The organism is Curtobacterium sp. PhB136, assembly GCF_004346855.1.
Lineage (GTDB): Bacteria > Actinomycetota > Actinomycetes > Actinomycetales > Microbacteriaceae > Curtobacterium.
In genome coordinates this window covers 57,448-99,147 of record NZ_SMGH01000012.1, presented here as the reverse complement: position 1 = coordinate 99,147, position 41,700 = coordinate 57,448, and the positions used below count along the sequence as shown (strand labels likewise).

Here is a 41,700-nt window from a genome sequence, read left to right as displayed (position 1 = left end):
CCCGAACTCCCGACACCCGAAGCAGGGCGAGGCAGGACGACGCGCGCAGCGGCACCGCAGGACGGGCCGGCGGGCTCGTACGCACACGGGTCGACCCACCCCGGGCACATGGGTACTGCAGGGCGCGGGGACGACCGCGCCGCGCATAGAGGAAGAAGCAGGACCCACCGCGCGAGCGGGCGTGGTGCCCAATCCCCTGTGCTGTCACTCCTCGCCGCTAGGGTGGTAAAATGAGCCCCAGCAAGGACCGGACTTACCACGCTGATCTCGAGCAGTCCGTCATCGACCTGGTCCGGGTCGGTGCTGGCGGCCACGCTGCGGGTGTGCGGCAGCTTGCCGGCCGGCTCATTCGCACGGTTCCGGATGGCGTCCCGGACGCGAACGCGTTCCGCGCGGCCGTGCATAAAGCGTTATCGGCGTCGCAGCCTGCGACTGGTCTCCGGTTTGACAGCGGAGCGATCCCTGCGGACGCGGAAGGATCGCACCGACTTGCCCACGTGGATTCGTCCCCGGACGGCGATGAGCTGATCGTCAGCGCACGGGTCACTGCGGAGTTGCGTGAGCTTGTCGCCGAGCGTAAGCGTGCCGACGAGCTCGCCCGGATGGGGATCTCCCTGAGCCGCACCGTGTTGCTCTCTGGTGCGCCGGGAGTGGGGAAGACGCTCGCGAGTCGCTGGCTGGCACAGCGCCTGGATCTGCCGCTGGTCACCTTGGATCTCGCCTCCGTGGTTTCCAGCTACCTCGGCAGCTCGGGCCGGAACATCCGATCCGTCCTCGACTACGCAAAGTCGGGCCCGTGCGTGCTGCTGCTCGACGAATTCGATGCCGTCGCGAAGCGCCGCGACGATGACAGCGACATCGGCGAGTTGAAGCGCATTGTCAACGTCATCCTCGTTGAACTGGATCGGTGGCCGGAGACGAGCCTGCTGGTCGCTGCGACGAACCACCCGCAGCTTCTGGACGCGGCGATCGATCGGCGGTTCGACAGGGTCATCGAGTTTCCGCTGCCGGATGAGAATGAGCGACGAGCGCTGCTCCGGCAAGCAAACACGTGCGGTGTGAGCGAGGCAACACTCAACCTGACTGCAGCACTGTGGGAGGGTGCCAGCCATGCGGTGATCATGCGGTTCTGGGAGGGCTGCCGCCGACGCGCCGTGCTCAACGACATCAGCTTCGACGAAGCGATTACCGCGGAATGTGTGGCACAGTTTCCAACGGCGTCACTGCGCGGCGAGGTGTGGCGGCACGCACATGTACAGATTGGCATGTCGAATCGTCGGATCGCTGGGCTCGCTGGGGTGAGCCATCCGACGGTCGCGGCAGGGATACGGCACGCGGGGGCGTTCGATGACTGACACATCCGGGACTACCAACACGGTACGGAGACTCCTGCTAAACGGTGAGGGACTTCGCATCGACGTGGAGGCTGCGCCCTCGGGTGGCGGTCCGAAGTACGAACCATTCACCGCCGAGCAGGCACGCGAATGGCTGCTGCCGCAGATTCGGTCGATGCGTTCCACGCTGACGGCCCTGCCGGGGACGCTGCGAGCTGGGACGCACGTCTACATCGAAGCGAAGCTGCTCCCGAATTACATCGCCCCGACGTACTCACCCGAAGCGCTGCTGGCGTTCATCGGCGCCGTGCCGGTGGGCTCGCGCGCTGACGCTGGTGAGCTCAGGACGGCGACGAAGGTTCAGCGAAGCGGAACCCGCCGACTGATCCTCGCCGTCGACGAGATCGGCCTGGCTCGGCTCGAGGACCTCGTCGACACCGGCGGCAGCGGCCGAAGCGCCGCGCAGGCGTTCGCGCAGATCCGACGCTTGGAAGACGTCAGCTCCCCCAACGCCGCGACCGTGCTGCGGGGCACACCGCCCACAGCGGACATCGAAGCGGGCGCTGATGACGAGATGCTGTGGGAATCCGTCCTGCATCCGCGCACCGTTCACTCGGGTGAGCCCGTCCCGATCGATCAGGACAGCTTGGAACGGTGGATCGCGCTCGTCGAGGCATCCCACGGGACAGTGCACCGAGACTTCCTTCGGCAAGTCGGCGGCCTCACGTTCCTGCCCGTCCGTGCTCCACGCGCCGCGGCGCAAGCCCTGGCACGATTCAACCCGCTCCGGGTCCTCAGGCCGATGCCCGCAATCCGCCCTCGCCCACGATTCGGGTTGCGCAGCGGGGCGCGCCTGTCCCCTCCGCCCGCAGCCGGCACCGTCGGCCAGGTCACCACCATCGCCGTGTTCGACGGCGGCATTGACGACCCGGCGCACGCTGGCCTGTTCCCCATCGTCCGGACCGACCTGACGCCCGAACCTCCGGACCCGGACGACCTCGTGCATGGCACCGGCGTCACCGGCGCTGTCCTCTACGGACGAGTGGGTCAGGGCCAGCAGGCTCCGCAGCCGCCACTTCCCGTGGAGAGCTACCGAGTGATGCCCGCACCGTATGTGCCGGGCGACCTCGACGGCTACTGGATTCTCGACCGGATCAAGGAAGCCCTCGCCAACGACCGCCACAAACTCGTCAACCTCAGCCTGGGTCCCACCCTGGCTGTCGAAGACGACGTGGAACCGAATCGGTGGACCGCGGAACTCGACCAGCTCGCATGGGAACGCGACATCGTGTTCGTCGTCGCCGCCGGCAACGACGGCGGTGAGGACCAGCAAACCGGACTGCATCGAGTGCAGGTCCCCGCCGACATGGCCAACGCGGTTTCCGTCGGTGCATGCGACGCACCAGCTCCGCTTCGCCCATGGGGTCGGGCACCGTATTCGTCGATGGGGCCAGGCCGCCCGGGAAACCGTGTGCAACCACTTGGGGTGCAGTTCGGTGGCGTCGATTCAAGCATGTTCGACGTGCTGCGCGCCGACGGCTCATTCCTCGAAGCCAGCGGCACCAGCTTCTCGGCACCCCTGGTCACCCACGCATTGGCCGACCTCGCCACGCGGCTCCCCCGCGTCAACAGCAGCGTCATGCGCGCCTTCGCCGTCCACTTCGCCGAACGGCACCGCGCATACCGTGCCAAGCAGAACGAGTTCGGGTTCGGACGCCTCCCGCTGTCCTTCGCTGATGCGTTGGACTGCACCCCGGACGACGTGCACGTCCTCTACGTCGACCAGATCGTCCGCGGCGACATTCTCGGCTACCAGGTCCCAATGCCCCGCGGCTTCACGGGCGCGGCGAAGATAATAGTGACCCTCGCCTACGCCTCACCGGTCGAACCGACTCAACCGACCGAATACACGTCAGCGTCGCTGGAATTGACCCTGCGGCCAAACCGCAACATCTTCCGCTTCTCGCCGCCGCCGGGCTCGACAACCCCCTCACAACACGTCGACCTCCGATCGGCAGACGCCCGAACCCTGCTCACCGGCGGCTGGACCGCCAGCCAGGAGCCGGTCACCAAGACCCTCACCGGCTCGACCAGCCGCGACGAAGCGGACCTGCGCGACGCCGGGAAATGGGAGACGCTGCGACACCATCGAGTGTCGTTCGCCGCTGACGAAGCCGACGACCCACGCCTGGAAGTCCGCTACGTCGCCCGCCGGGCCGGTGCGCTCGCTGCGGCTCCGACCGACGTGCCGTTCGCCATCCTGATTTCCGTCACCGACACAGAGCACACCGGCGCGCTCTATGACGCCGTGACCGCGCAGTTCGCTGCACTGCGTCCGGTGCAGCGCGTCAGCGGGCGGGTCCGGCTCAGGGGCGCTCGGCCGACGACTTGGTACTGACCGGAACCGGACGCATGGACACGACAACGGTCCGCGACGAAGCGGCCGCGCTGGGACACCTCGGTGCAGCAGCCTTCAAGATGATGACCGCCGTCTTCACCGCCCAGGTGCCCCGCTTCCCGGGGCTGGTACCGCCCGACGAAGTCGGTGACCTCGTCAACGGGTTTTTCGAGGACAAAAACGTCGGCTACGTCGACGCCGTCACTGCGGCTCCCAATGATGCGGCCGCGACCCGTCTGACGCGGAAATGGGCGGAACGATGGCTTGTTGACCGTGTCCGGCAGCAGCCGTGGGGAGCGCTGCGCAACCGACTGGAGAAACGCCTCGAGCGCTCGTTGTTGTTCGCTCGGTCCTCGGTGGCGCACTACTGGCATGAAGCGGGCGAAGAGGACACTGATCGGCCACACACTCACGACCAGCTGCGTGCGATCGCCCTCGCTGCACCCGTCGATGTCACCATCCCCGCAGGCGGCGGGCCGGTTACGCTCGGCCGCGCCGGGCAGTTGGAAGAGCTCATCCGCCGGCTGCTGCACGTTGCTGGGCGGCTGAGCATCAGCGACATCACTCGGATCTGCGCGGATCGATTCCCATCCGTGATGCTCAGTGGTGATGCGCACCTCGCGGCCGTACGGCCGGATACTGCTGACCTCGACGAGATCCCCGCAGACCCGGACGCTGTACATGTCGCAGCTGACCGGATCAACGAAGCCGCCCGCGGCGAAACGCTCTTGCAATCGCTGACCGATCGGGAACGGATCGTTATCCGCCACAGCGACGACATTGCCGCCCTCGCACATGCCCTCGGAGTCGGGCGCAGCAGCGCGTATTCCGCGAAGAATCAGCTGCAGGCGCGGCTGATTGAGCTTGCGGGCGATGACGAACGTGGGATGGCGGCGGTGAAAGGCATGATTGGCCTGATGCTGGACGAAGATGCAGCTGTCCCGTCTTCACCGTATGACGACTTGGAGGACTCCCGTGCCATCTGAGGCAGCAGACCGCTGGTTCGCGCTCGCGAAACAGTTCCCAGTGAGCTCAAAGTCACGGGGACCGATGTTGCGCAGCAGCGCCCAGACGGACAGTGTGCAAGCCGGCCAGCTGCGGCAAGCGGACTGGCACGACGCCAGCGCCATGCTCATCATCGACCAAGTCGACGACGCCAACGCGCTGGTCCGGGCGTATCCCGCCACCCTCGAACCCAATGTCGCCGACAGCCGGGCCGTTATTGTCGATGCCGACGCCAGTCCCCTCACCGGTGCGATCAGTGTCTGGCCGACCGAAGCGGCGTGGATCCCGTTCGCTGCACTCGACGCGACCATCACCACGGTGCAACCGGCGCTGCTGCGCGTCCTCCGCACCGCTCAGCACCCGGAGGCGGTCCTCGATAGCGCCAGCGGCGTGCGCCGTGGACCCGCTGATCCTCCGCTCGGGTCCGGTTCCGCGCTCGGAATCGACGAGCTCTTGGACGCAACAGAGATCCTTCAACACGCGCCCCGGCTGACCGTCCAGGAAGACTCGCGCCCACCCGCCGACATCGCAGCGATCGCCCTGCCGACGATCATGCAGGCGCTGCAGGTGTCGCAGCCTAGGGCCATGGCAATCCGTCTCGGCAAAGAACAACTCACCGCCGATGAAACCCGAGCGCTGGCGGCCGCGGTGGGCGTTACGGAGACCGCCATCGAAGCGTCGCAACTGCCGTTGCCGGCGGACCTCAACCGAGAACTGCACGAGCCGCGCTGGCGGCTGATGGTTCGCGAGCGCTCCGTAAATGGTGACGAGGCTGCAGCACGAACACGTCTGGGCTATGAGGCGTTCCAGCTTGCTGCCCGTCAGACGGGGTCCGGCCGGGAGCTGTGGCGGCAACGGTTGGAAACCGTTCGCAACCTGCGGAGCCGATGACGTGCCACGCACCTTCGACGCGGTCTCCGCACAGGTGGACGCGATGCTCACGGTGTGGCGCGACCGCGGCGGCGAGGTCGAAGCGCTCACTCTCGACGCGATGCGGGAGCTGCGGCAGCGAACAGATCTGACAGTGACTGTCGTGCCGGAGCTCGTGCCACGTGACTACACGCAAGGCTGCTCCGTAGCCGGTGGGTACCGGTGGGAGCCGCCGACGTTGCTCGTGACCGAGTCGATGTCGAGACGCCGGCAGCAGTTCACCGCCCTCCACGAGCTCGGTCATCACCTGCAGAAAACTGATGTGCGCCTCGGTACGACCGTGGTTGAGCACGCTCACCCTGAGGAGTTCGAGGACGCCTGCTGCGACGCGTTCGCGGCGCGGATCCTTCTTCCCGCGGACCTGGTGGCGCTGCACACGCCGCTCCGCGGCCCCACCGCAGTTGGCGCGGTCGAGCTGTTCGACTCGTCGAACGCGTCCCGGGCGGCGATCTGCGTTCGGCTGGCCGGGGCGCTGCAGTCGCCAGGCGTCGTCGCCGTTCTCGATGGCGCGGGCACCGTGAGCTTCGCCTCAGCACGTGGCGGTCTGTTCCCGCCTGCACGTGGCAGCGACCAGCGGCAGAACCCGTTGGTGCGCGCCGCGTTGGACGCCCGCGACCCCTCTCGAGCGATCACCCGCGACGATGCGCAGATCTGGTACCGAACCGGCCACTCATCGAACCGCCTCTACGGCCAGGCAGCCTGGTCGGGGGATCACCTCTTCCTGGTCCAGGTGGAGTACGGCGCATCCTGGTTGTCGTACTCACCGCCCCGCGACGGCACATCAGAGCGCACCATCGACCGGCGGGAAGAGTGCGAACACTGCGGCGTTCGCTTCACGACCACCTTCACCTGTCGTCGGTGCCGTCACCCGCGCTGCCCCGCAGGGCACTGCGGGTGCACCGCTGCGGCGCTGCGCACCTGCAACGAGTGCTTCCTCGAGAAGGCGTCTGCGCAGTTCCCGGCCGGGTCCATGACCTGCGCCGACTGCCTGAGCTGACATCCACGCTGGACGATCTCGGGACTGTCCCGTCTCTGACCAGTGAGCAGGCAACCGCCTCCTCACAGCGGACAGAAACGAGGAGCCCACCGTGGCCTCATCCCAGCACACGACCAACGTCGTCATCGACGGCGAGCAGATCCAGATCCACCAGCGCCACCTCACCGGACAGGAGCTGCGGAACCTGATCTCCCCGCCGGCCGAGCACATCTGGCTCGACGTCCCCGACGCGCAGGACCACCCCGTCGTCAACGCGGAGACCCTCGCCCTGACCGACGGCATGCGGTTCTTCACGGATCGTCCCCGCACGATCTTCATCGACAAGGTCCCCTACGAGGTGCACTCAGCGTCCCTGATGGAGCAGCAGCTGCGTGACCTTCCCACACCGTCCGTCCCCGAAGATCACGGCATCTGGCGAGACGTCCCTGACGCCCTCGATGACCCGATCGGTGCCGGCGAGATCATTCCGGTCGCTGCGGGAGACCGGTTCTTCACCAGCCCGCTCCCGATGCACGACATCCCCGTCATCGTGAACCGTGCCACGGTCGCGGTGCGAGGAGCACGACAGACCGGGGCGTCGATCAAGGCGGCCGCAATCGCGCAGGGTGTTCCGATCCAGCCGGACTTCCTCCTGTCCATCAAGGACGGCAAGAAGTACCGCACCGTTAGCGATGACCAGCGCCTTCACGTCCACGCCGGCGACGAGTTCCGGGCCCTCGACGGGGACGACAACTCGTGAACGCTGTCACCATCAGCAGCGCGATCCTCGACGCGATCGACGAGCTGGAACAGACCTTCCCGGACGCGACGGTCACCGTCGAAAGCGACGGCCAGGGCGGCGCGTGGGTGCGTATCGATTCCGTACCGCTTGGCCCGTCCTACCAGGAAGAGCGCTCCTGGATCGCATTCCAAATCACCTACCCCTACCCCGAGGCGGACGTGTACCCGCTGTTCATCCGACCGGATCTGCACCGAGGAGACGGCGCTGCCCACGGGATCGCGTTCCAGAACGTCACGTGGGGTCCGCATGGTGAGCCGGGCACGCAGCTGTCTCGTCGCAGCAACCGGCTGAACCCGGCCGTTGACACCGCCGCGACCAAGGTCCTGAAGGTACTGCGTTGGCTGGAGACCGAGTGAACAACGCATGGTCGGTCGTGATGACCGAGAAGCACTGGCAAGAGCTTCACACGCATCTGTTCCCCGGCGATGGCGACGAGCACGGCGCCGTGCTGCGGTGCGGCATCGCGACGAGCAGCCGCGGGATCCGGCTGCTCGTCCGTGCCGTCGTCCCGGCGGTCGACGGCACGGACTACATCCCGGGAGACCGCGGCTACCGCAAACTCACCGCCGCGTTCGCAGCAGAGAACATCGACGCGTGCGCCGAGGAAGGGCTGGCCTACCTTGCCGTCCACAACCACGGTGGCACCAATCGCGTCGGTTTCTCCGGCACGGACATGGCATCACACGAGCGTGGGTACCCGGCGCTGCTCGGCATCAACAACGGCCCGCCCGTGGGGGCGCTCGTGTTCGCCACGGACGCTGTCGCCGGTGACATCTGGACCGCCGACGGGCGCCGACACGAGCTCACCCATCTTCGTGTTGTCGGACGCCCGCAACAGGATCTCACCGCGGAGCCGACACCGATCGCAGTCGCCGACCCGGCCTACGACCGGCAAGCGCGGATTTTCGGTGACCGCGGCCAAGCGATCCTCGCTGCGTCCCGGGTTGCCGTCGTCGGTGTCGGTGGAGCGGGATCGCTCGTGAGCGAATACCTCGCCAGGCTCGGTGTCGGCGAGATCATCCTGATCGATCCGGACCGCTTGGACACCTCGAACGTGCCCCGTGTCGTCGGCGCGCGCAGGCGGGACCTCCCGGCAACGCTCCTCCCTGCATGGGCGCCGCGCTGGGCCGTCGCCGTGGCGGCCCGATGGTCGACGCTGAAAGTACGCATCGCCGCACGCGTGGCCCGGGAGGCGTCCCCGGCGTCCCGGATCACGACGATCCCACGCTCCGTTCTCGAAGCCGACGTCGCCGCGGCCTTGACCGACTGTGACCACATCTTCCTCGCCGCCGATTCCGCGCTCGCACGCCGCCTCGTGAACTCGGTCACCCACCAATACCTGATCCCCAACACCCAGATCGGTTCGAAGGTGTCCACCAGCAACGGACGGGTTAGCGACATCTTCTCCGTCTCACGGATGAGCAGCCCAGGCAGCGGATGCCTGCGATGCAACGGGCTCATTCCCGCATCGCGGCTCACCGAGGAAGCCACCAGCGAGATCCAGCGGCGCCGCCAGCGATACGTCGACGACGCCGACGTGCACGCTCCAAGCGTGATCACACTGAACGCCGTCGCCGCATCTCGCGCGGTCGATGACTGGCTCATGAGCATCGGCGGCCTCACCGAACCGGATGTGACCCCTGACCACTGGGTGTCGTACAACCCCCGAACTGACGAGACCGTGGACTTCGAACCCGTCACGGACCCGGACTGCCCACATTGCGGCCCAAGCCGGTTCGCTCTCGGGGATGCCGTCCCGCTCCTCGCGCAACACGCAACAGCACCCCGAAACACTCGACCAGCCCATCGCTGAACAGAAAGACCCATGTCAACCGCAACCGACACCTGGTGGCGTCAGCGCCCCCAATCCCGGCGCACATCTGGGGGCCGCGGGAAACACACCCTGAACCACAAGACCAGGGGCGCCCGCATCCTGCTGCACCGGGAGCCAGCTCCGCTCAGGTTGCCTCGAGTGGACCGCACGCTCGACCCTCAGCGCGGTGTCTTCGGCATCCAGGAAGGCGAGACCTACGACTGGGGCGTCATCTTGGGCATCGTCGTGCCCGTCGCCTTCGTAATCTGGCAGGGCCGACGGGTAAGCCGCTGCTACCGCTCGGCCTCTTCAAGGACCCCCTGCCCCCGGAAAGTTCACCCACGGCTACAGCGGTACCGGTCCGGGCAACCTCCGGAGGGTGCTCGTAGGCTTCCTCGAACAGATCACGGCTGCAACGGTGTCGAAGGCCACCGACGAGCTCATCGCGGCCGCCATCCATGCCGCGGACCAATCGGGCACTCTGGTACTCCCCAGAAATCTGACGACCAGGTCATGACGCTGAAACGACGGGAGGCCCTCCCCTACCGGATGGACGCCCTTTCGCCGTCAGTCGTCTGAGATCCATGCACCTGCAGCAGGGTCCCACCGGCCGGCCATGAGCTGGCCGCTTAGGACGGGTGTGATCAGGCGGTTGGTGAGCGCCTCAGATTCCTGCCAGGTCAACGTCAGCCCTCGGGCCTTCCGCGCGGCCGTTGCATAGCCGCGTTGGATCGCTGGGGACGCATCCACTTCGGTGAACGGGTCCAGCTGGCGTTCCTGGATCTGGGTGAAGAGCGCGTCCCGAAGCAGCGCGGAATCGACGGTCAGGTGCTGGGCGATGAGAGCGAGGTCAACGAGGTCCTTCGCTCGCGAAGAACGCCCGTCGCCGTTGCCATCCCCGTGGCGACGTTCCATCATCGCCGCGACCTTATCGGCGATCTGTTGCTCCACGGCGATCATGACGTACTCAGGTGATGGGACGTCGCGGCCGAGAGGTACGCGGAACTTGGGGATCGCGCGGACGGTAGCTGCGCCCGCCCGGTCGTGGATAGCTAGGTCGATCTTCACTCGTTGCGGGATGCCGACTGCTTGGAAACTCAGCGTGACCATCGACACGTGCGGCTGATCGTTGCTGGCCTGCGTCCTGACCTGTTTCTGCAAGGTGAACCGAAGGCGGTCACCGATGTCGACGCTCACGAGCTCGACGAGTCGATCAATCGCGACGTTGACGTCGACGTATGCCGCTTCGAGGTCGATGTCCACCGTCGCTCGGGCTTGAGGGATGAACGCGAGCATGCGAGTACCGCCCTTGAGCACGAACGGAGCGTCGGGCGCGGCAAAAACGCGTGCGAGGAGCCGATCGAACAACAGCAGTTGTACGAGGTCGGCGGCGAGCACGCCGGACTTGCCTGCGTCGCTCCGAGCGGCTGCTCGGATCGCTGCCCAGGTCGCCGCGGGCGTCGCGTACGAGTCGGGCCTACTCACTGGTCGTCCTGCTCGCCCGTCGACGGGCGCTCGGAGGCTTCATCGTCATGAGGGGTGGGCATGGCACGACGCGTTGCATCGGCGATGATCTGCTTCGCCGACGGCGCCAGGTAGGCGTTCGGCACCGTCACCTTCGGGATGACCACCGAAGTCAGCTTCGGCATCGTCACCTTCGGCACCTTTACCGGCGCCGTCACTAGCTCGGAGATTCGCTTCTGAATGTCCGGTGTGAGCGGCGCGATCTTGATGTTCGCCAGCGCCGCTTGCGTGGCAGGCGATAGGCCCACCTTGGGCAGCACGTGCGCCGGCAGTTGGATACGCGGTGCGACGAGTGATCCCCAGGCGGTCCCCGCCCCCTTGAGCGGGATGATCGCGTTCTTGACTTGCTCGTTGAGGTCCGCCATCAGCGGTCCCCGGATGGCAGCGAGCACGGCCTTGATCTGGTCATTCGCGGTGTTGCCGAGGAGCGACTGCAGCACAGTCTCCGTTCGGTCGTTCGCCAGCGCCCCGACCAGGTCCGGCAGATTCGTGTGTACGAGCAGGTTCCGAAGACGCTCCTCGTCAACTCGTGTCATCGAGCGCAGGTGCTCGTACAGTTCGACCCCGGATGCATGGCCGAGGCGCTTCGCGTGCGGGCGAAGGAGAGCGACGAGATGATCTGTATCAAGATCCGCGTCTGCTCGCTCTGCGTCTCGGAGTGCGTCTGCGACGAGCGACAGGTCGGCCCCAGGCTCGCTGAGCAGATCCGCGATCGTGCGCTCTCGCGTCGTCACCGGCAGCCCGTCGACCACTGCGACATCTTCGCTTGGGAGCTGGCGGGTGCTGTAGCGGACGTCCTCGTGCTTGGACTGCCGGCGAACACGCGTGTAGAGCAGCACCGTCGACGGGTAGAGGTCACCAATTTGGTGCGCCCAGGCAGCCGCGGCGCCACCCACGACGACGTCAGGGTCGTCGAGGCGCTCCCATGCAGGCACCGCCGGGGCGCTTGCCAGCCAAGCCGCACGAAGGTCATCGAGTTGGCCGGCCGGGACCCCGGGCAGTCGGTACACGCCCGCGCGAACGCGCTCGAGGCTGCCGGCCCGCTCTCGACGGAGCAGCGTGCTGCGTGCGATGCCACGAGCAGTCGCTTGCGCAGCGGTGATCATCCCCCACTGGCTACTTGCCAGGCTGGCGATCGCTCCGTCGATAGGTTTGGACATGCTTCCATTGTACGCCGCAACGCAACAAAAGTAGCAAGTAAGGTACGGTTGAGGTGACTTGGGGTGGAAGGAGCTCGGCATGCCGACGAAGTACCAGAAGGCTCGCCTGTGGACGACGGACGCGAGCGGCGCAAGAGTGAGCGAGGACGTCGAGCCGAAGGACATCACCGACCGGCCTGACCGGGCCGATCTGACGTGCGTGGGGTGCCCAGTGCCGCTGTCCTGGGTCACGCCGGGTGTCACACGCGCGGGTGATGACCGAGGGGCGTTCCTCCGCCTGTACCCGAAGAGTGAGCATGCTCCGGACTGCCGTCTGAACTTCAAGACGATGATGCAGGGCGAGCGGGCAAAGAAGGATCTCGACATCGACTCGCGCGAAAAGAAGTTCTTCATCAAGCTCCCGGGCGAATCAAGGAAGTCCGTCCCCCAGCGAACCTCAAGCTCCACGCAGAAGCGGTCGAATGCTCCGTCCTGGGCGACGACCTTCGGAGGCGTGAAGCGGATCCGGCGATTCCTCGAGCAGTTCGCAGACGCCGATGAATTCATGAACCAGATGCGCGTCGAGTACCGCAACGCCGACGACGACGTCGACGTGGTGTTCTGGCGAGACTTCTGTTTCGACATCTCCGACGAAGCTGCTCTCGCCAAGTACTACGGACGCGTGCGGTACCTGGGTCGGTCAGTCGCTGAGAAGATCGCCCCCGCCGCGATCACCATGTCCATCACGGAGGGCACCACCCCCACGTCATCTTGGGATCTCCAGCGAGTCCGCGCCCAGGCCGACTTCACTGTGAAGAACAACGCCGGCTCCGACGTCGCCCTGGTGATCGCGGTCTACTCAGCCGACAAGGTGAATGGTCTCGTGCCCGGCGACAGGATCATGGTGCTCGGTCACGCGACAACCTGGGAGTGGTCCAACGGCAAGACGGCCGAGATTCGCTTCGATGTCGAACACTCCTGGCAGATCGAGAAGTACTGACCTCGCCACTGGCAGCGCACTAGCGTGGCTCCATGGCGGAACGGAACTCATCACAGGTTCGCGGTGCGATCGGAGAGGCAAGGGTCCTCGCGCAACTCCTCGAGACTGGGGCAGCGGTCAACAGCCTCACAATGGATGACTCCGGCTGGGACCTCCATCTGCACCTTCCCAAAGAACCCATGTGGAACGCCTCCGAACGGCCATCTAAAGACACCTGGGAACTAGGCGGACACTCCGCTCACGTGCAAGTGAAAGCCCGGGCAAAGATTGATCGCATTGAGAAAGTGAGAGTCTCGGGAAGCACTGTCCGCGGCTGGGTAACAGGTGCGCAAGTGGGAACGCCCACTTTCGTGATCCTCGTGCCCTCAACCCCTGACTCCAATTTCCGGCCGCAGTACTTCGACCCTCTCGATATCCGCCGCGCTGCGGATGACACCGCGAAACACATCGAGCTGCAGTTCGACGGTCGACGCCCCTTTTACGCGGAGTCATTCGGCGCGGAGGCGGATCTCTGGGCGCACCACGGCCCTGCCCTGTTCCATCTCGACGATCAAGCTCGACGGTTCATCCGGAGCGAGCCCAACGATTACGTAGACAATCTCGCTGATCTTGTCACCGAGCTCGGCGCCGCAGCATTGACCGTTCGGCTTGAGGACCCCCGCGACGACTACGGCCGGGGGCAAGCACTGGCGGAAGTCGTGGAGCTCTTGCGCTCCAGTCTCGACCACGTTCGCTACATCGACGATGAGGTAGCCGTGGACCTTGGGAATCAGATCGATCACGCCGCGGCGACCCACCACAATGAGTGGTCCGACCCGACCATGCCACTGGGACTTATCTCTCTTCGTAAGACATGGCCAGAGTTCAGCAGCGACCTGGAAACGTTCGCGAAACGACTGGCGGGGACGGCAAAGTCCTTCAATACGGCCCGCGACAACACACGTGCGGCTGGCCGACTGGCGGCCAATTAGCCGCGAACATCGACGACGAGTAGGTCAGGGCCTGGCGTTCTCTACGATGCGGCGCGCTTCCACGACGGTATTTTGTACGACGCGCGTCTCGAACTTGCCGATGCGGTTGATGCGGTTCTTCTTGCCGTTGCGGAGTTCGCTGGCAAAGGTGCGCGCAGCTCCATTGCTTGGGCCGTTGTAGACGACCGTCCACTTGTGACCGTCGTTGATGACGAGGATCTCGATGACCTGCGCTTCGGTGGTGGGCCGTGCGGTGGTGATGATCGGGAGCCCGAGTTCGGCGCTGGTGGCGGTGGAGCTCGAGGTGAGGTCCTCGAGGAGCCAGGTGGCGGTCTTGGCGTTGACTTTCTGCAGTTTCGGCAGCTGACGGGCTGCTTGCTCACCGCTGATGGCGATGTAGGTGGCGTTGCGGTCGCGGTCGTAGAAGTCGTCCTCGACGGCGGTGCTGTGCTGCCAGGTGCCCGTGTTGGGCAGGTACACGAAGATGCGGTGTTCGCTGGCCGTCTCGTGGGCGGCGATCCACACCAGGTTCTGGTCGCTGTCGCGGACCTCGTAGAACTGGGTCATCGGTTCGTCTCCTCGGTCTCATTGTGCGCCACGGAGTAGGGGTTCGGGTAGGTCTTCTCGCTCAGGGGATGGCCCCCGATGCTGGTGAGCTCGTTGAGGCCGGCGGGCGTTGGGATCTCGCTCGAGCGGGCGGTCATTCGCTCGTGTGCGGCCTTCCGCTCGGCGTGCGGGGTCTTCCGGTCGCGCTCGATCTCGTAGTCCACGTGGTTCTGGTCCTTCACGGCCTGGCTGAGCTCGGAGTGGAACTGGATCTCGACGGGCCGCTCGTCCCCGTGCTGCACGAGGATGTGGATGCCCTTGTACGCGTTGCCGCCGACGTAGGAGTGCTCGGCAGACACCACGGTGTACCCGCGCGCCTCGAGGGCAGCGATCGTCGTGGTCGCGGTGCCCGGGAGATCGTCGTGCCGTGGGGTGACCGCGGTGTAGCGGAGCAGATCGGTGAGCTTGTCCGAGACGCCCTGCAGGCCGCCGGCGTTCTGGGCGGCGGCGGTCGTGGTCGCACGGCTGCGGATCTTCCGGGCGAGCGAGGCGGGACTCTTCATCCGAAACTCAAGGCCATGCGGCCGGGCGCCGGCGGGGATGGCATCGACGACGTCAGCAGTGGTGTGCTGCTCGGCCGCACGGGTCTCGGCGAGGACGGCGATGGTCTCGGTGGCGATCGCCGGTGCATAGTCCCTCCAGACCGCCTCGGCGCCGTCCTCAGCCGCGTTGCCGGCCCAGTCGACCTCGGGGAGCTGCTCTGCCTGTTCGGGCGCGAGATCGACCGTGGTGAGCTGCTGGAGGCGTCGTCGGTCGCGGCATCGTCGGCCTCCCTCCGCGCAGGACTGGCACATGGGGCTACTCCCCCTCGAGCAGCTGCAGGGAGCGCTCGTACTTCGCCATGAGCCGTCGACGGGTGCTCTCGTCGAGCTGCGCAAGGCGTGCGGGGTCGGTGTTGTCCTCGATGTCGGCGGCCTTGACCGCCCGGGCGCCGGCGCGAGCACGCACACGGGCGAAGTACTCCTCAGCCGGCTCCCCTGAGCGCTTGGTGACCGCGTCGACGTCGTCGACGACGTCGAGGGGGATGCCGCGATCGAGGAGATCCGACCGGGTGAGCTCGGTGTCCTCGAGGACGTCGTGCAGGAGCGCTGCTGCGACCACTTCCACCGAAGCATCCGGGTCGCGCCGGCGGACGCGCTTGGCGACGCGGACGGGATGCTCGATGTAGGCGTGGCCGCTCTTGTCGACCTGGCCTGCATGCGCGTCGCGGGCGATCGTCAACGCCGTCGCGATCAGCTCTTCCTGTCCCATGCGTCCAAAGTAGCACGTTCCTAACACAACTTACAGACTCTGTTTCTTCCAGACTCTGTTTCTTCCAGACTTCGTAACTCTGTTGCTTCCAGAGTCCGGGTGTAGTACATTCGTCAATGTCAGATCGAAACCCGGAAGGAAGCACCATGCCAACTCCACGGAAAGCTGCCGCCGCGGCACCGCCAGTGGCGCCCTGGATCGTCGCGATTGCGATGCAGAAGGGCGGCGTCGGGAAGACCACGACCACGATGGGTCTCGCAGCGGTGCTGTCCGAGACGTGCCGGGTCCTCGTCGTCGACATCGACCCGCAGGGCTCTGTCACGTTCTGGGCGGAACGAGCCGGGGACAACCTCCCGTTCGACTTCGCCGCGGACCTGGACCCGAACAACCTCGCCCGGCTGCGCGAGCTGCCGTACGACGTGATCATCGTTGACACCCCTGGGTCGCTCGAGTCGACCCACATCCTCACGCCCGTTCTCGATGAGGCTGACTTCGTCATCGCGCCGACCGAGGCCGAGGCGCTCTCGATCGATCCGCTGCGCAAGACCGTCGAGACGCTCATCGTCCCGCGGGGCTTGGACTACCGGGTGCTGATCAACAAGTACGACCCGCGCACCCCGCAGGATCTCGAAGACATCCAGGAGCTCGTCGACCAGATCGGCCTGAACCGGTTCCAGAACGCGGTCCGCCGGTACAAGTCGCACTCCAAGGCGCCGATCGATGGCCTTGTGGTGACGCAGTACCGGGCGTCCCGAAACGACCTCAAGGCCAGTGAGGACTTCCGTCGCATCGCGATGGAGCTCCTCTCGATCCGTGCCATGTCACCCCGGACCGTGCAGGAGGACCACTGATGGCCCGGAAGAAGCTCACCTCACTGCTGGACAGCGCAGCCGTCGACGAGACGACCGAGGCGCAGCTGACCGAGACCGCTGCGCCCGAGGCTCCCGCCCCAGCAGCGTCGGCACCCGAAGCTCCCGCGCCGGCTGCTGAGAAGCCCGCCGCGGCGACTGCGCTGTTCGAGGACCTCGTGCGCAAGGAGTGCCGGTTCCGCGACGACCAGCTCGAGGATCTGTCTCGGTCCGCCCGCCGGCTGCAGCGCACGCGCCTGGCGCCGGGACCGCGCATCACCGACAACACGCTGATCCGGGTCGCCGTCGACCTGCTGATGAGCCGCGCCGACGAGCTGCAGGGCTCCACTGAGGCCGAGCTCCGCGCCTCCCTCGGCCTCACCGAATAACTCTGTAAGTCTGTAACTACGGGTCTCTGTAGTTCCGGAACTCCGGAAGGAACGCGCGATGGACAACAGCTACCGTCCCCGCGGCTGGACCCCGAAAGAGGTCCCCACGATCTGGCTCGACCACACCACCGGTCAGGGCGTCACCCGCGAAGGCACCTCCGTTCGGCCCAAGGTCGGGACCGGGCGGAAGAACCCGAACCTCACCGACCTGCTCGACACCGCCGGCAGCTACGGCGCTGAGCGGATCATGCTCACCGGCAAGCGGCCGGAGCCGGCGCCCGGTATCCGGCACTGGCTGTTCGTGCAGACCCCGAACTGGATTCCCGGGTCGCACTGGGTTGCCGGTGGTCCGCCCACGGGCCGGTTCGAGCACGCCGTGACGGGCCAGAAGATCGAGGTCCGCACCGTGGAGGAGTGGTTCGGCGATGTTCCGCTCACGCCGGCGCAGGCCCGCATGGCGTGGAACACCCTCGAGGAGATCGTCGCCGGCGTCGACGAGCGTGCACGGCTGATGCTCTCGCCGGCCGCGACGGGGACGAACCTCTGGGCGTGGTCGTTGCCGAAGAACGTCAACCCGATTCCCGTGTCACCGGACATGGCGGACGAGATCCGCGGCAGCGCTGGCCAGCACCACTACGACCACATGGTCGCCGGGCCGAGCATGAGCGAGCACGAGGACTGCGTGCCGCTGATCGATCCGAAGCAGACCAAGAAGATCCAGACCTTCGCGCACGTCGACGGTCGGTTCATGTACGCGTCCCTCGGCCGGGAGCTCGGCATCGGCCCGGGCCTGCGCCTGAACCGTGCCGGCGCCTACGCGCTGCTGGAGAACGACCGCTACGCCCGTGCGCGGTTCTTCGTCCGGTTCACGGTGCCGAACGACTGGAACCACGTGGGGCTGCTCGGCATGCAGCACCGGAAGGTGGAGGACGGCTGGTACTACCCGAACCGTCCCGGGGCGACGGGGGAGACCTGGGCCGATGCCGCCGAGGTGTTCGTCGCGCTGAACGCGGGATGGCTCGTCGAGCCCCTCGAGGCGATCCAGTTCACCCGTGCCCGTCCTCTGGACACGTTCTACGAGCGGGTGAAGCGCGCACGCGACCGTGTGCAGGGCAATCCGGATCTCCCGCCGCTGCTGCGTCGCGCGCTTGCCGGTGCGCTGCGCGCGATCCTGCTGCAGACGGTCGGTAACTTCAACTCCGCCGGCCGTGCGCAGACGCGGGTCGCGGAGAGCGCGTTCGATGTGCCGGCGGAGTACCAGTCGACGATGGTCCGGCAGGGGAAGCTGTTCCTGTACCAGATCCCCAGCACGGTCTCGGAGCGGGCGCGGATGTTCTTCCACCCCGAGTTCTCCGCGCAGATCTGGGGCCGAGGCCGCGCCGCGGTGCTCTCGAGTGCTTCCGGGCTCGGCCTCAAGACTGCGGGAGCTCTCGCGGTTCCCGGGCACACGCTCATCGGGATCAACGGTGACGCGATCTACACGACCGAGGTGCCCGCGTGGAGTCTCCCGACTGAGCACGGTGGCGGCGACGACGGCAAGACGGGGCGCCTGCGTCTGCAGGGGATGCTCTCGGGCTCGTTCCTGACGCCGGAGACCCGCAACTCCCGTGACTCGCTGGCGAAGCGTGCCGACGCTGCTGGCCCCGCGGCGGCGTGGGAGAGCGGCGCCGGTGTCACCGCTGATGAGGTGGCGTCGTGAGCGACGCGACGTCTCGGCAGAACAGCACCCCGCAGGAGCTCGTGCAAGAGCTCCGTGGCCGAGGGCTCAGCGTGGCGGAGATCGCCGGCGAGCTGCAGCGATCGCCGCGCATGATCCGCAAGGTACTCAACGGTGAGACCAGCGGCTCCGTGTACCGGGCGTCGCTGCTCGAGCTCGCTCGCACCGGGCAGACCAACACGATCCCGCCCCGTCGCCGTGGCCGCTCCGGGCAGCTGGTCCGGGTCCGCAACAAGGCCGGCGCCGAGGAGGCCACCGTGGTGCCGCAGGACACCGGTGGTCGGTACACCCAGGACCGGCAGGGTGGCCGGCTCCGCACGACGACGTACCTCGGTGGTGGCGGCCGGCAGCACGACCTGCAGATCCCGAAGGGCCGCACGGCGAAGGGTCGGCAGCAGGCGAACACCGAGATCCTGCAGCGCGTCCGCGGCGCCGCTCGCGGTCAGGCGCGCGACACCCAGCAGATGATCAAGGCCCGTGTCACCTACGCCAACGGCCGGGTGATGGAGGTCAAGGAGTACAACGCCTCGACGATGCTCAAGCGCATCAACGACCACGGCGGGGACGCCCTGTCCTGGCTCCGTGACGAGAACGGCAAGCGGTACACCAACCTCGACGTCTCGGAGCAGCCGATCACCGGGATCACGATGACGGTCTACGGCAAGAGCAAGACGCAGGAGTACGACCGGCAGAAGGCCCGCGGCCGGCAACGGCGCACACAGTCCGGGTGGCGCCCGAACTACTGACGACCGACGCAGAGAACGGTCCGTACGGCGATGGGGGATCGCGTACGGACCGTTCTTGCGTCCGGGGTGTTTGGGGGAACGCCCCGGCATGACCACGGTAACGCCGGCCACCGTCGCGCGCACCCACCACCCCGTGAAGCCCTCCCAGCGGGCACGAGCAGCCGCCAGGAGCGGGCCCGGTGAGATCCGACCGAATTTGGCCGGGGGTCTCTTCCCTGACTCTTCACCGTGGATAGGATTGGCCGGGACGTGCCCCCCAGGGCTAAGGGCCGGCCAACCCCTACCCCCGTCTCGACTCAGTACCTCCGGAACTTACAGACTTCCGAAGCTTGGTACTTCGGCTCTCCGGTACTTCCGTACTGCCAGAGATCGGCACTCTGGTGGTCTGTGACTTCGGCTCTTCGGCAGTTCCGGAACTCCGAACTCCCGCCGTCTGGAACTCTCCGCCTTCGGATGTCCGGTGACGTTGCTGCTCTCCGACCGCTGTTCATTCGCCGCAGCAGCTTCGGAGCTTGCGCACCTACTGAGCGGTAGCGAACGTCGGCACGTACGGGAGCCGCCGGTCCCGGCTGTTCGTCCGGCCGGCAGCGCGGGCCGCAGCGACACCGGCCGCCCACGTGTCGTCGTCCTCCTCGTCGACGCGAGCCTGGGCCGCGTCGAGCTCGCGACGCCACTCCGGCACCACCGACGAACGCCGAGGACGGGCCGCAGCTTGTGTCGGCGCCGCGTCGCTGACGTCGACGGACTCCGCCGTCGTTGTGCCGGTCGGGGGAGTACCAGCGGCGTCCTCGGCGGCGTGGAGGGCCTGCAGCCGGACCCATCCGCCGCGGAACGTTTCGTCGGTTGCCCAGAGCTCCTCGAGGTCGCGCTGCCCGGTGAACTCCGGGGGAGTGGGGGGTACCGAGCCGTTCGACGTCGGCCGGCGGAACGCTCGAGCGAGGCGCGCACGCAACCACCCGAGACCGTCACGGAACCGGTAGTGGGGCTCCCACCGCAAGACCCGCAGCAGCAGCTCGTCGACGGTGTACGAGGCGTCGATGCCGAAGTCGTCGAGGATGCGCACCAGGCCCAGCACGGAGCGTCCCTGCGTGAAGCGTCCGACCACGGAGCCGTCCGGGCGCACCGTCGCTGCGTCCAGAGCCGCCACGAGCTGGCGGAACGCCGGCGCCCGCTCGCTCAGTGGGCGCATCGGTGCTCGTGTGCTCTTCGGCCGTGTGGGAGATCCCTGCTGCCCCGGTCGCGCAGCGGCCGTCCGCCGCGATGGCGGCTTGTTGGGTATCTCTGTAACGGGAGAAGAGCTTCTAGTTGAGGTTTCGGGATGTAGGTGGAAGGTAGCGGCCCCGCCAGCCGGTCGACGGGTCGCTGCTGCAGCCGCCAGATGGCCCGGCACGATCAGGGCCGCCTCGTTGCCCACAGCCTTCTGGTACAGCCCACGAGCACGGAACATCGCCTGCTCACGAGCCGACAACGGCCGACCGACTCGCACCATCGCGTAGAGGCCGAGTTCTGTCAGGATCGCGGTCACCTGCTGCACACGCTTCATCGCGGCCTGCACCCGGCGACGCCCGGCATCGGTCGACACGTCGACGTCCTCGAGCAGGCCCGCCTTCGCGGCGATCGTCTGACGCGATGCGGTCACCCCGCGGCCGGTGGTGTTGTCGGCGAACGACGCCAACGCGTGCACGATCGCCCAGAACGGCTCATCGGCCACCCACTTGCGCACCCACGCTTTCCGCAGCGCACGACCCCGCTCCGACCCGACTGCGGCCGCGACCGCGGCGAGGTACTGCCGCCGGGAGGACCACGCCGGCAACGCCGCGTACGCACCTTCCGGTGCCGGCAGCGTCGATGAGCGCCGGCCCACACGGGCGCGCTCAGTCCAGTCGGTACCCCACGACTTCGGCGCCTTCAACGCAACCCGTCGACGGCGTCCGTGAGCGTCCTCGAGGAACCGCCAAGCGACCCGCCCCGAGTGAACGGAGGGTGCGACGGTGGTGGGCGTAGCGCTGGACGATCCGCCCAGCTGCTGGGCCGCGGGGGGTGCCGAAGTACCGACGTCCGTGAGTTGGGAAGTTACAGACTTCCGAACTTCCAGCGGCGAGTCGTGGCTAACTCTAGGTATAGGGCTTACGATGGGATCACCCCCGGGACCTCCATTCCGGCGGGTACGACGAAGGTCCGGCGATCAACCGGTGCTTCGAAGGAACGAACTCGGAACCTGTAAGTCGGCAAACTGGGCAGGTTCAGAGCCAAAAACGTGGGCCCCTCGCTTCGGCGGGGGGCCTTTTGGTTTAGGCCTCGTCGATAGGCAGCTCCCCGTCGTCGACCGAGACCGGGTACGGCCACCACACAGGTACGCCCCGGGAGTCCAGCTCCAGGTGCGCGACCATCTCGTCGATGAACGCGGAATCCGAGAAGTCCACGATTTCGGCGATCCGAGTGATCTTGTCCTTGGAAGCGCGCTCGATGATCCAACCGGGACGCACGGGGTCCACGATGGTCTTCCGACGCTTGCGAGGCTTGGCCATAGCGACAGGCTAAGTGCACGTATGCACTAATTGCCCGTTGTGCGTGCCCGGCGTGTCGGGTCACGCGACGTCCTCGGGGAGGCGCATGTCGATGCGGTCGTCGCTGGGCAGGGAGATCGTGCCGGGCTCGCCGGAGTCGTAGTCGCGGTAGGACAGCTCGACGTAGCCCTCTTCGGCGTCGTCCCAGCCGGCGAACTCGAGGACGCCCCAGACGCCCTCCTCGATCTCCACGAGCGCGCCTTCAGTCTGGAGGTACCCGTTGCCGTCGAGGAGCTCTTCCACGCTCGAGGTGCTGGCTTCGGTGTAGCCCTCGAACGGCTGCAGCTGCTCTTCGGGTTCCTCGGCCTCGATCTGGATCTGCTCAAGCTGCTTCGCGACGGGGGACTCGTAGACGCCGGCCATCTTCCGGACCGGCATCGCGTCCGCGATCGTCGCCTTCGCGATCCGGGCGCCCATGTAGTCGTCGAAGTCGGCACCGTTCTTGATGAGCTTGCCGTTGTCGTCGAACTCGGGGGAGTCGTCCGGGTCGATGATCCGCTTCGTGTCCCACAGGTTCACGCGCGGCCGGAGGTTCTCGACCAACTGCAGGTCGGTCTCGAACGCCCACTCAGAGGGGTTCTCGGGATCGGTTTGCTCGGGGTCCGGGGTCCAGTACGTCTGCAGCTCGACGGGGGTACCGGACTTGTTGCGGGCCATGCCGCGGCCCTTGGCGTTCACGGGCACGGTGGTGCCGGTCACGAACGACTGCCACATCATCTTCGCGCCCTCGGGGGAGAGCTTGCCGAGGCTGACGCGGAACCCGAAGTTGTCGCGCATGTCACCGGTCAGGAACTCGGCGTCCGGGCGCTGCAGGCCGATGAGGAGGTGGATGCGGAGCTTCCGGCCGAGGCTGACGATGTCGGAGAACTCGGTGAGGGTGACCGGGGTACTGGCGGCACCCTTGGGCTTCACGGAGCGGTACCAGGCGAGCAGGGCGTTGCGGAAGGTCTTGAACTCGTCGACGACGAACAGGACCGGCTCGAAGTCGTTCAAGCGCACCCGGCGGCTCTCGTACGCCTCCATCCGTTCCTGCATCAGCTCGTACACGGCGCGGACGACGCGGGCCTGGTGATCGATGCGGCCGGCGATGAGCTCGACGTTGGGGTACTCGCGCAGACCGAGCAGCTCGATGCGCTTGCCGTCGATGCCCCAGATCCGCCAGCCGTGCGCGGCGAGGTACATGACGATGCCGAGGATCACGACGGTCTTGCCCTTACCGGTCTCACCGGTGACCATCCCGTGGGCCTGGTCCTTCGGCTTCCAGACGATGACTTCGCCGTCCTCGTCCTTGCCGATCGGGACGGCCATCTGGTCGTAGCCGGCCTTGGGGTCCACGTTCTCTGGCGCGACGGCCGGGTTCGGGATCAGGGACTCCAGCTTGGGGCGCAGCTCGAACCGGACGAAGTCGCGTCGGAGATCCCAGAACGCTCGCCACCGACCGGCGAGGACCGCGCTGGTGGCGCTCTCGATGTGGGTGCGCACGCCTTCACGGGTCAGGCGCGGGGACACCTCGAACTTGACCGTGATCTCCTTCGGCTCACCGTCGTCGTCCGTCTTCGTCGTGACCTGTGCGTCGGCGCCGAACGTCTTCGCCATCTGCGTCCGGACACGCTCGGTCTTCTCGTCCGCCTCCCGGTCGCTGACGGAGTCGTGCTCGGTGAGCCAGACCAGCCCGCGGCGCTCGTTGTGCTTGGCGACGCGGTAGCTGATGCCGAACCGGGCTGCGGCGCGACGGCGGAGTTCGTTGACGAGCTCGAGCGCGCTGACGTCGACGGCGGACGCCGTGTTGTACGAGAGCCGGAGCTTCCGCGGGGTGCCGACCCAGGAGCCCTTCCACGCTGCTGCACGCACGCGGGAGCGGTCGGGTTCGGGCCAGCCGAGGACGGTGTTGACGCTGATGAGGAACAGGTCGACCTGCTCGGCGCGACGGGCGGCGCGGGTGTGGAAGACGATGATGCCGGCGACGGCCAGTACCGCCCCGATCCCGATGCCGACGGCGAGGCCGGTCGCCGAGACCGTCGCAGCGATCCCGGTGCCGACGAGTGCGAGCGCGACGATCGTCGCGACGCCGCCGAACCATCCTCCGCGTCTGGGCAGCCGGTCGATGCCGGCGGCCCGGCTCACGCGCGGCTCCGCTTCTCCTGCGCTGCGCGGACCCGCGAACGCACCAGCAGCACCACGATCAGCACCACCAGTACCAGCGCGCCGGCGGCGATCGCGATCCGCGCCAGATCAAGGCCCGCACCGGTACCGATGGGGATCAGTACCCCCTTCGTGGCGAGCACGTGTGCCTTCACGAGCCAGGCTTGCGCGGTGGGTACGGCACTCGCGAGCAGCGTTGGTCCGATGACCACCGCGGCGATGATCCCGGCGAACCAGGTCCACATGTCGTCGTTGCTGTTCTGCACAGCGGCTCCCTTCATCGCGGACCGGTGTGGCCCTCACTGGTAAAGGGGTGACCTCGTCCGGGGGAACCGGGACAAATCAGTCGAGCTCAGGGGATCTCGGGCGCGGCGTATCGCTTCGACGCCCACGTGATCGGCGTCTGGTAGGTGCCGGTGCTCGTCTCGTACTGACCGCCCGTGGGCTGGTTCGACGACCCGTCAGCGAAGGCGTGGATGCACCAGGTGAGGGTGCGGCCGGCAGCGATCGGGGACACGGAGTCCAGGCCGGCGCATCCCGTGGAAGTCAGGGTGTTCGCGCTGGGCAGCTGGTCCGCGCCGGGGTGAGTGGCGATCGTGAAGCGCGCCAGGTCGGAGGCGGTCAGCGCGGCGGTCGGCTCGACGTGGGTGCCGTCTTCGTCGACGACGCCGAGCACCGTCAGCGACACCGGCATCGTCCACACCGTGTCGTAGCCGGCGAGAGCGGGGCGTTGCTGCAGGACGGCAGCGACCTGGTCGGCGGGCAGCTTGGTGAGCTCGTCCATCGTGACGCGGGCGTACACGGTGTCCCCGTTCGCGGCGTCGATGGTGAGGGTCGCGGGCAGGCCGACCGAGAGCTGCGCACCGGTGGTGCTGAGTCGTGTGTTGAGCAGCTCCTGCAGCTTTCGGTCGTCGGACCCGCTCGAGGCGGAGGGGACGGCGGCCGGAGCTGCATCGTTCGTCTCGGAGTGCTCCGCGGTGGGCCGGTGCACGGCGATGACGACGATGGCGATGACGACCGCGGCGATCGCGGCGGCGGCGAGGAGGAGCTTGCGCATGGTGGGGCCCTCGCTCAGGCGGCGTACGCGGTGCGGGCTGCGATACCGATGCGGTTCCGGACCCGCGCGAGACGCTTCCGGACGCCTTCGCTGGTGATGCCGAGATCCGCGGCGATCGTGGTGTGGCTCTCCTCGCCGAGGTAGGCACGGCCGAGCAGTGCGACTTCGTCCGTGGAGACCACGTGCGTGTCGACCGCCCAGGTGAGCAGGTTCGCGAGCTCGGACTCGGGGGAGGGCTCCGGCTCGGTCCATGCGCCGGCGACGTGCTCGAGGACCTCGTCCGTGACGCAGTTGGTGACGCCGGCAACGAGTCGGTCGTTCGCGGACGGCTTCGGGGCGATCACGCTGAGCGTGCCCATCGTCAGGTTCGCCATCACCCGGCTGTGAAGGTGCAGCTTGTACCGGCGGATGCTCTCCCACGCGGCACCGATGGCGATGTCGACCCGGTCGTTCCGGCTGAGCTCGTCGAGGGCGTGGACCCGGTGCGCCATGCTCCGCGCCGCCGGGATGAGCAGCTGCAGCAGCACTCGCTCAGCGATCCAGTCACCGGTGTGCGCCAGCTCGAGTAGCTCGTGCAGCAGCGCGTCACGGTCACCGTCGACGATCCGACGAGCCTGCTCGAGCATCGCGTCGGCGGTCATCGTGCCGTGACTGCCGAAGGCGTGCACCCGACCCGCGATGTCGTCCTCCCACTCCCGACGCAGCTTGCTGTCGAGCGAGAAAGCGCGGTTGGTGATGGTGCTCATGAGAACCCCCGGGGTGAGACGAACCGTTGACTCGAACGACGGTCCTCACGCGGGAGGTACTGCCGGGGGTACCGGGGAACGCGCTCTGGCGGCGCAGCTTTCGGCTGTCACCGGGTCCCTCCGCGAGGGGCATGAACACGCGGATCGGCGGAGGAACGGGCCTCAGAAAAATTGCTCGACGGATTTGTCCCGGTCGACCCGATCGGGGGCACCCCTTTACAGGTGAGAGGCCATTTCCGGTCTCGCCATCGACGAAGGGACCGTGCGATGCCCACGCACGACGACGCAGCACCGCAGCTGCCCGACGGGATGCTCAAGGAGCTGAACGAGCACGCCCGAGTGCTCTCCGCTTACGACCAGGCACAGGACGTCGCACTCGATCTGCACGAGAAGCCGTTCAGCCCGGAGACCCAGGCGCGGGCGCTGCGTTACCTGCAGTCGCCGGAGTACCAGCGCGCGATCGACGCGGTCCGTGTCCACGGGAAGAGCGCGTGATGAAGCTGCCGAAGAAGAAGACCCCGCAGCCGGCGTCGACCGAGCCTGAGACCACCGCGCAGGCCGCGCAGTGGACCAACGGCGGACTTCTCGGCGCTCGAGGTGTCACGATCGCGATCGCCGCCGCTCTCGTGTGCGGGCCGGCCGCGCTGGCGATGACCGTCCTCTCCGGCGGCGGCAGCTCCGAGGCCGCCCCGCAGGTGGTCAGCTCCGAGCAGGTGTCGCCGCTGCAGCAGTCCGCTGGCAGCTTCGCCGCAGGCTTCGTCGGTGCCTGGCTCGCCGCCGACCGCGACAACTCGTCCGCGCTTGACGCCTACACGACGGCCAACATCGAGCTGCCCAAGACCGGGTTCCAGTACCGCGATCTCGTCGTCGCATCATCGACGACCACCCGCGACGGACTCGCCCAGGTCGTCGTCGCCGCGAACGTGAAGGACGACACCATCGACGCCGACAAGGGCGACCAGTGGCCGCGCCGCTACTTCCAGGTCACCGTCACCGACGGCGGCAACAAGCTCAGCGCCGTCGGGCTGCCCGCCCCGGTCGCCGGCCCCCGGCACACCACCGATGGGAGCTCCCTCGGCTACGGCGAGACCATCGCGACCAACTCCGCCGCCGGGAAGGCCGTCAACGCGTTCCTCGCCGCCTACCTCACCGGGCAGGGCGACACGGAGCCCTACACCGCCCCGTCGAAGTCGATCCCTCCGATCGACCCGGCCCCGTACACGTCCCTGTCGATCTCGACCCTCACCGCCACCACGGCGCCGTCCGAGCACCCCACCGACGGCGCGACGGTGAACGTCTACGCGACCGTCACGGCATCCAACTCCGTCGGCCAGCAGGTCACCGCCACCTACCCGATCACCCTCCGCGCACGCGCGGACCGATGGGAAGTGTCCGGACTCGGCACCGCACCGACGCTCTCGAACTCCGACGCCGCTACCCCGGCGCCGTCGGCCACCCCCGCACCGACCGAAGGGAACTGACCATGTCCATCACCGCGCTCGCCACCACGGCGGTCACCGGCGTCGCCGACGCGACCACCCGCCTGTCCGTCCGAGCCATCGTCGCCGTCAGCGACGCCACTGGCCCTGTCCTCGCCGGCGGGATCATCACCACCGCGAACGACCAGCTCAACCAGTTCAAGGCGCTCATCATCGTCGCCGGCGGCATCATCGGCCTGATCGCCTTCTTCGCGATCGCGATCAAGAAGAGCTGGGCGATGGGCGGCATCATCCAGGGCCTGTTCGTCGGCGCGCTCATCGCCTTCGCCGTCGGCGGCGGCGGGACGATCTGGCTGGGCAACCAGTTCAAGGACCAGCTGGGGAGCTGATCCACGCCGATGTCCGAACAGCACACTCCCAACGTCGCGCGGTTCTACACCGCCGCACGCCGCATCCCGGTCCTCATCGGCAAGATCAACGGCGCCCGCATCCCGGGCGGCCCGTACACGCTGACGCAGATCGTGGTCGGCGGGATCGTGCTGTGGATCGGGTACAAGACCACCGGCCTTTGGGGCGCGGGCCTGTACCCGCTCGTCCGGATGACGGTCCTCGCCGGTGTCGCCTTCGGATCGACCTGGGCGACCGGCAAGATCCCCTCCACCCGCCGCCGGCTCATGGACCTCGCGTCCGACTTCGGCACGGCGCTGTCGCTGCCGGACCTGGGCACCTACCAGGGCCGACGGATCAGCATCGCTCGCCCCCACCGGGTCGCCGGGACTGTCCTCATGCAGCTGGAGCCTGGCGTCCAGGTCGCGACCGCCGCAGTCGCAGCCGTGCCGCCGGTGGTCGCGGAACCCACCGCACTCGCCGCCGCAGTACCGGTACCGGCATCGGCCATCGCCGCAATCAAGGCCGCAGTCGAACCCGAAGCCGCCCCAGCCACCGACGCCGAGCTGCCCTCGAACGTCATCCCGATCCGTCGCAGCTACGCGACCGGCGTCGAGCGCCTGCTCGAGCAGGCCCGTCGAAAGGAATCCCAGTGACAAACATGGACCAGTCCGCGGCCGCACAGCCCACCCCGGAGCCGATCGCAATCGATGGAGGGTGGCACCTGCTCCAGTCCGCGGCCGGACGCTCCGAGATCGAGCGGTGCGCTCGTCTCGCCCGGCAACGGCGCGAGATCAGCATTCGACAGTCAGTTGCCGACTTCGGTCCGGCCGCCGGCTCGACGGTGGAGGCGCTCTGATGGTGAACCGACTGCCAGCCATCGCGATGACGGGGCACCTGATGTGGACCCGCAGCGGGACCGTGTGGGCCACCTGGCGGCTCAACGGGCTCGCGAAGGGCTTCGGGAGCAGCCAGAAGCAGGCCTGGTCGCAGGCGTACCACCAGGATCTGTTCCAGTCGATCCGAGGGGAGTACCTGCTCCTCGGCCTCACCGCGGACCTCGACCCGATCTCGATCGTGAACCGCATGCTCGCCAACGTCGACATGAACGAGAGCCCGGCATGGGCGATGGAAACCATGCTCACCCTCGATGCCCTCGCCGAGCGGCCCCTCGGTAAGCGGGAGTTCTGGCTGTGTGCGCCGCTGCGTGTCGGCGGCCCGGCAGCGACCGCCCGTCGCAGCTCGGAGGTCGCCGCACGCGACCTGCTCTCGCTGCCGATGCGCCCGCCGACGCCGAAGGAGATCCTCGCCGCACTCCAGGCCGCCGGGAAGATCGAAGAGCAGCTGCCCGCCGCGTTCGAGCCGCACCGCTCCACCGTCGCCGAACAGGTGTGGATCGCCGCGCACTCGCAGACCCGCGGCCTCGGTCTCGACCTCGCAGCGCCGGACCAGACCGGGCGCACCCTCGGCGGCGTCGCACAGCAGTACGGCGTCGACGAGCTCCCGCAGCGCGTCGCCTCCGCCGCCGTGTTCCCGAACCCGGTCATCGACGAGGGCGGCCAGAGCGACATCACGAACAAGCTCGAGAAGTTCGACCCGTTCTGCCGCCGCTACGTCAAGGTGCAGAACCTGCGGGAAGACAGCACGTCGTACCAGGTGCTGCTCGCCCTCGCCGGCACCCCGAAGGGCGGCTGGGAGACCCCCGCCGTCGACTGGGTCGGACGGATCGACGAGCTCGGCGTCGAGGCGGACTGGGCGCTCCGGCTCAACGTCCTCGCCGGTCGCGACGCCGCCCGCCGCAACAAGCGCGCCGAGATCAACCTCACCGACCAGCTGGACCAGCAGGACGGGACCGCAGCGATCACCGGATCAGGCGGCGCTCTGTCGGAGACCGCCGCGACGCTGGCGGAGTACCACGCGGCTCTGAACCGGTCGGACAAGGAGGTCGAGATCCAGGCGACGATGGTTCTCGCCATCGGCGCTCCCACCGCCGAGGAAGCACGATCTCGCGCCCAGTTCCTGCAGAAGGACTTCAAGGGCATCGACTTCACGTTCGACATCCCGCTCGGCGCGCAGGAGGCGCTCTGGTGGGGCATGCAGCCCGGCGTCCCGACCTCCCGCCAGGTCCGCGAGTTCGTCGAGATCACCTCCGGCGCGATGTTCTCCACGATGGTGCCGATGACCTCCACCGACCTCGGCGACCCGACCGGGATGCTGTTCGCCCACAACGTCACCTCCGGGACCGAACGCCCGGTGCTGCTCGACTTCGAGTCGCACGTCCTCGCCGACGTCTCCGCATCGATCGCGTTCGCCGCCGAGCCCGGTGCGGGCAAGACGACGGCGCTCAAGAGCGTGCTCGGCGCCAACTTCGACCGCGGTGCCCGCATCGTGCTCATCGACCGCACGGTGCTCAAGGAGTACGCCAAGTTCGCCGAGACGCTCGCGAAGAAGCAGACCGCGGTGGTGGATCTCACCGATCCGCTCTGGTCGCTGGACCCGCTGCGCATCTTCGGTGCCCGCGAGGGCGCAGCTGCAGCGCAGACGCTCATGTCGGCCCTTCTCGGTGTGCCGGCGCGGTCTCGGGAGGGTGCACGGCTGTCGAAGGTGCTCGGCCCCGAGTACGCCACCGAGCACGAGCTCACGTCGATGGGCGCCCTCTACCGGCACCTGCAGGAGCTCGGCAAGGGCGGCGACGACCAGGCCGAGACCCTCGCGGACCTGATGGGCCTCTACGTCGACAAGCACTTCGGGAAGGTGCTGTTCGACTCCGATCTGCCGGCGCTGGACCTGTCCAAGCGGGCGATCGCGTTCCTCACCCACGGCGTTGCGCTGCCGGAGGCGGACGAGATCAACAACCCGAAGCTCTTCGATGAGATGCCGATCGAGAAGCTCTTCGGTCGGGCGATGTACGCGCTGCTGGTGACCATCAGTCGGCAGGTGTGCTTCGCGGACGACAACGAGCTCGCCGTGTTCGCCGTCGACGAGGTCTTCCACGTCACCGCCTCGCCGGAGGGGCAGCAGCAGCTCAAGATCTTCTACCGCGACGGCCGCAAGCACAAGGCCGGCGTCGCCGTCGCCAGCCAGGACGCTCACGACTTCGGCGACGAGCTCTCCCGCGGCATGATCAAGACCCGCGTCGTGATGCGTCAGACCGACCAGGGGCTCGCCGCCGGCAACCTCGACTGGTTCCACGAAGGGCTCGGGCAGGACCCGGCGATGGTCAACATCGTCACGAAGGATCTCTCGCCGATCGGCCCCGACGGGTACGTCGCCCCCGACCGCCGCGGCGAAGCGCTCTACCTCGACATCCAGGGCCGCATGGGCAAGATCCGCGTCGCTCTTCCGCAGGAGCCCGACCGTCGCAAGGCGGTGCTCTCCACGCCATCGAAGAGCGTCATCACGGAGGAGCGGGTGTCCGCATGATCACCTTTGCCCTGTCCGGGTTCCGGACCGCTCGCGCTCGAGCCCGTCGGCTCTGGTGGTGGGCCTGCCGCCACCCCAAGACCGCGATGCTGCTCGCCCTCGTGCTCTGCTGGCTGATCTCGGCGATCCTCGCTGTGCCCGCCGCGTACGCCGACGGCTCCGCCAACTCCTCGGCCCCGCCCTACATGCCGCCGAGCGACCTCAAGGACTCCAACGGGGTCCCGCTGTGGCGGTACACGATCCTGCCGCTCGATCGCGGCGACGTGTGGCACCCGCAGAAGACCGCGATCTCCTGGGTCATCGACCTGCTCTGGACCATCAACCTCGCGAGCTTCTCGTGGTGCCTCTGGCTGCTGTCGTTCCTGCTCGAGTTCACCTGGGTGGACTGGATCGCGACGCCGGTCGGCGCGATCGCCGACACCATCCAGTCCGTGCTGTCCCAGTTCGGATGGGCACCGGTCGCCCTCGCCGTCGCCGGCCTCGTCTTCGGCTGCGCTGTTGCGTTCGGCAAGTTCGCCAAGGGCGCCGTCGACCTCGGCGTCTCCGTCCTGTGCTTCGTCCTCGCCACCGGAGCACTCGCCAACCCGGTCGCCGCGCTGACCGGCGAGCACGGTGCACTCACCTGGGCCGAGTCCACTGGCGCGAACCTCTCCGTCAGCGTGCTCTCCACCGACGGCGCCGACCCCACCGGCACCCCGGATAAGGACCAGGCGAAAGACCTGATCTCCCAGTCGCTGATGGGCGGCCTGATCGACGTGTTCGTGCGCATCCCCGCGCAGGAGATCGCCTTCGGCCACGCACTGTCGGGGGAGTGCGACACCACCTTCACCCAGCAGATGAAGAACGCCTCCGCGTTCGACAGCAGCTCGACCAACGTCCGTGACGCCGTCGGCAAGTGCGACAAGGACGCTCAGGAGTACGTCACGCACCCGAGCACCTCCCAGATCCTCACGACGCTCTCAATCCAGGGAGGGAGCGGCACGCTGCTCCTCATCGCGCTGGCGATGGCGCTGATCACGATGGTCGCCGTCATCTACGCCCTGATGAACGCCTCGAAGCTGATGGTCAACGTCTACGCCGCGATGCTGCCCGGCGTCGCCCGCGAGGCCCTCTGGCGCTCGTGGGTCGGGATGTACGTCGGGGCGTTCTCCCTCGCGGTGTCGATCGTCATGCTCGCCGCGTACCTCAAGATCCTCGGGTCCGTCATGAAGGCCGTCTCCGACGCGGGTCTGTCGATCGTCGCGCAGACCACGATCATCGACATCTTCGTAATCGCGCTGATCATCACGCTCTTCTGGGCCTTCTTCGCAGCCCGTCGATCGGGAAAGAACCTCGCGAAGTGGCTCGCGACGCTCGGCAACCGCGTCGGCTCGGGCCAGCGGCAGCCGCTCTCGCCGATCAAGGCCGAGACCCTCCGCACCGCCGGCCGGTACGCCGCAAACCGCCTCTCCCGGCCCCGCCCGAAGCCCGAGCTGCCAGCGGCGCCGGCACCGAGCTCGCTCGACGCCGGACACCTCACCGCGACACCCTCCGCTCGTCGCCCCGGCAGCGCCGTCTCCACCGCGGTTCGGTCCGCCGCGACCGCAGGACAGCTCGTGGCCGCAGCATCCACCGGTGGCACCTCCGCCGTCGCGATGAAGGCGATGCAGATCGGCGGTAAGAAGGTGCTGCAGCGCCAGGCCCTCAGCACCATGCCCTCGGTCGCGGGCAAGGTGCTCGACCGGAAGGTGGCGCACGGCGGCGTCGCGCAGACCCCCGGCCTCACCTCGAGTGCGTCCATCCCCGGCCCCCGCCCGGTATCGACTCCCACCTCCGGCGCCGTCCCGTTCGGCCGCCAGATCGTGGTCGACCCGTCCGGAGTCGGACGAATCGCACCAGCAACCACCGACAGCAGCGGCGTGTACCGCATCACCCGCGCCCGGCCGGCGCAGGTGGCACAGTCGCCCGTCCGAGCTGCCCTCGAGCGTGCCGCCCAGGCTGCACAGACCGGAGCGTCCGCATGAACAAGAAGGTCGCCGCGATCGTGGCCGCAGGCCTGGTCGTCGTCCTCGTGCCAGTCCTGGGCATCACCGGCCTGGTGGTCACCAGCTCCCTGCAGCTGCTCACCGGCTCACCGGCCGCGCTCGGTTGCACCGCCCCCGGGATCGGAGGGGGTGGAGGCACCACCACGGCCGGCGACACGACGCCCGTCGACGCCGGAGACGGCAAGACGGTGAAGTTCACCCGGGAGCAACGCGACAACGCCGGCACGATCATCGCCGTCGGTCGTGGCCTCAACGTCCCCTCCCGCGGCATCCAGGTCGCGCTCATGACCGCGCTGCAGGAGTCCGGCCTGCGGAACCTCGACCACGGCGACCGGGACTCGGTCGGGATCTTCCAGCAGCGCGCCAACTGGGGCTCGCTCGAACAGCGCCAGGACCCGACGTACGAAGCCAAGGCGTTCTACGGCGGGCCGCTCGGCCCGAACCACGGCACCCCCAAGGGCCTGCTCGACGTCGCGAACTGGCAGGATCTCAGCCTCAACGACGCCGCGCAGGCCGTACAGGTCTCCGGGTTCCCGAAGGCGTACGCGAAGTGGGAGACCGCCGCAGCGTCCCTCATGAGCGACCAGGGCGTCACCGTCACCGCAGACACCGTCTCCCAGGCCACCAGCAACGGCGGTGGCTGCTCGAGCGGAGGCGGGAGCGGTACCGGCGGGGGTGGCGGAACCGAGAACGCGTCCTGGTCCTCGCCGAACGGCAAGACCGGCGCCGACATGGTCGCCTACGCCGAGCAGTACGTCGGCAAGGTGCCCTACTCCGGCGCATGCGGCTCAGCCGGCAGCCCCACGGCCGGATGGTGCTGCACCGGATTCGTCTACTACATGTACCACCAGGTGCTCGGCATCGATCTGCCCAGCCCAGTCGTCTCCGGTCAGCTCGCCCAAGCGCACCAGATCCCCGCGTCCGAAGCCCAAGCGGGCGACCTGGTCGCCTGGGTCGGACACCACATCGGGATCTACGACGGCAAGGGCGGGCTCATCCACTCACCCGACTGGGGTCGCAAGCTCACGCACGCGAAGAGCTACCAGTTCACCATCGGCGGCACCGGACCGACCTTCTGGCGCGTCAACGCGATCGGCGACGGCACCTGGTGACCGGCGGTCAGGTGAACTGACGCTGCGTGCGGCGTTCACGCCCGACACGGGCGAAGAACGCGCATGCCAGGCCGGCCGCGACGGCGATCGCCGCGACACCGCTGATGACCTGACCCGGGTAGTACGCCGCCGGCACCACAAGGGTCACCAACGCGACGACGAACCGCAGCAACGCCAGCAGGAACCCCACCAGCAGGAACCGCGATGTCATGCGAGCGCTCAGCTCCCCGCTCGACAGGCCACGGCGCACAAGCGGCACCAGCAGCAGCGCGATGTACGCCGGGTATGCCGTCGCGAGCGTCGAGTAGACGCGCACGAGCGGGTTCCCGAGATCGCCCGCGAGATCCGGCGCGAGCCGCCCGGTGTGCACCACGGCGAACACCGCGACCTCCGCGAGCATGAGCACGATGAACACCGCGGCGCCCGGCAACCCCGACACCAGCCGCTGCGTCCGCGGTGCGCCGTACGCCCGCGCAACCGCACTGCCAGCCAGCAGCAGACCGGTGAACAGCAGCAGCTTCGCCACCAGGTCGACCCCGTTCGGAACCGGGATCAGTCGTCCCAGCCCCGAGTAGACGGCCGGCGTGATCAGCGCGAACGCCGCCACGATCGTCACAGCCGACAACACCACGGTGAGGTTCCGGCCAGCCAAGGCCGACGGAAGGCGCGTCAGCGCAAGCGCCGCCAACACCACGACGATGAGATACCCGATCACCATGCTCAACCCAACGTGCTCTGAATTCGTCGCGCGGCATCCTCATCAGAGGCCCGCCGGCGAGCTCCCCGGAGAGTGCCCGCAAGACGAGCCTGCACCAGTTCGATGAGCGCCACATCCCGGAGCCGACCGAGCGTGTACTCACGAGCCCCGTCCGGCCACCCGGCCTCCGCCAACGTGAGCACCCCCGCCGCCGCCAGCCCGCTCGTCAATGACGTCTGTGCGATCCGAGCCGCCTCGACGAGCTGCCGAGGACGCAACTTGTTCTCGGTGATCGCCGTCGCGAGATTCGACGGCGACACGGCGAACCGCTCACTCAACGACTGCCGAATGCTCCCGGGGTCGACCGCGTCGATCCAGTTGCGCACCGAGTCATGCTGCGGCGGGTTCTCCCACTGACGAGGCGGACGCAGCAGATCCCTGCGACGGTCATCCCGCCGCGCCAAGAGCTCCGTCATCGCATCGTTCAACGTCACCTGCGACAACACCTCGACCTGCAGCGGAGGCCGCACTCCTGCAGCCAGGTCGTCGTACTCGTCGAACGCCGACAGGGACTCCACCGGATCGAGATCCAGCGCCCTGCTCGCCTGGATGATCACGCTCTCCCGAACCCGGCCCCGCAACAGCTGCGCGCTCAACGTCGTGCGGCTCACACCAGCTGCCCGAGCCAAGGGCGCCATGCTCTCCGGCAGCCCGGCCTCAGCGGCCCAGCGCCTGAATGCATTCGCGCCAACGGACACGGAAGCCTCCTCGGCGAGCGCGGGCGTGGACAGATCGGTATAGACATGTGCCCGCGGGGTAGAACGAGCGGGTCACTTCTGTAATATTGACACCAGAAGGGGGGTCATGTCAGGTGAGAGCTCAAAGTGTCGCGAATCGCGTGGATCACGTCGACGTCCGCAGACCAGTAGATGACCGAGCCTGAGCCCCTGGAGTGCGTCGTGCGTCGCTGCCGGATGGCGCCGGCCTCGAGGAGTGCGCTCAGGTGGTGGCCGGCAGCGTTCCGGGAGAGCCCGGTGCTTGCCATGACCTCGTTAGCCGTGACCTCGGTGCTGTCCATGACCACGCGCAGGACACGGATGCGCGCTGGCGTCCCCGACACCACGGCGCAGGCCTCCTCGAGGGAGGGGGCTTCGTTCAGGCCATCGGGCATCGCCCCAGTCTACGGAGGTACTTGCCAAGGCTTGGTAAATACCATAGCTTGGTAAGTAGAAGAACAGCGGGCCCTGCCCGGTCAACGGAGGGGCGTCTCGCGGCTCGGGAACTGATTTGTCCCGGTTCATGCCTGCAGATGCACCTCTCATAGGTAGAGACCCATTCGGAGGGAATGACGTGGCTACAGCGACAGGAACCGCAACCGACGTACCGGTGAGGAGCGACGGCGCGATCGCGCCGGTGCGCACGCGCCGGTCGTGGGTGTACGCCGCGGGTGCGGCCGCGCTCATCATCGTCGGCGGTGTCGCCAGCGTCTTCATCTACTCGTCGTCGTCGCACACCCAGCAGGTGTTCGTGGTTGCCAAGAGCATCGACCGCGGCGACACCATCACCAAGGACGACCTCACGACCATCGACGTCGCCGCAGGGCAGCGCACCGCCGGCGTCGCGTCGACGGACGCGAGCACCCTCATCGGGAAGGTCGCCACGGTCGACCTCCCGGAGGGCAGCCTCGTCACCCGATCGGCGGTCGCTTCGGCGCTGCCCGTCCCGGGCGGGCAGGCCCTCGTCGGGCTCTCGCTCAAGCCGGCGCAGCTCCCGGCGCAGCAGCTCGTCGCGGGGGACCGCATCGAGGTCGTCCCCATCGCTGCGACGGACGGTTCCGGTTCCGCGGTGAAGAGCAACGACGCACCCATCCAGGGCGTCGTCTCCGCGTCCCGTACCAGCCAGTCCTCCGGGACGACGATCGTCGACGTCTACATCAACGCGAAGAACGCCGCTGACGTCACCAGCCGCGCGGCGGCCGGACAGGTTGCGATCTACCTCGCAGCGGCGGAGGACTGACATGGCCGTCCACGCCTTCGCCTCATTCGCAGGCTCTCCCGGGGTCACGACCGCGGCGTTCGCGTTCGCGGTGCACTGGCCGCGCCCGGTGATCGTGTTCGAAGCCGAGACCGCCAACGCGACGTCCGCGATGACGGGCTTCTTCCGCTCGAACCTGCACCCGAGTGCCGGGGGCTTGGACAAGGTGGCCGTCGCCTACTCCCGCAACGTGCTCACCTGGCAGGACCTCATCACGCCCGAGAGCGGGCTGTCGATCGCCGTGCACGAGCTCCCGGAGCTTCCGCAGGCGATCCCGGCGTTGCCCAACGGTCATCGGATGTGGGTCGTCCCCGGCTTCCACAAGCTCAGCATTGTCGACGGCGTCCGCCGCATGTGGGCGCGGTTCCCGCACCTGTTCCGCGCGATCAGCGAAGCCGGCATCGACGTGATCGTGGATCTCGGACGGGTTGCTCACGAGGACATCCGACTGCCGCTGCTCGATTCCGCAGACCGCGTCACTGTCTTCTCCGAGAGCACGATGGTCGACCTCAACCGGATCTACCGCCGCGCCGAACTCCCGGACTTCGCCGAGCGCCTGCAGGGCGTGGGTCGTGCGGAGAAGTACCGGCTGGTGCTGACCGAGTCCCGCTACGAAGCCATCCCCGCCAGCGACTTCGGCCGCAACGTGCTGCCCGTCCTCGCCGAGCTGCCCTGGGACCCCGACGGCGCCGCCGTGTTCTCGCTCGGCCGCCCTGACGCCAAGCCCCAGCGCAACGCCTACCGCCAGGCAGTCCGCCGGGCCGTGGCCGCCCTCGACGAACAGACGACAGCAGATCTCGACCGGAAGGTGGTGGGCTGAGTGGCCGACGAGCAGACCCCCCAGATCAGCATCAGCCAGCGACCGTTTCTGGCCGATCTCGCGGCAGACCCGAACATCGCGCCCGCCAGCCCGGAACCCACCGAGACTGGCCGTGCCGACGGTCGCGCGCACCTCTTCGCCGCCGCCAGCGGCGCCCGGCTGCACCTGGTCGACCCGATCCCCGCGTCGCCCGAGCAGCTCGAGCAGCCCGAAGAGCTCCCCGCTCCCATCCCCGAGTTCATGCGTCGAGACCGAGCACGCAGCTCGCTTGTGGAGACCCACGACCGTGACGCCGACGACGTCAACTGGCGGCTCGTCGACGAGCACGTCAAGGAGCTGAACCTCCTGGACTCGGCGACGCGCTCCCGAGCGGACTTCAACGTCGCGATCGCCTCCGTCGGCCCGGAGACGGAGTTCGAGGAAGAGGCGCTGGCAGAGATGCGCCGGCGTACGGAGCGGCACGTGCAGTACGAGGTCGTCAACCACGGCCCGGACCGCGACTGGGACACGGGTCGCATCGAACGGCACGTGCAGGCGATGTTCGACACTGCGTTCCGGTACGGCCGGTTCCAGCAGTTCCTGCGCGAGCCCGACGTCGAAGACATCACCGTGGTCGGCTACGACAACGTCATGGTGACCAAGACCGACGGTCGCCGTGAAGCACGCCGCCCGATGGCCGAGAGCAACGACGACCTCCTCCGGATGGTCGCCGACCTGGCCTCCGCCCGTGGCCGCGTGTTCGCCCGCCCCAACGGGCACATCGACCTCGACATCGGCGGCGTCCGGTTCTCCGGTACCGGCTCCGCGATCACCTCACTGCCGGACCTCACCTTCCGCAAGCACAACCTCGTCGACATCGACCTGCCTGGCATGGTGCAGCTCGGCTCGCTCCCGAAGGCTGGCGCCGGCATCCTCAGCGCCGCCGTCGAAGCGAACCAGTGCATCCTGGTCGCCGGCTACCCCGCGGCCGGCAAGACGACCTTCCTCCGCGCGCTCATGTCCGCGGTGCACCCCGACGAGAAGATCGCGACGATCGAGACGGAACGCGAGCTCTACCTCGGCAAGAACCCGGAACGGCACCGTCAGGTCACCGACCTGCAGTACCTGCCGTCGACCGTCGGCACCGGCGACCTCGCCGTCCCGTACAGCCTCGAGGACGCGTTCCTGCAGTCGCTGCGCGTCTCCGCCCAGCGCATCCTCTTCGGCGAGATCCGCGGACCGGAAGGCCCGGTCGCGATCAAGGCGATGCTCGCCGGCAAGGGGTCCCTGTCGACGATCCACGCCCGCAACGCCAACGACGCGCTCCACCGCTTCGCGGACGTGCTCATGAGCGAGCAGGGCCTCAGCAGCGACATCGTTCCGCTGCGCCAGATCCTGCGCACGATCCAGATCGTCGTGTACCTCGACACCATCCCGAACGGCGACGGCACCCGCCGCCGAATCGTCTCGGAGATCGCCGAAGTCATCCCGCGCCCCGGCGGCGACGGGCAGACGCCGCTGGCGTCCCCGCTGATCAAGTGGAACTACGACCACGAGACCTACGAGAAGCACCGCCCGTCGCCCGAGCTCGAGCAGACGTTCCGCCGCAACGGGCTCAACCCCGAGATCCTGTGGGAGGAATGATGGCGCTCCTCGCAGCTCTCGCCGGCGCCGTCTTCGTCGCCGGGATCATCCTGCTCGTCCGCGCCTTCCGCCCGGCACCCCCGAAGCCGGTCTCGAAAAAGACCTCCGGCCCGACCCTGGCGCAGCGCTGGAAGGCGGTGTCGCGCCGGACGAAGAACACGATCGTGCTCGGCCTCATCGCCGGCGTCGTCGCCGCGGCGATCTCCGGCATCATCCTGCTGCTGGTCGTCGTCCCCGCCGCGGTGATCGGCCTGCCGCTGCTGCTCGGCAAGCAGGACACCCGCGAACGGGATCTCCTCTCCGCACTCGAGGCATGGACTCGCTCCCTGGCATCCACGGCGGAGACCGGCGAGTTCACCCTCCGCGAGGTCGTCGACGTCACCAGGGCCTCCACTCCGGCGATCATCCGCGTGCCCGTGGACCGCCTCGCAGCGCGCATGAACGGCTCGTGGTCCAGCTCCGCAGCGCTCCGAGCGTTCGCCGACGAGCTCGACAATCCGTGGGCCGACGAAGTCACCATCTACCTCATCCAGGCTGCTGAGTTCAGCTCCGGAGGCCTCGCCACCGCCCTCGACGGCGTCGCCGACAACCTCGCCGTACAGACCGCCATGCGATTCGAGATCTACAACGAGCGCGACAAGCCCCGACGCACCATGCGCACCATGACGCTCATCGTGGGCATCGTCCTCGTCGGCATCGTCCTGTTCTCCCACACCCCGCAAATCGCGACGTACCGCACCCCCGTCGGGCAAGTCCTCCTCGCCGTCATCCTCGCCGGCTTCGTGGCCCTGCTGATCTGGGCCAAGTCCCTCACGCGCACTCGTCCTGAGCCGCGCATCATCATCACCGACACGGAGGTGCGCCGATGAACCCCGCACTCCTGGCGTTCCTGCCCGGCGCGCTCGTGGGAACCGGTCTCGCCGTGTTCCTCCTCACCCGTGCCTCCCGCACGATCCGCGTCGACGACGCCCTCGCCCGCCTCGGCGACGTCAACACCGTCACCCTCAGCCCCGCCGGCCGCCAGCCAGGCTTCGAGCGCGCCGGCAGCTGGCTCCACCAGCACCTTCCCAACCTCCCCGGGCTGTCCGCGCCGACCAAGCAGCTCGACCTACTCGAAATGCCCGTCGCGAAGTTCTACGGCGAGAAGCTGCAGCTCGCCGTGTTCGGTTTCCTCGCGCCGCTGGTGCTGCCGTTCCTGTTCCAGCTCTTCACCGGACACTTCTTCGCACTGCCGCTGCTGCTCTCACCCGTGGTCGCGCTCATCCTCTGGAACTCCCCAGACGCCAGCGTCCGCGCCCGGGCCAAGGCCGCACAGCGCGAGTTCACCCGGTTCGTCACCGTCTACCTCGAGCTCGTCGCGGTCGCGCTCCTCGGCGAAGTCAACGCCGACAACGCACTCAAGTCCGCCGCGAGCGTCTCCGACTCGTGGGTGTTCAAGCGCATCCGCCGCGAGTACCAGGTCGCCGAACTCAGCCGAGTCTCCAAGTGGGACGCCCTCGCTCGACTCGGCGACGAGGTCGACGTCCCCGCCCTGGTTGAGATGGCGCGCATGATGCGCCTCGCCGAAGCCCGCGTCGGGCTCCGAAGCCAGCTCCGCGCGGCCTGCAACAAGCTCCGCAAGCAGGTCGCCGCCGACGACAAGGACGCCGCCGAGCGCGTCACCTCCAACATGGGCTGGCCGGTCGCGGTCTCGCTCCTGCCGATCATCCTCATCACGATGACCCCCGCCGTCCTCCAGCTCCTCACGACCACCACCTGACCACCGAAAGGAACCCACCATGAACCGCATCCGCACCGCCGTTCTCCGTCGCACCGTCACCCTGCAGGCCGACCTGCAGGAGCGTCTCGACAAGCTCACCGAAGACGCCGAAGCCGGCCTCGAGGACTCGGCCTGGAAGGCGATCTGGGTCGTCTCCGGCGCCGTCGCCGCGATCGCGATCGCCGGCACCATCGTCGCCTGGGTCAACGGCTACCTCGGCAAGCTCCCGGGCTGATCCCGCACCCCACACCGCTACCAGCATCAGGAAGGGAGGAACCATGCAGCGCATCATCGCGATCGCACGACGACTGCGGACCGACGAAGACGGCTACGCAGCGTCAGCGATCATCGCGCCTGTGATCTTCCTGCTGCTGTTCACGGCCCTGCAAGGCGCGCTCTGGTACCAGGGCACCAACGTCGC

General features: G+C 67.9%; 43 protein-coding genes (1 of these 43 only partly in view). 29 read left to right on the top strand and 14 right to left on the bottom strand.

The window, feature by feature from the left end:
- The first annotated feature begins 230 nt into the window (after positions 1-230).
- The 8 genes from EDF27_RS19460 (at position 231) to EDF27_RS19420 (ending at position 9,258) form a co-directional block, all read left to right on the top strand.
- The gene (locus EDF27_RS19460) at positions 231-1,355 is read left to right on the top strand and encodes an ATP-binding protein (RefSeq protein WP_132050680.1); all 1,125 of its coding nucleotides are present in this window, start codon (positions 231-233) and stop codon (positions 1,353-1,355) included.
- Positions 1,348-3,732, top strand: coding sequence for a S8 family peptidase (locus EDF27_RS19455; protein ID WP_132050678.1), 2,385 nt, complete (start codon positions 1,348-1,350; stop codon positions 3,730-3,732). Before EDF27_RS19460 ends, EDF27_RS19455 begins: the two co-directional genes overlap by 8 nt.
- 14 nt (positions 3,733-3,746) lie before the next feature.
- A complete protein-coding gene (locus tag EDF27_RS19995; RefSeq protein ID WP_207909672.1) occupies positions 3,747-4,718 on the top strand; it encodes a hypothetical protein in 972 nt (323 codons plus the stop codon).
- A gap of 142 nt (positions 4,719-4,860) precedes the next feature.
- The gene (locus EDF27_RS19445; RefSeq protein ID WP_207909671.1) at positions 4,861-5,628 is read left to right on the top strand and encodes a hypothetical protein; all 768 of its coding nucleotides are present in this window, start codon (positions 4,861-4,863) and stop codon (positions 5,626-5,628) included.
- 1 nt (position 5,629) lies between these two features.
- Positions 5,630-6,664 carry an ImmA/IrrE family metallo-endopeptidase gene (locus EDF27_RS19990; protein WP_207909670.1) on the top strand — a complete coding sequence of 345 codons (1,035 nt, stop codon included), beginning with the start codon at positions 5,630-5,632 and terminating at the stop codon, positions 6,662-6,664.
- A gap of 91 nt (positions 6,665-6,755) precedes the next feature.
- Positions 6,756-7,403 (top strand): multiubiquitin domain-containing protein, encoded by a 648-nt coding sequence (locus tag EDF27_RS19430; protein WP_132050674.1) that lies wholly within the window; start codon positions 6,756-6,758, stop codon positions 7,401-7,403.
- Positions 7,400-7,801, top strand: a complete 402-nt coding sequence (locus EDF27_RS19425) for a hypothetical protein (RefSeq protein ID WP_132050672.1) — start codon at positions 7,400-7,402, stop codon at positions 7,799-7,801. The genes EDF27_RS19430 and EDF27_RS19425 overlap by 4 nt, the downstream gene beginning before the upstream one ends.
- Positions 7,802-7,821: 20 nt before the next feature.
- Positions 7,822-9,258 carry a ThiF family adenylyltransferase gene (locus tag EDF27_RS19420; RefSeq protein ID WP_165931589.1) on the top strand — a complete coding sequence of 479 codons (1,437 nt, stop codon included), beginning with the start codon at positions 7,822-7,824 and terminating at the stop codon, positions 9,256-9,258.
- A 567-nt stretch (positions 9,259-9,825) separates the two neighbouring features.
- Here the strand turns inward: EDF27_RS19420 and EDF27_RS19415 are convergent.
- The gene (locus EDF27_RS19415; protein WP_165931588.1) at positions 9,826-10,656 is read right to left on the bottom strand and encodes a nucleotidyl transferase AbiEii/AbiGii toxin family protein; all 831 of its coding nucleotides are present in this window, start codon (positions 10,654-10,656) and stop codon (positions 9,826-9,828) included.
- An 83-nt stretch (positions 10,657-10,739) separates the two neighbouring features.
- Positions 10,740-11,942: a type IV toxin-antitoxin system AbiEi family antitoxin domain-containing protein gene (locus EDF27_RS19410; RefSeq protein ID WP_165931587.1), complete on the bottom strand. Its 1,203-nt coding sequence runs from the start codon at positions 11,940-11,942 to the stop codon at positions 10,740-10,742.
- 79 nt (positions 11,943-12,021) lie between these two features.
- On the opposite strand from EDF27_RS19410, the gene EDF27_RS19885 reads away from it, so the two are divergent.
- Both EDF27_RS19885 and EDF27_RS19400 read left to right on the top strand, forming a co-directional pair.
- Complete coding sequence (locus EDF27_RS19885) at positions 12,022-12,921, top strand: hypothetical protein (RefSeq protein WP_165931586.1); 900 nt, start codon at positions 12,022-12,024, stop codon at positions 12,919-12,921.
- 32 nt (positions 12,922-12,953) lie between these two features.
- Positions 12,954-13,892 (top strand): hypothetical protein, encoded by a 939-nt coding sequence (locus EDF27_RS19400; protein ID WP_132050661.1) that lies wholly within the window; start codon positions 12,954-12,956, stop codon positions 13,890-13,892.
- Positions 13,893-13,916: 24 nt separating this feature from the next.
- Here the strand turns inward: EDF27_RS19400 and EDF27_RS19395 are convergent, their stop codons facing one another.
- Genes EDF27_RS19395 through EDF27_RS19385 form a run of 3 tightly spaced genes read right to left on the bottom strand, consistent with a single transcriptional unit; the run spans position 13,917 to position 15,749 of the window.
- Positions 13,917-14,459 carry a hypothetical protein gene (locus EDF27_RS19395; RefSeq protein WP_132050659.1) on the bottom strand — a complete coding sequence of 181 codons (543 nt, stop codon included), beginning with the start codon at positions 14,457-14,459 and terminating at the stop codon, positions 13,917-13,919.
- Positions 14,456-15,292, bottom strand: coding sequence for a hypothetical protein (locus EDF27_RS19390; protein WP_132050657.1), 837 nt, complete (start codon positions 15,290-15,292; stop codon positions 14,456-14,458). The genes EDF27_RS19395 and EDF27_RS19390 overlap by 4 nt, the downstream gene beginning before the upstream one ends.
- Before the next feature lie 4 nt (positions 15,293-15,296).
- Positions 15,297-15,749, bottom strand: a complete 453-nt coding sequence (locus EDF27_RS19385; protein ID WP_132050655.1) for an HD domain-containing protein — start codon at positions 15,747-15,749, stop codon at positions 15,297-15,299.
- A gap of 146 nt (positions 15,750-15,895) precedes the next feature.
- Here EDF27_RS19385 and EDF27_RS19380 point away from each other — a divergent pair, with 146 nt between their 5' ends.
- From EDF27_RS19380 to EDF27_RS19365, 4 genes are read left to right on the top strand one after another with little or no spacing between them, the layout of a single operon-like run.
- The gene (locus EDF27_RS19380; RefSeq protein ID WP_132050653.1) at positions 15,896-16,600 is read left to right on the top strand and encodes a ParA family protein; all 705 of its coding nucleotides are present in this window, start codon (positions 15,896-15,898) and stop codon (positions 16,598-16,600) included.
- Positions 16,600-16,986: a hypothetical protein gene (locus EDF27_RS19985; protein WP_207909669.1), complete on the top strand. Its 387-nt coding sequence runs from the start codon at positions 16,600-16,602 to the stop codon at positions 16,984-16,986. Before EDF27_RS19380 ends, EDF27_RS19985 begins: the two co-directional genes overlap by 1 nt.
- Before the next feature lie 58 nt (positions 16,987-17,044).
- Positions 17,045-18,685 carry a hypothetical protein gene (locus tag EDF27_RS19370; RefSeq protein ID WP_132050651.1) on the top strand — a complete coding sequence of 547 codons (1,641 nt, stop codon included), beginning with the start codon at positions 17,045-17,047 and terminating at the stop codon, positions 18,683-18,685.
- Positions 18,682-19,449, top strand: coding sequence for a hypothetical protein (locus EDF27_RS19365; protein WP_132050649.1), 768 nt, complete (start codon positions 18,682-18,684; stop codon positions 19,447-19,449). The genes EDF27_RS19370 and EDF27_RS19365 overlap by 4 nt, the downstream gene beginning before the upstream one ends.
- 520 nt (positions 19,450-19,969) lie before the next feature.
- Here the strand turns inward: EDF27_RS19365 and EDF27_RS19360 are convergent.
- The 6 genes from EDF27_RS19360 to EDF27_RS19335 form a co-directional block, all read right to left on the bottom strand.
- Positions 19,970-21,313, bottom strand: a complete 1,344-nt coding sequence (locus EDF27_RS19360; RefSeq protein WP_165931585.1) for a hypothetical protein — start codon at positions 21,311-21,313, stop codon at positions 19,970-19,972.
- A gap of 427 nt (positions 21,314-21,740) precedes the next feature.
- Positions 21,741-21,977, bottom strand: a complete 237-nt coding sequence (locus EDF27_RS19355) for a hypothetical protein (protein WP_111047833.1) — start codon at positions 21,975-21,977, stop codon at positions 21,741-21,743.
- A gap of 60 nt (positions 21,978-22,037) precedes the next feature.
- A complete protein-coding gene (locus tag EDF27_RS19350) occupies positions 22,038-24,140 on the bottom strand; it encodes an FtsK/SpoIIIE domain-containing protein (RefSeq protein WP_132050645.1) in 2,103 nt (700 codons plus the stop codon).
- Positions 24,137-24,424 carry a hypothetical protein gene (locus EDF27_RS19345; protein WP_132050643.1) on the bottom strand — a complete coding sequence of 96 codons (288 nt, stop codon included), beginning with the start codon at positions 24,422-24,424 and terminating at the stop codon, positions 24,137-24,139. The genes EDF27_RS19350 and EDF27_RS19345 overlap by 4 nt, the downstream gene beginning before the upstream one ends.
- A gap of 86 nt (positions 24,425-24,510) precedes the next feature.
- Positions 24,511-25,215, bottom strand: coding sequence for a hypothetical protein (locus EDF27_RS19340; protein WP_132050641.1), 705 nt, complete (start codon positions 25,213-25,215; stop codon positions 24,511-24,513).
- Between the two features lie 14 nt (positions 25,216-25,229).
- A complete protein-coding gene (locus tag EDF27_RS19335; protein ID WP_132050639.1) occupies positions 25,230-25,961 on the bottom strand; it encodes a hypothetical protein in 732 nt (243 codons plus the stop codon).
- A 267-nt stretch (positions 25,962-26,228) separates the two neighbouring features.
- On the opposite strand from EDF27_RS19335, the gene EDF27_RS19330 reads away from it, so the two are divergent.
- From EDF27_RS19330 to EDF27_RS19290, 8 genes are read left to right on the top strand one after another with little or no spacing between them, the layout of a single operon-like run.
- Entirely contained in the window at positions 26,229-26,456 is a 228-nt protein-coding gene (locus EDF27_RS19330; protein ID WP_123704930.1) for a hypothetical protein, read from the top strand.
- Positions 26,456-27,442 carry a conjugal transfer protein gene (locus tag EDF27_RS19325; protein WP_132050637.1) on the top strand — a complete coding sequence of 329 codons (987 nt, stop codon included), beginning with the start codon at positions 26,456-26,458 and terminating at the stop codon, positions 27,440-27,442. Before EDF27_RS19330 ends, EDF27_RS19325 begins: the two co-directional genes overlap by 1 nt.
- A gap of 2 nt (positions 27,443-27,444) precedes the next feature.
- The gene (locus tag EDF27_RS19320) at positions 27,445-27,789 is read left to right on the top strand and encodes a hypothetical protein (protein WP_123704926.1); all 345 of its coding nucleotides are present in this window, start codon (positions 27,445-27,447) and stop codon (positions 27,787-27,789) included.
- A gap of 9 nt (positions 27,790-27,798) precedes the next feature.
- Entirely contained in the window at positions 27,799-28,443 is a 645-nt protein-coding gene (locus EDF27_RS19315; RefSeq protein ID WP_132050635.1) for a hypothetical protein, read from the top strand.
- Positions 28,440-28,646 (top strand): hypothetical protein, encoded by a 207-nt coding sequence (locus tag EDF27_RS19310; RefSeq protein ID WP_132050633.1) that lies wholly within the window; start codon positions 28,440-28,442, stop codon positions 28,644-28,646. The genes EDF27_RS19315 and EDF27_RS19310 overlap by 4 nt, the downstream gene beginning before the upstream one ends.
- Positions 28,646-31,210, top strand: coding sequence for an ATP-binding protein (locus EDF27_RS20180; RefSeq protein WP_243698437.1), 2,565 nt, complete (start codon positions 28,646-28,648; stop codon positions 31,208-31,210). The genes EDF27_RS19310 and EDF27_RS20180 overlap by 1 nt, the downstream gene beginning before the upstream one ends.
- The gene (locus EDF27_RS19295; RefSeq protein WP_123704922.1) at positions 31,207-33,213 is read left to right on the top strand and encodes a hypothetical protein; all 2,007 of its coding nucleotides are present in this window, start codon (positions 31,207-31,209) and stop codon (positions 33,211-33,213) included. Before EDF27_RS20180 ends, EDF27_RS19295 begins: the two co-directional genes overlap by 4 nt.
- Positions 33,210-34,346 (top strand): NlpC/P60 family protein, encoded by a 1,137-nt coding sequence (locus EDF27_RS19290; protein ID WP_123704920.1) that lies wholly within the window; start codon positions 33,210-33,212, stop codon positions 34,344-34,346. The genes EDF27_RS19295 and EDF27_RS19290 overlap by 4 nt, the downstream gene beginning before the upstream one ends.
- Before the next feature lie 7 nt (positions 34,347-34,353).
- Here EDF27_RS19290 and EDF27_RS19285 read toward each other — a convergent pair whose 3' ends face one another.
- The 3 genes from EDF27_RS19285 to EDF27_RS19275 form a co-directional block, all read right to left on the bottom strand.
- Entirely contained in the window at positions 34,354-35,070 is a 717-nt protein-coding gene (locus tag EDF27_RS19285; RefSeq protein WP_132050631.1) for a hypothetical protein, read from the bottom strand.
- Entirely contained in the window at positions 35,067-35,714 is a 648-nt protein-coding gene (locus EDF27_RS19280; RefSeq protein WP_132050629.1) for a hypothetical protein, read from the bottom strand. The genes EDF27_RS19285 and EDF27_RS19280 overlap by 4 nt, the downstream gene beginning before the upstream one ends.
- Positions 35,715-35,905: 191 nt before the next feature.
- Positions 35,906-36,214 (bottom strand): helix-turn-helix transcriptional regulator, encoded by a 309-nt coding sequence (locus EDF27_RS19275; protein ID WP_132050627.1) that lies wholly within the window; start codon positions 36,212-36,214, stop codon positions 35,906-35,908.
- 215 nt (positions 36,215-36,429) lie between these two features.
- Between EDF27_RS19275 and EDF27_RS19270 the strand changes: the two genes are divergently transcribed.
- The 7 genes in view from EDF27_RS19270 to EDF27_RS19240 are tightly spaced (at most 43 nt apart) and all read left to right on the top strand, a layout consistent with a single transcriptional unit that may run on beyond the window.
- Positions 36,430-37,059 (top strand): SAF domain-containing protein, encoded by a 630-nt coding sequence (locus tag EDF27_RS19270; RefSeq protein ID WP_165931584.1) that lies wholly within the window; start codon positions 36,430-36,432, stop codon positions 37,057-37,059.
- A gap of 1 nt (position 37,060) precedes the next feature.
- Entirely contained in the window at positions 37,061-37,897 is an 837-nt protein-coding gene (locus EDF27_RS19265) for a hypothetical protein (protein WP_123704910.1), read from the top strand.
- Positions 37,898-39,520 carry an ATPase, T2SS/T4P/T4SS family gene (locus tag EDF27_RS19260; RefSeq protein ID WP_132050625.1) on the top strand — a complete coding sequence of 541 codons (1,623 nt, stop codon included), beginning with the start codon at positions 37,898-37,900 and terminating at the stop codon, positions 39,518-39,520. It begins immediately after the preceding gene.
- Positions 39,520-40,389 carry a type II secretion system F family protein gene (locus EDF27_RS19255; RefSeq protein WP_123704906.1) on the top strand — a complete coding sequence of 290 codons (870 nt, stop codon included), beginning with the start codon at positions 39,520-39,522 and terminating at the stop codon, positions 40,387-40,389. Before EDF27_RS19260 ends, EDF27_RS19255 begins: the two co-directional genes overlap by 1 nt.
- Positions 40,386-41,279 (top strand): hypothetical protein, encoded by an 894-nt coding sequence (locus EDF27_RS19250; protein ID WP_132050623.1) that lies wholly within the window; start codon positions 40,386-40,388, stop codon positions 41,277-41,279. Before EDF27_RS19255 ends, EDF27_RS19250 begins: the two co-directional genes overlap by 4 nt.
- A 19-nt stretch (positions 41,280-41,298) precedes the next feature.
- Positions 41,299-41,514 carry a hypothetical protein gene (locus EDF27_RS19245; protein WP_123704904.1) on the top strand — a complete coding sequence of 72 codons (216 nt, stop codon included), beginning with the start codon at positions 41,299-41,301 and terminating at the stop codon, positions 41,512-41,514.
- Between the two features lie 43 nt (positions 41,515-41,557).
- Positions 41,558-41,700 carry the beginning of a TadE/TadG family type IV pilus assembly protein gene (locus EDF27_RS19240; RefSeq protein ID WP_123704903.1) on the top strand. The gene runs 259 nt beyond the window's last position, so the window shows 143 of its 402 coding nt (coding positions 1-143); the start codon lies at positions 41,558-41,560; its stop codon lies beyond the right edge, outside the window.

Excerpts from the sequence above, each read along its gene's own strand:
- EDF27_RS19460 (WP_132050680.1), top strand. The coding sequence starts at position 231 with ATGAGCCCCAGCAAGGACCGGACTTACCACGCTGATCTCGAGCAGTCC.
- EDF27_RS19455 (WP_132050678.1), top strand. The coding sequence starts at position 1,348 with ATGACTGACACATCCGGGACTACCAACACGGTACGGAGACTCCTGCTA.
- EDF27_RS19995 (WP_207909672.1), top strand. The coding sequence starts at position 3,747 with ATGGACACGACAACGGTCCGCGACGAAGCGGCCGCGCTGGGACACCTC.
- EDF27_RS19445 (WP_207909671.1), top strand. The coding sequence starts at position 4,861 with ATGCTCATCATCGACCAAGTCGACGACGCCAACGCGCTGGTCCGGGCG.
- EDF27_RS19420 (WP_165931589.1), top strand. The coding sequence starts at position 7,822 with ATGACCGAGAAGCACTGGCAAGAGCTTCACACGCATCTGTTCCCCGGC.
- EDF27_RS19410 (WP_165931587.1), bottom strand. The coding sequence starts at position 11,942 with ATGTCCAAACCTATCGACGGAGCGATCGCCAGCCTGGCAAGTAGCCAG.
- EDF27_RS19885 (WP_165931586.1), top strand. The coding sequence starts at position 12,022 with ATGCCGACGAAGTACCAGAAGGCTCGCCTGTGGACGACGGACGCGAGC.
- EDF27_RS19400 (WP_132050661.1), top strand. The coding sequence starts at position 12,954 with ATGGCGGAACGGAACTCATCACAGGTTCGCGGTGCGATCGGAGAGGCA.
- EDF27_RS19395 (WP_132050659.1), bottom strand. The coding sequence starts at position 14,459 with ATGACCCAGTTCTACGAGGTCCGCGACAGCGACCAGAACCTGGTGTGG.
- EDF27_RS19390 (WP_132050657.1), bottom strand. The coding sequence starts at position 15,292 with ATGTGCCAGTCCTGCGCGGAGGGAGGCCGACGATGCCGCGACCGACGA.
- EDF27_RS19385 (WP_132050655.1), bottom strand. The coding sequence starts at position 15,749 with ATGGGACAGGAAGAGCTGATCGCGACGGCGTTGACGATCGCCCGCGAC.
- EDF27_RS19380 (WP_132050653.1), top strand. The coding sequence starts at position 15,896 with ATGCCAACTCCACGGAAAGCTGCCGCCGCGGCACCGCCAGTGGCGCCC.
- EDF27_RS19985 (WP_207909669.1), top strand. The coding sequence starts at position 16,600 with ATGGCCCGGAAGAAGCTCACCTCACTGCTGGACAGCGCAGCCGTCGAC.
- EDF27_RS19370 (WP_132050651.1), top strand. The coding sequence starts at position 17,045 with ATGGACAACAGCTACCGTCCCCGCGGCTGGACCCCGAAAGAGGTCCCC.
- EDF27_RS19355 (WP_111047833.1), bottom strand. The coding sequence starts at position 21,977 with ATGGCCAAGCCTCGCAAGCGTCGGAAGACCATCGTGGACCCCGTGCGT.
- EDF27_RS19340 (WP_132050641.1), bottom strand. The coding sequence starts at position 25,215 with ATGCGCAAGCTCCTCCTCGCCGCCGCCGCGATCGCCGCGGTCGTCATC.
- EDF27_RS19335 (WP_132050639.1), bottom strand. The coding sequence starts at position 25,961 with ATGAGCACCATCACCAACCGCGCTTTCTCGCTCGACAGCAAGCTGCGT.
- EDF27_RS19330 (WP_123704930.1), top strand. The coding sequence starts at position 26,229 with ATGCCCACGCACGACGACGCAGCACCGCAGCTGCCCGACGGGATGCTC.
- EDF27_RS19325 (WP_132050637.1), top strand. The coding sequence starts at position 26,456 with ATGAAGCTGCCGAAGAAGAAGACCCCGCAGCCGGCGTCGACCGAGCCT.
- EDF27_RS19320 (WP_123704926.1), top strand. The coding sequence starts at position 27,445 with ATGTCCATCACCGCGCTCGCCACCACGGCGGTCACCGGCGTCGCCGAC.
- EDF27_RS19315 (WP_132050635.1), top strand. The coding sequence starts at position 27,799 with ATGTCCGAACAGCACACTCCCAACGTCGCGCGGTTCTACACCGCCGCA.
- EDF27_RS20180 (WP_243698437.1), top strand. The coding sequence starts at position 28,646 with ATGGTGAACCGACTGCCAGCCATCGCGATGACGGGGCACCTGATGTGG.
- EDF27_RS19295 (WP_123704922.1), top strand. The coding sequence starts at position 31,207 with ATGATCACCTTTGCCCTGTCCGGGTTCCGGACCGCTCGCGCTCGAGCC.
- EDF27_RS19290 (WP_123704920.1), top strand. The coding sequence starts at position 33,210 with ATGAACAAGAAGGTCGCCGCGATCGTGGCCGCAGGCCTGGTCGTCGTC.
- EDF27_RS19275 (WP_132050627.1), bottom strand. The coding sequence starts at position 36,214 with ATGCCCGATGGCCTGAACGAAGCCCCCTCCCTCGAGGAGGCCTGCGCC.
- EDF27_RS19265 (WP_123704910.1), top strand. The coding sequence starts at position 37,061 with ATGGCCGTCCACGCCTTCGCCTCATTCGCAGGCTCTCCCGGGGTCACG.
- EDF27_RS19255 (WP_123704906.1), top strand. The coding sequence starts at position 39,520 with ATGGCGCTCCTCGCAGCTCTCGCCGGCGCCGTCTTCGTCGCCGGGATC.
- EDF27_RS19250 (WP_132050623.1), top strand. The coding sequence starts at position 40,386 with ATGAACCCCGCACTCCTGGCGTTCCTGCCCGGCGCGCTCGTGGGAACC.
- EDF27_RS19245 (WP_123704904.1), top strand. The coding sequence starts at position 41,299 with ATGAACCGCATCCGCACCGCCGTTCTCCGTCGCACCGTCACCCTGCAG.